This window comes from Streptomyces viridiviolaceus, from assembly GCF_014650995.1.
GTDB lineage: Bacteria > Actinomycetota > Actinomycetes > Streptomycetales > Streptomycetaceae > Streptomyces > Streptomyces viridiviolaceus.
The window spans coordinates 101,469-156,851 of sequence record NZ_BMWA01000019.1; the positions used below are offsets into that span (position 1 = coordinate 101,469).

A 55,383-nucleotide genomic window follows, 5' to 3' on the forward strand; every position below is an offset into this window, starting at 1 on the left:
CATGGTCTCGAAGAGGTCGTCGATGCCGTCGAGGTGGCGGATCCGGTTGGGCGCGAGGGGGGTCAGGTCGTCGCCGAAGCCGACGAGGGTGATGGTCATGCGGTCCGACCAGCCGTTGGTGGCCAGTTCGGCGGCGACGGACGCGAACACGGCGGCCCGGTCGGCCTCGCGGCCGCTGAGCGACACGATGCCGGGCACGGACTCCAGGTTGAGCAGCAGCCGTGACTCGTCCATGGTGCCGAGGCTGACGAGGCCGGGGTACGGGGCGGCGGTGTCGACGTCCTCGTACCGGGCGGCGTCGTCCTTCGCGAGCATCCAGAACGTCTGGTCCTGCCCGAGCTGCCAGGGGGCGGGCGGCTTGCCGGCGGGCTGGGCGAGCTGCAGATGCAGGTCGCCGTTGCTCAGCCAGGCCGCGTAGACGACGGGCAAGGGCCGCGACTCGGCGGTGAGGGACGCGGCGAGCCCGCGCAACGACCGGTCCAGCAGGCGTACGCCCTCCGGGTCGGCGCCCACGAGCAGCGCGTCCTGCACGTCCTGGGCGTCGCCGGTCGGCGTGGGCGGCTCCATGCCGCGCCGCCCGCCGACACCGCCGAGCGCCGACTGCCACAGGGCCTGCCGGCGACGGCGGCCGAGGGCGCCGAGGAGACCGGCGGCGAGGAGGGGGGCGGTGAGGAGGGCTTCGGGCAGCCCGAAGGAGTGACCGCCGGACTCGGCGCCGGTGGTGTGCTCCTGCCCGGTGCTCGGGGCCGCGGGGGCGGGCCGCTGCTCGGGGAGGGAGACGCGGGAGTCGCCGCCGCCCTGGGCGCCGCCGCCCCCTTGCGCGTGGTCACCGGTGCGGGCGTAGTCGTGGATCTGCTGCTGGACCTGCTCGGAGACGTTCGGCGCTTCGTCGGGCATCTCGACGAGATCGCCGCCGCGCGCGTCACCGGGCATCTCCATGATCCAGCCGGGCCGGATGAGGCTCGCCTCGGACAGCTTGGACCCGTCCGGCTGCACGCGGTCCTTGTTGAGCTCGAAGATCTCCTTGTACCGGCGCCCGTCGCCGAGGTGCCGCTCGGCGATCTCCCAGAGGGAGTCGTGGTGCCGCCCTTCCGGGGGCTGGATCCGGTAGTACTTCGTGTCGCCGTCCTTGGCGCTGGGGCTGTCCGCGTGTGCCGCCGCCTGGGAGGCCTGCTCGGCGAGGGCGGCGGCTGCATCGGCGGCCTGCTCCTGCTGCTGGCCGAAGAGCCCGGGGGTCTGCTGGGCGGCCGCGACGGCCGGCTTCTGGTTCCCCTCCAGGTTCTGCCCGAGCTGCGACAGTCCCGGCGTGAGGCTCGCCGCGGTGGCTCCGACGAGCAGCAGGGCGGCGACGAGCTGCCGGGCCAGCAACTGACTGGGCCCGGATCCCGGCACCCGTCCCGGCACCCCGACGCCGGACAGCGCGGCCTTGACCTCGACGAGTACGCAGGCGGTGAACTGGGCCCAGGCGAACCAGACGACGACGGTCAGGATGTTCAGGAACGTCTGGACGGTGATTTCCCGCTGCAACCAGTCGAGGCTCGGCGCCCCGCTCGGCAGCGGCCACCCCACCTGCGAGGCCAGCGCGAGAGGCACACCGACGACGAGACCGACCAGCACGACGAAGGCGAGGAACGCCTTGACGATGTCCCCGAACGAACGCCGCCGCACCCGCACGGGCTGCGGCGTCCGGTTCCTGGGGGCCGTCGAGGGAGCCGTCGAGCTTGTCGAGCTTGAACTGCGGCGTCGCGGCATGGGGGATGTCCTGGGTCGTGGGTGGAGGGAAGGTGGTGTGAGGGCTGTGGACTGTCTGGTATGAGGGGTGTGCTGAGCCTACAGAGATCTTATGGACTGGTACTGACAGCGTCGAAGGCCGCCCGGCAGCCGGGGCGGCAACTTCCGTCCGATTGCTCGCCTTTGTCCTGCGGGGCCAAGGTCCGGGGAGAGTGCGCGACAACACTTCTCACATTCCCCACACAGTCCCCCAACGCCACCCGATGCCGCCCTGCCGACCACTGATAGCTTCGCTCTCTGTAGCACACACGCCGAACTCCGGGGGGACCAACCGTGGCCCGCAGCGCCCTGACGACCACCGCAGCCGCGTTCACCGCGACGGCGACCCTGCTGCTGACCGCCTGCGGCGGAGGCGGCGACGACTCGTCGCCGGACGACATCAAGGGGGCGGACAAGGGAGCGAACAGCTCCACGCCTTCGGCGTCGGCGGCGGGGGCGTCCGACGTCCAGCGCCCGGAGATCACCATCCCGAACAGTTTCCAGCTGACCTTCGAGAGCTGGACGAGCGGCGACCCCGACGAACAAGCGGTCCTCACTGATGGCAAGGAACAACTGCGCGCGGGCTACGCGGCGATCATCGCCAACGACCCGGACAGCGAGGCCCTCGCCTTCTACGACACCGAATCCGGGCTCTCGCAGGACCGCAAGTGGGTCCAGTCGTACACGGACAAGAACCTGACCGTCATCGGCAAGCTGCCCGTGTCCGACCCCGAGGCAACACTCTTCGCGAAGAAGACGAAGGCTCAGCTCAGGTACTGCACCGACGAGAGCGAAGCGCGCACCAAGAACCGCAAGACCGGCAAGGTCGAGGCCAACCCCCCGGGCACCGACCCGAAGGTCGCCTACACCGTGACCATGCAGAAGAACGCCCAGGGCGTGTGGCAGGCCGTGTCCACCTCCTCCAAGAGGGGCGGGTGCTCCTGATGGCGCGGCGGATGCGACTGCCGACGAGACTGCTGGCCGGCACACTCGCGCCGGCCCTGTCGATCGTTCTCACCAGCACGTCGGCACAGGCCTTCGGCGGCGGAGGCACCAAGGACGACACCAAGGGGAACTCGGACGGCAAAGGCTCGCTGTCGTCCTCCGTCTCCAGCATCCGTATCACCTATGTGAGCGGTGGCGACGGCGGCGGCGAGCAGGGCAACCTCAGCTCCATCGACCCCAATTGGGAGCCGCCGGCCTGCTGGTACGAGCCTGCCTTCACACCCGAGCAGCTCAAGGAGTTCGTGGACACGGACGGAGGGGGTGACGTCGGCATCCACGAGTCGTGGTTCGGCAAGGAGCTGTGGACCGACCACTACCGGGACGGCAAGCCGGCGGACAACTTCGATCTGCACTCCCCTACGAACAGCGTCGCCGAGGGCTACAAGGACTACAACCTGGGCAAGGACGGCTACTTCTGGCGTGGAGTGGCACCCGACGACTCAGACCCGCAATCCTGGGACTGCGGCCGCATCATGTTCTGGGTCGACGCGAACGAGGTCCCTGACGACCCGCACGCACCAACACCGGAAATGCTCGCCGAGTACGCCTACAACGAGGTCAAGATCCCCAAGACCGAGGTCGAGCTGAAGCCCCAGGCCAAGTCCACGGTGAACCTGCCGACGTGGGTCTGGCTGGACAAGGGCACCTTCAAGGAGGTCAAGGTCCGCGCCGAGCTGCCCAACACGGGCCTGTGGGCGGAGACGACGGCGAAACCGGTCTCCCTCCACCTGGAGCCGGGCACGGAAGACGCCGAGACCTACCCCGCCTCCGGCGAATGCGAGATCAACGCCGACGGCTCCATCGGCACGCCGTACACGAAGGGCGACGCCGACAGGACCCCGCCGTGCGGCATCAGGTACCTCCGCGCTTCGAACGGCGAGCCGTACCAGCTGAAGGCATCGGTCACCTGGGAGATCTCCTGGGAGGGCACGGGCGGCGCCAAGGGCGACCTGCCGGACGGCACCTTCGAGACGACGCAGGACATGGAGGTCCAGGAGATCCAGGCCATCAACCGCTGAGAGGCTCTCGGCCCCCGAGCCTCTCAGCGATCGCCTCGAGCCGTGTCGTCGGCGAACAGCTCACGCGCGTCGCCGGCACGGACAGCCCGCTGCGCCCAGATCTCGAGCTGCGCCAGATCCGTGCAGGCGAGCACACGATCCCGGACGGCATCGGGGACCGGAATGTCACGCCACTCCAGGATGCGAAGGATCATCTCGGCACGATCCGCGACCCGGCCCTCCTCCCGGCCCTCCTCGCGCACCTTCTCGGCCACCGGATGCCGGAAGAAGTAGTGCATCTCCGCCATCAGTTCTCCTTCGCCTGGGAATCGGCCAGGCACGATTCGACGAACTGCCCGAAAACCGCCGCGCTCTCGGCGTCGATGGTCCGCAGGGTGAAAGCCACTGGCTCCGCACGACGCGGTCAACGCGCTACGCCGCGACAAGGTCACACCACACGTACTTACCCCGGTTGCCGCCCCTGGCCAGCGGCTGCCACCCCCACAGATCCGCGCAGGCCCGAACCAGGGCGAGCCCCCGCCCCTCCTCCGCCCGGACAAGCCGCTCCAGCTTTCCCGGCGGCTCGGGCGGTTCCGGGTCGGCGTCCCACGCCCCGATCCGCAGCACACCGGCCGACCACCGCACGCGCAGCGCGGCGGGGCCCTTCGTGTGGCGTACGGAGTTCGAGATCAGCTCGGTCGCGAGCAACTCGGCCGTGTCCACGAGGCGGATCAGGCCGTGCATGGTCAGGATCAGCCGGAGGGTACGGCGGCAGATGGTGACGGCGCGCAGGTCGTTCGGGATGTACAGGGTGTACTCCCAGGGCTCATCGGAATCGCTGGCGGTGCTTTCAGGCATGCGTGATCTCCTGTCGGGCGTAGGAAGGAAGTCCGGGAGGCGCGGCGATGGCGGGCGGTGGCAGTGCCGCAGCCGTCATGGCAGGACGGAGCGGTGCGCTTCCGGAGCCCCGGCAATTCGCAGCGTGTGCGCCGCATCACCGACGGTAGGGCACTAATTTCTCCCCCTGCAACCCGCTGAGTAACCTGGCACCCGAACGTGGCACGAGTTCAAGGCTGTTGAGAACAGGAGGGCGTATGGCGCCGAGGAGCCACCCCACCGCCCGGCAGATCCGCCTGGGAGCCGAACTGCGCAGGCTGCGTGAGGCCGCGGGACTGAAGGCTCGCGATGTGGCAGCGTTCTTGAACTCGACGTCAGGACAGATGAGTCACGTCGAAGCGGGTATCGCGGCTGTCAGCGCCAAGCGCATCCGCAGCCTGGCGGCGTATTACGGCTGCGCGGATGAGGCGCTGATCGACGCCTTGGTGGAAATGGCGGGCGACCGCACGCGCGGCTGGTGGGATGAGTACCGAGGAGTCCTGTCCCCCGTGCACTTGGACGTCGCCGAGGCGGAGCACCACGCCACATTCCTCCGCGAAGTCGTCACCACCTATGTTCCTGGGCTCCTTCAGACACCGGACTATGCCCGTGCAGTCTTCCGCTACATGAATCCAGAGCTTCTCGAGAGCGAGCTGGAGCTTCGAGTGGACCACCGGATGAGACGACGGGCTGTCATCACGGGTGACGAGCCGACTCCGTACACGACGCTCGTGCATGAGATGGCGCTGCGGATCCGCGTGTCCGACCGTCACGGCTCCCGCGAACAACTCCGGAAGATCCTGGACGAGATCGAGGAGGGTCACGTCACCGTACGCGTCATCCCAACCGACCAGGACGGGTTCGCCGGCGCCGGGGCTTCGATGATGTACCTGGGAGGCCCGGTGCCCCAGTTGGACACCGGGCTCCGTGATGCCCCCACCGGCGTCGTCTTCCTCGATGCAGAAGCCCAGCTGAAGCGGCTTCGAACACTGCTTCGCGAAGTTGGGAAGGCGTCGCTGGACCCCATCGCTTCGCGAGACTTCATCCACCATTTGACAAAGGAAATGTGAGGAGATCCATGACCGAGGCCCTGTGTTGGCGTAAGTCCACCTACTCCGGTGGCGGCGAGGGGGATACCTGCGTCGAAGTCGCAACCCTGCCCAGCCGCATAGCCATACGCGACTCGAAAGCCCCTACGCAGGCCGCCCTCTCCTTTCCGACCGAAACCTTCGCCAACTTCATCGCGGCTCTCAAAGCGGACACACCACGCTCAACCACCTGACCGCCCGTAGGACCGCCACACCGCCGTGCGATACCTTCACACACACGTTCTGATACAGGCGTTGCAGGTGTTATGAGGGGGAACACAGGTGCCGCACAGGCCGACGGACTGGCACATACTCGACCTGGACAAGGACCCGGCCCCGGGCGACCCGCACCGCATCCGCAAACTCGCCGGCACCCTGCACGACTTCGCCGACGACGTGGCCGACGTCCTGCGCGACCTCAAGGGCATCGCCAAGGAGGACGAGATCCTCTCCTGGGCGGGCAAGACGGCGGACGTGTTCGCCGAGGAGTTCGAGGACGCCCCCAAGAAGCTGCGCAAGCTGAAGAAGTCGTACGACCTGGCAGGCGACGCGCTGGCCACCTTCTGGCCCGATCTCCAGGACGCCCAGGAGAAGGCCGACAAGGCGCTCCGCGACGGCCGCAAGGCACGCGAGGAACTCACCACCGCACAGACGGCGTTGAGCGGCGCCAACGACTGGGTCCGTACGGCGACCGAGAAGGTGGACTCGTACGACCCCGCCAAGAACGGCGGCAAGGAAGTCCCCAAGCCGGACGAGGCCGACGTCCGCCGCGCCACCCGCGACGCCCAGCACGCGAAGGCCCGCCAGGCCGCGGCCGAGCGCAACGTCGAGAGCGCGCAGAGCGCCCTCGACGCGGCCAAGAAACTGGCCGATCAGGCGAAGGGCCTGCGCGAGGACGCCGCCCGCCGGACGGTGACCAAGCTCAAGGAAGCGTCCGACGCCGGCATCCCGAACCGGCACTGGTGGGAGGAGATCGGCGACTGGGTCTCCGACCACTGGGACGAGATCGTCACCGTCTGCAAGTGGGTCGTGGCCGTCGTCGGCATCATCGTGATGATCGTGGGCGGGCCGCTGGGGTGGCTGGTCTTCGCGGCGGCCCTGGTCGTGATGGCCGACACGATAAGAAAAGTCATCAAGGGCCAGGCCGGCTGGGGGGACCTCCTATGGGCAGCCCTGGACTGTATACCTGCCACGAAGGGATTCACGAGCCTTGCCAAGCTCGGGAAGCTCTGGAAGGCGGGCGGACTGCGCGCCCTCGGTACCGGGTTGATGAACGGCATCGGCGGCGGACTGAAGAACATAGCCGAGTCACTTCGAGGAATGCGCCAGGGCTTGACAGGCCTCAGACAGGTCGACCGATGGCTACAGACCGGGGGAGCGCTGCGCCGCGCACGTAGTGACCTCGACTTCGTCACCGAGTGGGCGGATGAAGCTTATGACGCCATCCGCTCCGCCGACGACATCGATAATGTCGCCAAAACCGCCGCGGAACACGGATTTTCCCGATCCGACATCGAACAGATCAAAAATCATCTCTTCCACGAGGAGCACCTCCTCGATAGTTACGGCGACGCTTATATGGCACGGTTCGACGCAAATCCGCGCATCGCGGAAGCATGGCAGAGACTCAGCAACGGCAACCCGCACCCTGCCGACATCGATCTGCTTCGACACGAACTGCATGAGTCCAACTACATGAAGACCACAGGAAACAAGAGCTACAGCACGGCTCATGGGGCGACGATCGACGCTGGATACACTTGGGACCAAGCTGCCGCAGCTCGCGACGGGCACGGTCGACCGGTCACCGCAGAGGAATAAGAATGGCTCACTCCTTTCTGTTGAAACTGACATCCAGCGGAGGGTCCCCCTATCTCTATCGAGCTCTTGTAGACGGAACCCGGGAAGCGTTCCTACTACTGGACGAAGAATCAGCATCCATTCACCTGGCGGACGCGCTCGGCAATCCACTGGGCGGCCTGCGAATGACTTTGCCCGAGGGAAACATCGAGGTACGAGAACACGAAGCAGATTCTGATTTCCAACTCGAAGCCGAGGATTTTAAGTTGATTGCCGCCCATCTCGGCGCTCAATGGAGAAGGAAGGGTGAGGCACCAACCGAAGTCCGTAAATTCTTTGCCTGACCCTAAGACCCGACTCAGATAAAACAGGAGGCCTCATGACCTCGACGGATGTCATACCGGCTGGCTTGTCCCTTTCAGTCCCGGATTCATGGTGGGAGTTTGACATCCGTCCCGAGGGCCGTGAGGCGACCATCCGGAGTCTGGTTGACGAGCGGGCGCGGGCCTTCCCTGAGCTGGCTCCTTACAGATCCGACCTGACCGCAATGCTCCGCAAAATGGCCAACGACGCCTACGAGTCGGGCGCCCTCTACATGGGCTGTATGGCAGAGAACTTCGACGGTGTACCGCTGTCTGCAACCGTCACCGTCTCCGCCCTGGGGGCACAGAACAAACAAGGCGCCACCCTGTCCACCGATCCCAGAGCCATCGCCGGAAGCCTGCGCACGATCAACCCTCGCCGAGAGGGCGACGCCTGGCGCAAGGTCACGACCGTCGACATCCCTGACGTCGGTACGGCCGCACGGACGTACGGGGTCGAGGACGTGCCCGTCGCTCAGGGCGACAGTCGTACCCTGCGCATGGTGCTGACCCAGACGTACATCCCCGTCCCGGGAACCACCGACCAGGTCGTCCTCGTCTCCGGGGCCAGCCCTGTGCTGGACCTGGCCGAGGCGTTCCACGACATCTTTGACGCTGTGACCAGCACTTTCCGTTTCGTCTGACTTGTTGAGTGGGGGCTTCAGGCCATGGGCAAGGGCAAGAGCGACCTCGCGCTGCCGCTGACCGAGCTGGAGGACTACGGGCGTCGGCTGCGGTCCCTCAAGACGCGGCTGAACCACACCAAGAAGCTCTTCGAGTCCTACAAGGACGACATCGGCGACGGCAGCGTCAACGACGCCCTCGGCGACTTCGAGTCCAACTGGGAGGACGGCCGCGAGGACATCACCCAGCAGCTCGACGCACTCGCCTCCATGTCGGACGCCGTCGTCCGCGAATTCAAGAAGCTCGACGACGAACTCACCAAGCAGGTCAACGATGCCGTGAAGACGGAGGACAAGCGGGGCGGGAAGGGTGGCAAGGGCGGCGGTGACAAATGACGCGGCCGACGGCCCACGAGCCGGTGGACGCCGTGCGGCCTCCACCGGCGCCCGGGGCCGTGCGGCCCGGTCCGTCGGTGCGCGTCAGCGGTTCACCGACTGGATCTCCTGCACCGTCACGTCCTGTGTCGCGCCGAACGTGCCGTCGGGCAGGTCGCCGCCCTCGCCCGTCGTGCTCGTCCAGGAGATCTTCCAGGTGACGGTGGCCTTCAGCGGGTAGGAGTTCCCGGAGCCGGACGCCCGCAGGTAGGTGACGCCGCAGGGTGGCGTGTCGTTCGCCCTGCCCTTCTCGTACGGCTCGCCGATGCTGCCGTCGGCGTTGATCTCGCAGTCGCCGGAGGCGGGGTACGTCCGGGCGTCGCGCGTGCCGGGTTCGATGTGCAGGGAGACGGGCTCGGCGGTGGTGGTCGCCGACAGGCCCGTGCCGGGGAGGCTGGCGGTGACCGAGATCTTCTTGAACTTCGCCTTGTCCAGCCAGATCCAGGTCGGCAGATTCACCTTCGTCGTCTCCGCCGGCGCCATCTTGATCTCCGTGTCCGGGACGGGGAGTTCGTCGTAGGCGTACTCGGCGAGGACCTGCGGAGTGAGGGCGAGGGGTTCGTCGGGGGTGTCGCCGTTGTCCACCCAGAAGGGGGGCTTGTCGCAGGCGCTGGCCTCGGGGTCGTCCTTGCGGTTCGGGTTGACAACGGCTGCCCAGAACATGCCCTCGCCTTGTTTGTCGAGGTTGTAGTCCTTGTAGGGGTGTCCGTCCTTGTAACGGTGGTCCAGAGTGTCGCCCACGAAATCCCCGACACCGCCCAGGAACGGCAGACCGTCGATGCTCCGCCACAACTTGACGGTCGCCTCGATCTCCTTCGGGGAGAAGGCGGGCTCGTACCAGCACGCTGGCGGCGTCCAGTTGGCGTCGGTGGACGAGAGCGACCCGGTCTTGGCAGTGGTGCTGTTGCCGCTGACCGTTGTCTGCACCTTGGTCTGAACGTACATGGTGCGGCCGTTTCGACCGCCGTTCGCATCCTTGCTCGTGCCACTAGTCGTGGTTCGATCTGCCCACGCGGCCGGCGTGGCCTGCAATGTGATCAACAGGGCCACGGCAGTGCCCAGCGCCGCGTGCCTGACTACGCGCTTCACGGCTGGCAGACCTCGCTTCCGCGCTCCGAGGTGCTCTTGGTCGTCTGCCAGACCCCCTTGTCGTTCTTCCTCAAGCGGTCGTTGTAGAGGACATACGAGTCCTTGGTCGCCTCGGTCACGTTGACCTTGTCGGTCTTGACGTCCTTCGTGTAGCCCTTCGACTCGTCGGCGCAGTAGGTGAGCCCGGCGGACCCGTCCTTGCTGAAGGTGACCTTGCGGTCGAAGTAGCGGACCGTCCCTGTCACCGTGACCCCGTCTTTGACGAAGCCGCTGATCCACTCCACGGACCCGATGTAGGCCGAGTCCTTGCTGTAGAAGGCCACGGACTTGGACTTGGGGTCCTGCTTGCCGATCGCCTCGTCGATGGAGCGCAGGTATTCCGCATTGTCCTTCAGTACGGCATCCGCCTTGGCGTCACCCGTGGTCTCGGGAGTGAAGACCAGGTTGTCGCCCTCTGGCAGGCTGACCGCCGGGCGGTCGACGGCTTCATCGATCGCCGTCGGCGAGGGTGACGCTGACGCCGAGGAGCCCGCGTCCGCCCCCGCGATCTCATCCTCCCCCGAGTCCCCGCCGTCGGATCCGCCACAGCCGGTCAGCAGCAGCGCCACCGCCGCCGTCAGGGCAGCCGCGGCTGCCGTCGTCGAGCGCGTGCGCATGAGAGTCGTACCTCCATGGGTGGGGGATGAGTAACCGGGAGAAGGGAAAGCAGGGCGACGTCGGCTCAGCCCACCTCGTTCTCCGCCACCGCCTGTCCGTGGACCGTCACGTCGCCCCCGTAGAACATCCCCGTGAAGACCGGGGAGTAGGTGAGCTGGACCTCGACCTCCACCTGCTCGGCGTCGGCCGCCACGCAGTGGGTCGCGGCGATGTCCGGGCCGGTCATGTCCATCTCGCGGGCGAAGGCCTTGACCCTCGCGTCGCAGTTCTCGTAGTTGATCGGCGCGGGGCCGCCCACGTCGTCGTAGAGGGCCTCGCGGTCGATGTCCTGGGCGGCGTAGCGGGCCGCCTGTTCCGCGATGTCCGCCGCGCGCTCGCGCTTGGAGATGGACATGCCGCCGTCGATGACGAAGGCCGAGAGGGAGAGGAAGACCAGGGCGAAGACGATGACCGCGCCGGCACCCGACCCGCGGTCGTCCATCCGCGCGCGCCGGTCCGCGAGCCACGTGCGTACGAGGGCCCTCACGCCGTCCTCCGGTACGGGTCCAGCGGGGAGCTGAAGCTCGCCGACAGCGTCGTGGGGATGTCCAGGCCGATCATGGCGAGGCCGCGTACCTCGCAGCTCACCTCGACCGTGAAGAGCGTGTCGGGTTCGAAGCCCGCGCTCTTCTGGACGACCGAGACAGGGCCCGAGCAGACGTCCTCCAGGTTGGCCTCGGCAGCCTTGCGCGCCTCGGCCATCGCCGTGCCGTGGTCCTTCTGGATCGAGCCGGCGCGGGCCGCGTCCCGGGCCGCGCCGTCGAGCGCGCCGCGGCCGTCCACCAGCTGCCCGAAGGCGACGAGGACCAGGATGAAGAGGATCATCACCGGGGCGAGGATGACCACCTCGACGGTGGACAGGCCCCGGTCGTCGGCTCGGCACAGTCGGGCCCTGATACGGGCGGGGACCATCTAGTTCTCCCCCTCCTGCACGAACCGTTCCACCGGCCCCACCGACTGCGCGTGCACCGTCAGGTCCAGGCCCGGGAACACCGTCGGGATCCGGGCCGTGATCTCCACGCCCACCGTGTCCTGCTCCGGCTGGAGCATGGTCACGTCCGGCGACAGGACCAGCTGCGGGCCGAGCTGCTGGATGTAGCTGTCGACCACGTCCCGTGCCTCGCCCCGCCAGCCGCCGGGCTGGTCGTGGGCCGTCGCACGTGCCTTGCGCGCGCCCGCCTGGGCCGCCGCCTGGGCCACGTGGTCGGCGAAGAAGTACAGCGCGAACTGCACGGTCGCGAAGATCATGAAGAACAGGACCGGGGTGAGCAGCACGAACTCGATCGCGGTCATGCCGGAATCGCCGCGCGTGGCCGCCGCCTTCCGCGCGGCCTCCACCCTGCGGCGCACTCGTCCGAGCACGCGTGCCGGCATCCCCGTCATCCCCGTCAACGCCGTACGTACGGTCAGCAGGTCTTGCCCGCGTCCGCGCCCTTGATGCAGTCGCCGACCTTGTTGGCGCCCTCGCTCAGCGCGGCGTTGATGATGGCCGCGACCACGCCGACGATCGCCACGACGACCGCGGAGATGATGACCCACTCGACCGCGGACGCGCCTCGGTCCAGTTCGCCGGAGCGGGCGCGCTCCACGCGGGCCTGCAGGAAGGTGACCAGGAAGTCCACGGCCGGGATGCCGGTGCGGAAGTTCCGTCCGTTCATGGTGGGTTGTCGTCCTCTCGGATTGGTTCTGGGAGCGTTCGTAGCTGGGGCAGCCGGTGACCGGGTCACACCTGGAACACCCGCATCGCCGCCGGATAGATCAGGAACACCAGGAACCCCGCGCACAGCAGCAGCTGGGCCACGAGCATCGACTGGGACTTCTCACCCGCGCTGCCCTCGATCTCGGCGAGTTCGCGGTGTCGCATGGTCTCGGCGCGGGAGGCGAGGGACTCGCGGACCTTCGCGCCGTCGTCCGCGACCAGGGCCAGGGATGCGGAGAGGTCCTTGAGTTCCTCGACGCCGAGCTCCTCGCCGAGCTGGCCGAGCGCCTGCCACTGGCTGAGGCCGGTGATGCGGGCGTCGGACAGGGCGTTGCGGATGCGCTGGGTCGCCCAGCCGTCGGAGACCTCCGCCGCCGCCATCAGGGCCTCCGGGAGACCCCGGCCGCCGGCCAGGCTCATCGAGACCAGGTCCAGGTAGGCGCCGATCACGCGCCGCAGGTCACGGCGCTTCTCGGCCGCGTCCCGCCGTACCTCCAGGTCGGGGAGGAAGAAGAAGACGACCGCGCAGAGCAGCGCGAGCCAGACCGGGATGATCGGGCTGCGCCCGACGCCCAGGGTCCAGACGATCGCGAACAGGAACGGGCCGAAGAACAGGCCGGCCACGCCCAGCAGGGCCTTCGTCGCCAGGAACTTCTCCCAGCTGCGGTCGAGCACCGCCAGGTCCGCGCGCAGCGAGCGCTGTTCCCAGCCCTGCTGCAGGTAGAACTCGGCGACGCGCGTACCGACCTGGGCGCGCAGTGAGCCGAACCGGCCCGTGTCCTTCGCGGTGCGGGCGGACTCGTACGCCGCCCCGCGCGCCCGCATCGCGTCGATCCGGGCGACCTGCTGGATCGCGCTCCGCCTGCTCGGCATCAGGGCGCGGACGAGGGCGTAGACGCCCAGGCCGATGACCGCGCCGACCAGCACCGGCATCGTCAGGTTCATCGCCGTGCCCCCTCTTCCTGCGACGGCAGCTGCTGTGCCTGTGGCGACTGCTGCGCGGACGGCGTACGGGGACGTACGAACTGCACCCCGGCCTCGTCCCGCACCAGGAAGCGTTCGGGCGTCTCGATGGTGGACAGCTTGCGCAGCCACCAGAAGCCCAGCGCGAACAGGCCGCAGACGCAGGCCAGGACGAGCTGGCCGACGGGTGAGCCGTACGGTTCGACGAAGTCCCGGTTGAAGATGGACAGGCCGAGGACGAACAGGACCGACACCGCCACGACGATCTGCACGGAGCGACGGGTCGAGGCTCGCTGCGCCATCACGCGCTGGCGCATGTCGACCTCCTCGCGCGCCGACTTGGCGAGCGCCCCGAGGACCTGGCGCAGACCCGGGCCGCGCAGCCGCGCGTTGAGGATCAGCGCGGCGACGATGATGTCGGCGGAGGCGTCGTCGATCTCGTCGGCGAGGTGCTGGAGCGCGTCGGGCAGCGGGGTGCGGGCGCGCAGCCGGTCGACCAGGGCGTCCAGGTGCGGGCGGAGGACGGGGGCGGCGGCGCGGGCCGAGGCCGGGATGGCCTGCTCCAGGCCGACCGCGCCGGCGATGGTGTCGCGCAGCGACTCCGTCCAGGAGGCGAGGGCCTCCACGCGGCGCATGGCGGCGCGTTCCTCGGCGGCGCCGCCGAAGAGGCGGTCCCAGAAGAAGACGAGGACGCCGGCCGCGATGCCCGCCACCGCCCAGCGTGTGAGGAGCAGTACGACGAGGCCGACGATGGCGGCCAGGGAGCCGCGCTGCCCTGCGAAGCGGATCAGTTCGTTGGCCCGCTCGCTGGCCTTCTGCTTCTCGTGCTCGGGCTTGGCGGGCAGACCGCGTACGGCGACGAGGAGCAGCGCGAGGCCGCCGCCGACGGCGACGCCGCTGGCGATCGAGTACAGGACCGTGGTGGAGAACAGGCCGCCCATGGAGCCGAGCGAGTCGAGTGCCGCGAGCGGCACGGCCGAGGTGTGCGTGGTCACTGTGTCACCCCCACGTTCCGTTGGGCCGGTAGCCGTGCGCGATCAGGTCCTCCAGGCAGGAGATGGGGGCGTGCGGCACGATCCGGCCGTCGGGGGCCTCGGCGAACACCTCGCTGGAGAGCACGCGCCCGTCGACTCCGTTGACCTCCCGGACGGAGGTGACCATGCGCTGGAGCCGGCCTCCGGTCTGGTAGTTGTTGCGCCGCTGGATGAAGACGACGAAGTTGACCGCGCCCGCCACCAGCATCTGGCTGGCCTCGATGGGCAGCCGCTCCGATGCCTGCAGCGCGTAGGTGGAGATGCGGTTGAAGACTTCGCTGGAGCTGTTGGCGTGGATCGTGGACAGCGAGCCGTCGTTGCCCTGGGACATCGCGTTCAGCATGGTCACGATCTCGTCGCCGAGCACCTCGCCGACGATGACGCGGGAGGGGTTCATGCGCAGGGAGCGGCGGACCAGCTCCGCCATGCTGATGGCGCCCTGCCCCTCGGAGTTCGGCAGCCTCTCCTCGAACGCCACGACGTTGGGGTGGAGTTCGGGGAAGGTGTCGAGCCCGAGCTCCAGTGCGCGCTCGACGGTGATGAGCCGCTCGTGCGGCGGGATCTCGTTGGCGAGGGCCCGCAGCAGGGTCGTCTTGCCGGCGTTGGTCGCCCCCGCGATCATGATGTTCTTCCGGGCGCGGACCGCGCAGGCCAGGAAGTGGCCCAGCTCGGGGGTGAGCGTGCCGTTGCCGACCAGGTCGGAGATGAAGACCTTGCCCATGCGGGCGCGGCGGATGGACAGCGCCGGGCGCCGGGCCACGTCCATGACCGCCGACAGACGCGAACCGTCCGGCAGCCTGAGGTCCAGCTGCGGGTTGGCGGAGTCGAAGGGGCGGGACGACAGACCCGAGTACGCGCCGAGCACCTGGATCAGCTCGATGAGCTCCTCGTCGGTGTCGGCGACCGCGTCGCCGCGCACCTCGCGTCCGTCGGAGTAGCCGACGAAGACGTGGTCGCAGCCGTTGATGTCGATGTTCTCGACCTCGGGGTCGTCGAGGAGCGGCTGCAGCCGTCCCACGCCGAACAGCGCGGCGTGCACGGCGGCGGCGTACTGCTCCTCGGTCTCCGCGTCGAGCGGCGTACGGCCGGCGTTGATCTCCGCCCGGGCGTACTCCTCCAGGATCTGGGCGATGACGGCACGCGCGTACTGCCGCTCGTCCTCCGTCGACATCGGGGTGACGCCGCTGGCCTGGTCGAGCCGGCGCTGCTCGGCGATGCGGTCGCCGGCCTCCTGCCGGAACCGCTTGACCAACGAGTGGTCGACAGCGGTCATCGGCCGGCCCCCGCATGGCCGTTCAGGTGCGGGTCGGCGGGTACGGACCAGGCGGCGCCGAACTGCTGGTAGAGGTCGGCGGTGACCTTGCGGGCGGACCGGATCAGCAGCGACTTCTCCAGTCGGCCGCGCTTGCGGCCCGCCAGCTGGTCGGCGCCGGCCGGGTCGTCGGCGAGCGTGCCGACGACGCGGGCGCCGGTCTGGGCGTGCACGAGCATGTCGTTGACCTGGCTCGCGAGCTTGCCGGCGTTGTTCGGGTCGGCGACCAGGACGACGCCGATCAGCGGGGTGGCGAGGCTAGCGGCACCGCGCGGGCCTCCGTGCAGCTTGGCGGACAGCGCGGCGGCCCGGTCCCGGACGCGGGCGATGGCCTCGGGCTCGGTACGGGAGACGAGCAGCACCAGGGCGGCGTGCGGGAACAGCTCCACGGCCGGGGTGTCCCCGCTGATGCGGCCGCAGTCGGCGATGACGTCGGCGGGCGCGTTCGGGGAGTCGGCGAGCGAGGAGAAGGCCCGGCCGAGGGTGGGCCACAGGCCCGCGAGGCCGGCGGCCTGCTCGGCGATGCCGAGTCCGACGAGGACCTCGAGCCCGCCGCTCAACGGCTGGACGTGGTCCCAGAGCTGGTCGGGCACGAGTCCGCGCCGCGCGGTGGCGGCGATGGACAGCATGCCGGTGTTGGGGTTGAGCGGCCCGCCGTGCGCCGCGGCGGACCGGTACACCAGGTCGCCGCCGGCCGGGTCGGTCTCGGCGAGCAGGACGCGGCGCGGCCAGACCGCCGCGAGGGCGACGGCCGCGGTGGTGACGCCGGGGGAACCCTTGTCGGCGGCGATAGCGATGAGCGCCATGGCTTCTGCGGTCGCCTTCTACTTGCCGGGGACGCGCACGACGGCGACCTCGCCGGCGGAGGCCGCGGAGGCGAGGGCTGCCGCGTCGGCCGCGTCGACGAGGAGCGTGAGCGACTTGCTGCCGGTGCTCACGGTGGAGTCGCTGTCGTTCGCGACCTTCTCGACCCGGGCGTCGTCGACGATGGCGCCGCCGGAGGAAGAGGACGAGGAGGCGTCGTTGTCGGAGTCGGAGGAGGAGCTGGAGCCGCTGGTGCCGACGCGGTAGGCGGCGACGACGTCACCGGACTTGATGCCCTCGGGGTACTGGCCCTCCTTGAGGGCGAGACCGACGGTGGCCTTGCCGGCGGGGAGCTGCTCCTCCTTGGCGAACATCTCGCCGACGGCGAGGGAGCCCCCGTAGATCGTGGACTTGGCCTTGTAGGTCTTGATGGTGTCCAGCTGCGACCACTCGACGTAGTTGATGCCGGAGTCGGCGGCGACCATCACCGAGGTCACGTTGTTGTCCGTGATCGCCTCGCCGGCCTGGATGTCCTCCGTCACCTTGACGACCTCGATCCGGTCCCCGGCGCGCAGCACGAGCATGGTCGCGCCCAGCGCGCCCACCAGGATCAGCAGCACCGCCAGCGCGGCCAGTGCGGGTTTGCGCTCGCGAGGAGGCGTGGGAAGCCGGTCACCGACCGACGGCTGAGCCGGAGTCGCGGAACGGCCCGCGCCCGCCCCCGTACGCTCTTGGATCTTCACGCAACCGCTCCCCGTACACCCAAGAAATGTCTGCCAAGTGCGCAGAATCATCTGCAAATTCGGACACTCCGCCCGAGCCTGTCCGACCTGGGCGAATAGGCTGCGTAGAGGCGAGTGTCAAGCCCTCGCACCGTATCAGCCGCACATAAGCCCCTCAAGGCACGGCCGTTGCCCCGAACCTCGGCCTGCTCACAGTTATCCATCTGCAATTCCACGACCCTGCCGCCCTGTTGGGCAGGGCGCCACAGCAGCGCCGGCCGACTGTGCGCATGCGAAGCCACGGTCGATGCGAACGGACGCCGTCCGCACGCTGTTCGTCACGGACTGGCCATCAGGCCTGCACGATTCACTCACGAAGCGCCGAACGGGGCGTGCCATGATCTTCGCTCGGATCGGTGACGGGGACGTACGGGGAAAGCACGGGGGCTCGTGGAACTTCTCCTGGTGAGTGGGACGGTGCCGGCCTCCCGTCCGGCTCGGTGCGCCGGCCCTCGCGGTGGGCGTTGTCCGGCCGTTTCGGGCCTCCGGCATGCCCGCGTCGGCCAGGAAGTCGATGTCGTCCTGCGCCTCCGCGGGTCTGCTCCTGGTCGTAGCCCTGGCGTATGCCAGGTGGGCGGCGCAGGCGGTGGGGAGAGCCCAGGTGCCGGAACTGGCACCCGTTCCCAGGAAGTCGCTCGACGAAAACGGCTGATCTACGCCCCCACCCCTCCACCGCACGACGCAGCACCCAAGGAGCCCTCTCCATGAAGCAAGCCCGCTCGGCCGCCGCCTCCGCCCTCGCCCTGCTGTCCCTCGCAGCGCTCACCGCGTGCGGTGGAGAGGCGGACTCGGACGCGACGGCCGACAGGCCGCAGGCGTCCGCCTCCACGGCGAAGGAGGTCACTCCGGCGCAGCGCCTTGCCGGGCTCATGGTCACGGCCGCCGACGTCGAGGGGTTCACGGTGCAGGAGCCGGACGACGAGTTCCTCTTCGCCGAGTCCGTGGAGGAGGTGAAGGTCGACGAGCAGCTTTGCGCGCCGCTGGCCCACGCCATGAACCAACTGCCCCTCGGTGACCCGGTGGCCGACCTCACCCGGGTGCTGTCGGAGGACGCGAAGGGGCCCGACAGCGCGCACACGTACGTCACGATCACCGCCTACGCGTCCGACGGCGAGGCGCAGTCCGCCGTGGCGGACGTCGAGAAGGCCGTGCGGTCCTGCGGCAGCGGCTTCACGGCGGAGGCGAGCGGCGGCACCAGCACGTACGACTCCGTGACGGCGGAGAAGGTCGCGCCGGCAGGCGACGAGTCGCTGGGCTTCTCGGCGACGATGACCTTCCGGAGTGCCTCGCACACCCTGCACACCGAGGTCGTGCGCAGCGGTGACGTCGTCGGCGTGTACTTCTCGGTCAACGGCATGGCCATCGCCAACGCGCGCCCCAGTGACGCGGAGTTGCCGGTCGCGGTGGTCGAGGCGCAGAACGCGAAGCTGAGGTGAGCCGTACGTCTGCCACCCGCTTGGAGGCGGACGCCGCGGCCTCCCGGGACAAGGCCCTGCGGATCGCGGCGGGCATCACCGGGATGGTGGGGTCACTCGCCCTCACCATCGCGCTGGTCACGTCACCGGAACGGTTCGGGCTGTCCTCCTCGTCGGCCCTCTTCGAACGCGTCCGGGAAACGGGCCGTGGTGGCGAGGCGTTCATCGTCACCTGGTTCCTCGTCGCCATGCCTCTGTCCGGCCTGCTGCAGACCCCGGTGGCGTGGCTGCGGCGGTTGAGGATCCGTGCGGGTTGGGTGTTGCTGGCCTCCCAGTGGCTGATCACCGTGCTGCTGGCGGCGGCCGCTTGGAGTGTCGAAGGTCTCTTCCCGGCTGCCGACAGCCCCGGAAAGAGTGATGGCCTGTTCGGCGCGGCTCTGCTCGTGGTGCTGGGCACTCCCCTCTTCGCCGTCTGCTCGGGCTCCGTCTTCCCGAGGGAGTCCGGTGCCGACGGCCTCACCGTCGCCGAGCGGATCCGCGCCCAGCTGGCCGGTACGGCCGTCCTCGTCTGCGGCTTCGGCGGAGCGTGCGCGGGCCTGCTGTGCGGCATGTCCTTCGGTTTCCCGGCGGCGGGCGCACCGGCGATGTTCTTGCCCGGCGGCCTGCTCTGGGGCTTCTGCGCGGGCATCACGCTGGGCACCCTGATCAGCGCGGCGCTCCAGCGGGCGCCGGAGAGCCGTCACGCGACGCTGACGGTCGCGGCCTCCTTCGCCCGCCTGGCGACGGCCCTGCTGGCCGCCTGCCTGTGCACCGCCCAACTGGGCTGGTTCCTACCCACAGGGATCATGGTGCCGGTGGGCTTGGTGGTGCCGTATCTCCTGTTGTGGCTGGCGGGCCGCTATGAACGCCTCGGCCACTGGGTGGAGTGGAGGACCGTCGAAGTGCCCAAGGGAGCGTTTACTTGACCAGGGGCCGACGTCCCAACGGCCCCTGGCTACTTCCCGATCGGCCCCCAGTCCCGCCGGGGCCGCGGCGGCTCGACCGGCTGCGGCACAGGCGCCTGCGCCACGCGCCGCATCCCCACACCGACGAGCAGACCGAGAGCGGACGGCACACCGAACACCAGCGCGAACCCGAGACTGAACCACCCGCTGCTGTCGCCTCGGGCCAGCGCCCGTACGCCCGTGACGACGAGCGCCACTCCGATCAGCACCCCCGGCAGGCACCACGGCCACGCATCGGGCTCCTCGACAGGGGTGTCACGCCGCCCCTCACAGAAGGCGGCGTACCAGAAACGGGCAGACCACCACACGAGGAGACACGAAGAGACGGCGCCCGCCGCGAGCCCGACCTTCCCCAGCAGGTCGACGCCGCGCAGGCCGATGGCCGCGCAGGTCAGGGACACGCTCAGAAGGAGCCAGGTGAGGAACAGGACAACACCAACAGCCAGCCGGTTACCGCGGCTTCCTCGGAGGGCACGAGGGGAGATGTAGACCATGCGATGACCCTATCGGCGCATCCGTCGGCACGGCGGAACGGAACTACCGCTGCCGAGCAGCGCGGCTCTTTCCCTTCCCCCTTCTTGCGCGGCTTCCGCAGCCTCTCCCGCTCCCGCGCCTGCCGCTCCGCGACGGCGCGCACGACGCCACCGATGGCAGAGCCGGCCGACCAGCCCCGTCCAGACGGCGTACGCGAGGAACGCGGTTCCGGTCCCGGGAATGTGCTCACCCGGGTGCGGTTCGTGAACCCGTACCCCGCGACCCCGACCCACCTCTGCACGCTGACCAGCCCCAGCACGCCCCCGTCCGCCCAGGACCCTCCAGGCAGCTCGAACAGCACCGGCGCGGACTCCCGCGCGAACCACCGCCCGACTCCGGCGACCGACAGGACCAGCACCCCGAAGCCGACAACGGCCGACAAGGGCTCGAGCCCGTCCCGCACTCCCGGACATGTCGCCTGCCACGGGGCCCCTCGGCTGTCAGTCGCACCTCGCGTATCCGGGGGCACCCTGACGAGCGCGACATCGCCGTAACCGTCCGAGGGGACACGGGCGTCAGCCGGATGTCCCGGGGCCACTCCCGCTTGAACACGATCAGGACACAGAGAGCCGCCGCGAGCGCCAATACACCCAAAATTGCCCTGATTCTTCAAGTAGTTCACTCTGGCGAAGCCGGGAACCCCACAGATACCGTCAGTACCCTCGACTGCATTTCTGTCTCACGGGGAGTTCACTGTGAAGCGCCGCACTTTGCCCGTTGCTGTCGCGCTGGCGGCATCCGCAGCACTGTTGCTGACCGCGTGCGGCGACGGGGAGGACAAGTCCGATGCGAACGACGCGATCGCAGGGGCGGAGACAGGCGGGGCGAAGCCGTCGGCCTCCTCCGAGACGGAGGGAGTAGTTGGCCGTCCCCGGATCACGCTTCCGGACGACCTCAAGGACACGTTCCAGGAGTGGAGGGCCGCGGACGACACCCAGGACGCGGTCCTCAAGGATGTCGCCCAACGCATTGACGCCACCAACTACGCCATCACCCAAGGGAACCCCGAGTTCTCGGCGCTGAGCTTCTACTACACCGGCACCGCCCTCGGCGAAGCGCAGGACTGGGTTCAGTCCATCGTCGGCGACGGCTACACGATCACGGGCGAGAACCGCTACTACAACGCCAAGGTCGACGTCTTCGACTCGGCCTCCGCGGGCGTCGTCTACTGCGAGGATCAGGGCAAGGCCTACGCCAAGGACCGCAAGTCGGGGAAGGTCTTCAAGACCGAGGTGACCGACAAGTCGTACGTCCTTTACACCACGCGCCTGGAGAAGAACGGGCAAGGCGTCTGGCAGACGACGAAGCTCACGTCGCAGAGGGGGCACGAATCATGCACTCCGTGACCATGCGCGGCCGATTCGCCGTGACCGGCCTGCTCGCCGGAGCTCTCGCTCTCGCCGTGCCCGGAACGGCATCCGCGGACTGGCCCCCCAGCAAGGGCACCCAGGGCGACACCCAACAGAGCGGCAGCTCCAGCGGCGGCACCCTCATCTCCAGGGTGACGTACTCGGGTTCTGTACGCCCCAGCGGCGGTGGCAATGCCGTGCAGCCCGTGTCCGACTGGACCCCGCCCGCCTGCTGGTACGAACCGCGTTCCGTCGCCGAGTTCAGTCGGCACGTCGAGACGATGTACAAGGAGACCGTCAACACTCCCGGCCAGCACAGCTACGCCAAGACCGCGGTCGGCCAGTACCGAGACATGTACAAGGACGGCGAGTACAAGGACTACAACAAGGAGAAGGCGGACGAAGGGGCTTGGTGGGTCGCCGTCCAGAACCCTGACCGCCTGGACGATCCCGCCAGCATGGAATGCGACAAGCTCCCCTTCTGGGTGGACAACAACGACGACCCCGGTGTGGAGCAGGCGGTTACACCCGAGATCCTCGCCGAAGCGGCCTACAACGCCATCCAGTTGCCCGAGACCCGCGTCACGCTCGCTCCGGAGAACGCCACCAAGGTCAACCTTCCCACTTGGGCCTGGCTGGACAAGTCCGAGTTCAAGGAGACGTCGGTCACGGCCTCCCTCAACGTTGCCGGCCTGAACATCCAGGCCACCACCACCGCCAAGCCCGTGTCCCTCAAACTGGAGCCCGGTACGCCGGACGCGGAGACGTACCCCGGGTCGGGTGAGTGCACGTTCGGCGAGGACGGGTCGATCGGGGAGCCGTACGCCAAGGGCAAGGCCGAGCGGACGCCGCCGTGCGGGCTCAAGTACCTGCGTTCCTCCAGCGGCGGAAGCTTCAAGCTGCAGGCGACCGTCACCTGGGAGATCACCTGGACAGGGACCGGCGGTGCCGGCGGGAAGCTGCCCGACGGAACCTTTGGGAACGACCAGGATGTGACTGTTCAGGAAATCCAGGCCGTCAACCGGTGATGAGACACGGGATCATGACCAAGGTCGCGCGGGATCGCCTCGGCCTTCAGGCAGAGTGTGCCGCCTGGTGCAGGATCACCAAGGCTCCCGAGCCGCCCGCCAGGGTTGCAGAGGGTCGCCGGTGGCGGACCATTGCAGCCTGCGTTCGTCCGGGTCGTGGCTGACGGTCATCACCGACGAGAAACGCAGCGAGATCCACGAGTACCTGATGCGACTGCCCCTCCTCCACAGCACCGACGCCCAACGCTCGCCAGTCCTCCCCGGTGACTGAGCGACGGCGACTGGACAGTACAGCGTTCTGAACCGTTGCCGATCGACACGGACAGGACACGACCAAACCGCCGAACACCGTACGTCCCACTTTGCCAGCACTCTCGGAGAAGTTCGCTTTGGCGAAACCGATAACCCCACCACTATCGTCAGCCGTCTTGGCCGACACTTTGTCCCACGGCGCACGCCTTAGCGTGATCAAACACGGGGGAAGGAAACTGCATGGGTGAGCCGGACCTGACGGTCGACTTCGACTTCCTCGCAGACTGCGAGCGCAAGCTCGGTCAGCTCAAGAAGACCTTCGAGGACATCGAGAACCGCCGGGACGACATGAAGGAGCACTGGGGCTCCAGTGCCGTCGCCGGGGCCATGGAGGACTTCGTCGACAACTGGGACGACTACCGCACCAGACTCATCGAGTCCATCGAATCGGTCGGGCAGCTGGTGGCCGGCAGCAAGAAGGCGTTCGAGGACCTCGACGACGAGCTGGCCAAGGCGAACAAGAAGAAGCAGAAGAAGTGACGCCATGACCCCGACATCCAAGCGCCGTCCGGTGGACTGGCAGCCGCTGTGCGAATCCGATCCCGTTCCCGGCGATCCGGAGGAGATCCGTGCCGAGGTCAAGCACATGATCTCGGTCGCCGAGAAACTCCGGGACCAGGCCAAGAACCTCAAGGCGATCAGCGACGAGGACACGCTCAAGGGCAAGTACGTCAAACGCCTGCGTGAGGAGTCCGGCACGCTGGAGAAGCACATGCGGGAGGTGGCCGGACGGTACGAGCGCGTGCACGGCCATCTGACCAAGTGGTCCAACGAGCTGGAGGACTTCCAGAGCGACGCCGACAAACTCCTGCGCCAGGCCAAGGAGAAGCAGGAGGAGGTCGAGGCCGACAAGGCCAAGAAGGCCGCCTCGGAGGACAAGGACGTCCCGCACGCGTCCCCCAGCGGTACCAGTCCCGCCGACGACCCCCTCCAGCCGTACCGAACCCGCCTGCACACCCTCACTGGCAACCGGAGCACTCGCGCCAACCACTACGCCGGGAAGATCCGCGACGAGATCGACGACGTGATCGAAGACTCATGGTGGGACGACGTCAAGGGCTGGGCCCATGACTATGCGGACGAGATCAAGGCTTTCATCGATGGTCTCGGCTGGGTCGCGACGGTGGCAGGCTTCCTGGCGCTCGCCATTCCCGGCTTGAACTTGCTCGTCCTCGGCATCGCGGCGCTCACGATCGGGCTCAGACTCCTGCTGGTGGCGTCCGGCGACGCCTCCTGGACGGATGTCATCTTCGACGTCGTGGGTGGACTGCTCGTCGTGGGTGGCCTCGGAGCCGCCGCGAAGCTCGCCAGCGGCGCCAAGGCCACCGTGGGTGCCGCCCAGGCCGCCCGGACCGCCGGCCTGAAGCAAGGACTCAGGGGCGTCAAGGGCATCCTGGACGACACGGGGCGGATGATGACCAAATTGCCGGAAGGCCCGGGGCGGCAGGCCCTCGGAGCGGCCCGTAACGCGATACGCAAGTCCATCTCCCAGAACGTCGGCTTGGTTACTAAGGGGCCGCTCAGGGTCAGCCCGTTGTCGACGCTGGTACACCTCGGCGACAAGGAGATGGCCGGCATGGCGAAGATGCTGCAGGCCAACAAGGCTGCCTTCCCGGCGGCCGCAGGAGCCGCGGCGGACAAGGCGTACAAGTCCTATCAGGTGGGCCTCGGCATCGCCTGGACCGGCATGGGGATGGACGTCATGGACAAGTCGCTGGGCAAGAGCGACCTGACAAGCTGGACGAAGGAAGAGTTCGGTACCGGCGAGAAGCCGTACAACGCGGCCTACTCGGACTGGAAGGACAACACCCTGAAGCCCGCCCCCGACACCCACTGGTGAGGATGACCATGGATCTGAACTCGGCACATCGCATCGTCGAGGCCGAAGCCGGCCGCACCGGGCTCGGCACCGGCCCCAACCGGCGGCTCCGGTTGACGCTGATCATCGGGATGCCGCTGTTCCTGCCGGTGTTGGGAATCATGATCCTGGTACCGAAGTCACTGATGAACGACGTGCTCTACGTCTATGAGGCCGGGATCATCGGCTGCCTCCTGCACTACGTCTGGGTCTTCGCGAAGTACCCCCGGTACGCGGGCCGTCCGCCCTACCTCACCCGGGATCTGGCCATGGGCGGCGGCTTCTTCCTGCCCTCGCTGTTCTTCGGTTTCTGGCCGGGCATGATCGCCGCCCCGGCGTGGGCCCTCTTCGTAGGCGCTGCCTATGCCGTGGAAGTGACCCGGGGGCGCAATGACCACCGCTGAGCACCGCCGGCCCCCGAACGGTTTCAACCTGGTGCCGCCGCCCGGCTGGGACGTGATTCCGCTACGCGCGGGCACCAAGGAGGCGATGGACCGCATCGTCCGCAAGGCCGTCGCACAGTTGCCCGCCGGCTTCCCCAAGGACGACATTCCGCAGGCCCGGCTGAAGCTCACCCAGGAGATGAAGAAGGTCGTCCGCCGAGCCGGCGCCAAGGGGGGCATGACCCTCTACCTCCCCACCGAACGTCTTCACGGCGTCGCGCTGCCCGTGTCCATCGTGGCTTCGGAGCCGATCGAGATTCCGCGGGTGAGACCCGACAGCGGCCCGGAAGCTGTCTTGGCCGCCCTCGCCTCAGTTACCCCCGGAGCCGAGACGCGGGAACTCGACGACACGGCGGCCCTGCGCTCGGAGCGAGACGTACCCGCCGATGCCGCCCAAGGCGTCGACGTCGCCCACCGCCGGGTCGAGTACTTCGTTCCGGTACCGGACAGCGACCCCGACCAGTACCTCACCTTCTCCTTCAGCGCCCTGATCGCGCCCGGCTCGGACCCTGCCTTCTACGACACCCTGGTGGAGTTGTTCGATGCCGTGATGGGCACCTTCCGCTGGAGCTACGCCTGAAGGCTCCCTTCCGCCGTGCCCCCGAAGAAAGAGACAGCTCGTGACCGAAGGCACCCTGTGGAGCACCGACCTCGGCGCCCCGCTCCACATCGACACGGATGCCAACCCAGACCTCTGGGGCTATCTCCACCTGCAGATCGACAAGAAGACCTTCAAGGAATGGCTGGACCTGCACCTGACCGGCCTGGCCGCCATCCATGACGTCGAGCTCACCCGTAAGCTCCGCCGATTCCACAAGAGCTTCTACGAGCAGACGATCGTCACCCTCCGGGACAAGCTCCAGGCCGACGAGGCGTTCATCTACCACCCCGTTCCGCTGACCTACATGCCGCTGGTGATGCACGCCACCCGCCTCCACTGCGAGGCCCGTGACGCGTCCTCCTGCGAGGGAATCACCGCGCTCACGGTGCCGCACCCGGAGATCCCCGAGTGGCAGCAGCGAACCGGCAGCATTCCGTTCGCCTCTCCGCACCTGGGCGCGGACGGGGTCCGGGTCACCCGCTCCTACCCCGCGGACAGCACCATCATGATGACCTCGGTGACGTACCACTGGCACACCCAGCCCGGCCTCCCCGACGTCCTGCTCCGCGGGCACCACGACGATCCGGAAGTGATCGCCGCGGCAATGGAGCCACTGGACGACTTCGCGCGGACGCTCCGGCTTCCTGTGACGGCTCATTGAGCGGCACCGGGGGCGGATTCGAGGCGGTGAGCCGATCTCGCCCCCCGGGGGTCTCGGAGGGGCAGTCCACGCTCCCGATGCCGGCTGTGAGGGCCGGCCGACCCGTCATGTACGACGGGTTGACCGCGGACGACACCGGCCCCGCTAAGACGCCCCGCTGGAGGCGTCCTCGACGCGGTCGATCCGACGGCGAGGCCACCGGCGTGGTCACCGCACAGGTCCTCTTTCCGACGGGTGCCTTCACCGCGGTCTTCACGCTGCTCACGACCTATGTGAACCATTGGCCCGCAGTCCTGCGACATGCGCCCACGGTGTTCCTGGCGGCCTGGGTCACCGGCACCTGACCGGGAGTCTTCGTCGCGCCCTTGATCCCACTGCCCGAACTCGCGGCGTGGGCCACGGAGAAGCTTCGCCCGCGGCCGTCATCGGGCCCTCCCATTTCCCCCACACAGCAGTGAGGCGGGGCGGCACTCATCGCTGCCCGCCCCACCTCAGTCGCCGTGCCGACGCAAGCGCTACTTGCTCCGCGCCTGCTTCGCCAGCTCCTCGTCGATCTGCTCGAACTTGTCGGCAGCCGTGGTGAGGTAGTCGCCCATGCCGTCCAGGCCGTCCAGCGTGGTCTTCGTGCCGTTGACGAACTCGTCGAAGTTCTCGTCGAAGGCCTTGGAGGAGCTCTTCGTGACGTAGCCCGACTGGACGAGGTTGTTGATGTACTTGCGGAGGCCGTCGAGCTTCTCCTGGAGCTTCTCCTTCTCCTTCACGACATGCTTGGCCGCTTCCCGCATGTCCTGATATGTGATGTCAAGGTCCTTGGCCATGAAGCCGCTCCCTCTCAACACGCCGCAGGGCCAACCCCCGTGGCTCCCTGTTTGCGGACCGGACAGCCGGCCGTCGGCATGCGAAAACCGGTGTGATCGTCCGCTCTTGAGCAAGCAGCTTACGGGTGTGACTTGTGGTGTCACATCCCCGCTTTGTGAACAAGCCGTCGTGAGGCCGTGTACGACGTTGCCATCGGGAACATCTCGTCGCCTCCCCGTTGCCCCACCGCGACGCCCAGCGGATATCGTCGCCTGAACTGTGACCCGCGTTGTGGAAGCGGCCGCAGGGGTGTCTGGGGAGGACAAGCGTGCGACTGACTCTGACCGTCGTCGACCCGTTCGGTGGAGGCACCGCCGACGTCGTGCTCGATGCCGATCCTGAGTCCACCGTGGGGGACATCGCACAGGAGTTGGCCAAGCAGGTCGGTGTCAGCGGGGCACAGGTGATCCCCATCGGGCACCAGCGCCAGGCCGCCCCGGCCGGCAACGCGCCCCTCGTCTACGTCGACGGGTACGCCGTCGACCCCTCGGCCACGGTCATCGGGTCGCCGCTGCGCGAGGGTGCCGTCGTCAGCCTCCAGGATCCGTCCGGGTGTCTGCCCGGAGAGCCCAGCGGGCTCGTCGAGTTGCGCGTCGTCGGCGGTCCCGCCGCCGGGTTCGTGCACCGGCTCGGAGTCGGGAAGTACGACATCGGCAGCGGGCCGGCGGCGTACGTCCGGATCGACGACCCCGAGCTCGACGCCCGCGCGCTCACCCTCTCCGTCGCCACCGACGGCACCTGCAAGGTCGCCGTGCACGCCGACAAGGAGGGCGTCACCCTCGACGGCGAGTCCATGAAGGACCGCGAGGGGGACGACTGGCCGCTCGGCGGGCAGATCGCCTTGGGGAACTCGCTCGTCGAACTCGCCCGGTACTCCCCGCCCGATGCCGCCCTCAAGTGGTCCGACGACGGCATCGGGCTCGACTACAACCGCCCGCCTCGGCTGCGTCCGCCGGAGCGGCAGACGACGTTCCGACTGCCGTCGCCGCCCCGGGAGTTCGAGGCCCGGCCGCTGCCCTGGCTGATGGCGCTGACGCCACTGGTCGGGGCGGTCGTCTCGGTGATGATCTTCCAGCGCTGGTACTACCTGATCATGGCGGCGCTCAGCCCGTTCATCCTGTTCGCCCAGTACTTCAACGACAAGAAGCACGGGCGCAAGTCCCACGCCAAGCAGGTCAAGGAGTACAAGGAGCAGAAGGAGCGGATCGAGAAGGACGCCCAGGACGCGCTGGTCGTCGAGCGCAACGACCGGCGGCACGCCATTCCCGATCCGGCGACCGTGCTGTCCGTCGGGACCGGGCCGCGGACCCGGCTGTGGGAGCGCCGGCGTAACGACCGCGACCATCTGCTCGTGCGCTTCGGGACCGGCCGGCTGCCCTCCGAGGTGGTCCTCGACGACCCCGAGCAGGACGACCACCGCCGTCAGGTCACCTGGAAGATCGAGGACGCTCCCGTAGCCCTGTCCCTGCGTTCCCTCGGCGTCATCGGCGTCGCCGGGCCCGGGGACTCCGCCCGTGCCCTCGGACGCTGGGCCGTCGCGCAGACCGCCGCGCTGCACAGTCCCATGGACGTGCAGTTCTACGTGCTGAGCGAGAACTCCGCGCAGAGCGAGTGGGACTGGGTGCGGTGGCTGCCGCATGCCCGGCCCTCGGGCGGTCAGGACGTGAACGTCCTCATCGGCACCGACGCCGAGACCGTCGGTGCCCGCATCGGCGAGCTGACGCAGATCCTCGACGCGCGCAAGAAGGCCGCCGAGCAGAACCGCGGACAGGGGACGACGTTCGGCGATCCGGACATCGTCGTCGTCTGGGACGGCTCGCGTCGGCTGCGGTCCCTGCCCGGGGTGGTGCGGCTGCTGCGCGAGGGGCCGTCCGTGTCCATGTACGCCCTCTGCCTCGACGCCGAGGAGCGGTTCCTGCCCGGCGAGTGCCAGGCGTTCGTCGTCGCCGAGCCCAAGGCCGAGGAGACCGACCCGGCGCGGCAGGAGCAGCAGCCGCAGCAGGTGGTCGGCGGGTTCCCCTCCTTCCAGGCCTGGCACACCGGGGCCGCGTCCCAGCCGGAACAGCAGGCCCGTGTCGAGAAGTTGCGGCTCCGGGTCGAGGAGGCGGGTGCGGAGCGCATCCCGAACGTCCGGCCCGACTTCGTCACCGCCGCCTGGTGTCTGCGGCTCGCCCGGTCGCTGTCCCCGCTGCGGGACATCAGCGGCGAGACCGAGGACTCGGCGCTGCCCGGCTCCAGCCGGCTCCTCGACGTGCTCCAGCTGGAGCCGCCGACGCCGGACGCGATCAGTGCGCGCTGGCGGATGGGCGGGCAGTCGACGCTCGCCGTCATCGGTGAGTCGTACGACGGTCCCTTCGGCATCGACATCCGCAAGGACGGGCCCCACGGCCTGATCGCCGGTACGACCGGTTCCGGTAAGTCGGAGCTGCTCCAGACGATCGTCGCCGCGCTGGCCGTCGCCAACACCCCCGAGAACATGACCTTCGTCCTCGTCGACTACAAGGGCGGGTCCGCGTTCAAGGACTGTGTGAAGCTGCCGCACACCGTCGGCATGGTCACCGACCTCGACGCCCACCTCGTCGAGCGTGCGCTGGAGTCGCTGGGTGCCGAGCTGAAGCGGCGCGAGCACATCCTCGCCGCCGCCGACGCCAAGGACATCGAGGACTACCAGGACCTGGTCCGGCGGGACCCCTCGCACGCTCCGGTGCCCCGGCTCCTCATCGTCATCGACGAGTTCGCGTCCATGGTGCGGGACCTGCCCGACTTCGTGACCGGCCTGGTCAACATCGCCCAGCGAGGCCGTTCCCTCGGCATCCACCTGCTGCTCGCCACGCAGCGGCCCAGCGGTGTCGTCTCCCCCGAGATCAGGGCCAACACCAACCTCCGCATCGCGCTGCGCGTGACGGACGCCGGTGAGTCGACCGACGTCATCGACTCGCCCGAGGCCGGGCAGATCGCGAAGAGCACGCCCGGCCGCGCCTACGCCCGGCTGGGCCACGCCTCCCTGGTCCCCTTCCAGTCCGGCCGGGTCGGAGGCCGTCGGCCCGGTGCCGCCGACCCGGCCGCCCTCGCGCCCTGGGTGAGCCCGCTGAGCTGGGAGGACCTGGGCCGGGCGGCGCTGAGCAAGCCGAAGGCCGAGGCCCGCGAGGACGACGAGATCACCGACCTCAAGGTGCTCGTCGACGCGGTGCGGGACGCCAACAGCGCCCTCGGTATTCCGGCGCAGCACAGCCCCTGGCTGCCGGCGCTCGACGAGACGCTGCTGCTGGACGAGATCGAGATGCCGGCCGCGGCCCTCGCTGCGGCCCCGGGGAAGCTGCCGCCCGCCCCGTACGGCATCGAGGACCTGCCGTCCGACCAGGCCCGCCGCCCGGTCGTGATCGACTTCGCCTCCTTCGGGCACCTGATGATCGGCGGCGCCCCGCGCAGCGGCCGTTCCCAGGTGCTGCGCACGATCGCGGGCTCGCTGGCCCGCACCCACTCCACCGCGGACGTCCACCTGTACGGCATCGACTGCGGCAACGGGGCGCTCAACGCGCTGACCCGGCTGCCGCACTGCGGCGCGGTCGTCGGCCGCAACCAGACCGAGCGCGTGGTCCGGCTGGTCAACCGGCTCAAGGGCGAACTGTCCCGTCGGCAGGACCTGTTGGCGGACAAGGGCTTCGCCGACATCGGCGAGCAGCGGGCCGCGGTCGCCGCGGACGAGCGGCTGCCGCACATCGTGGTGCTGCTGGACCGCTGGGAGGGCTGGGTGCCCACCCTCGGCGAGATCGACCACGGCTCGCTGACCGACGAGCTGCAGACGATGATGCGCGAGGGCGCGAGCGTCGGCATCCACCTGGTCCTCACCGGCGACCGGACCCTCCTCGTCGGCCGTATCGCGACCCTCACCGAGGACAAGTACGGTCTGCGTCTGGCCGACCGCAGCGACTTCTCGTCGCTCGGCATCCCCGCCCGCAAGGTGCCCGAGGAGATCCCGCCGGGCCGCGCCTTCCGCAACGAGGCCGGTACGGAGACGCAGTTCGCGCTGCTCGCCGAGGACACCACCGGCCAGGGCCAGGCCGCGGCGCTGACCGCGATCGGCGAGGCCGCCGCGGCCCGTGACGCCGATGTGCCGCGTGCCCGGCGCCCGTTCCGCGTCGACAGCCTGCCCAGCCGCCTGTCCTTCGCCGAGGCGTGGGAGATGCGCGACCCCGAGGCGTCCCGGTCGAAGCTGTGGGCGCTGGCCGGCATCGGCGGCGACGAGATCGTGGGCTTCGGTCCCGACCTCACCGACGGCGTACCGGCGTTCGTCATCGGCGGGCCCGCCAAGTCCGGCCGCTCGACGGTGCTGATGAACTTCGCGCACTCGTTCCTGGCCCAGGGCACCCGACTGGTGATCGCGGCGCCCCGCCAGTCGCCGTTGCGTCAACTGGACGGCACCGACGGCGTGCTGAAGGTCTTCACCGGCGACGACATCGACGAGGACGACCTCGAGGAACTGATCGACGAGGCCACGCCGGAGGAGCCGATCGCGGTGCTCGTCGACGACGCGGAGATCCTGGAGGACTGCGACGCCGCGAGCCAGATGAAGAAGATCGTCTCCCGGGGCGCCGAACGCGGTCTCGCGCTCGTCATCGCCGGTGACGAGGAGGACGTCTGCAGCGGCTTCTCAGGCTGGCAGGTCGACGCCAAGAAGGCCCGCCGCGGCATCCTGCTCTCCCCGCAGGAGTCCTCCAGCGGCGACCTCATCGGCCTGCGCCTGTCCCGCAGCATGGTCGGCGGTCAGGTGGCGCCGGGCAAGGGCATGCTGCACCTCGGGGACGGGGAGCTGCGGACGGTCGTGGTGCCGGGGTAGACGCGGCACCGCCGTCCCGGATGGACCGGGCGCGTTCGCCGGCGTGGGCCGTGGCGGCCCCGCCCCGACCGGCCTCCGGGTACGTGGTCGTGGTCGCCGGGCTGGTCGGCGCGGCCGCCTTCGGGCCCGGGCGGCGCAGCGGCTGGGACCGAGACTGCCGACGCAAGGGCGGGTGCACGAGCCCGTTCCCGTTCCTGTGGGCGGCCAGTTCCCGTTCCTGTGGGCGGCCGGGAAGTACCCGGCGCCCAAGGTGGCCTTCGGCCGGCGCGGAGGCGCCGGGCACCCGTCGACTACTCGATCTTCGACATCCGTGCCTCCGGCCGCCCCGACTCCTTGCTGTCCGACTCGTACCGCAGGTCGTCGCCGACGGGGGTGAGGCGGACCGTGTGGAGCGCCTGGTTGCAGACGCTGCGGTTGCCGTCGGCTCCGACGGCGCTCGCGACGACCTGCTTGTCCGTCACCTGCTTCAGGGTCAGCACGTCGTCGCACGTGCCGCCGAAGATGTCCGTGTGGCGCAGGGTGCCCAGCTTCGCGCCCGCTTCGGCCTCGCGGACGGTCAGGCGGAAGGTGCCCAGCGGCAGCTTGCCGTCACGCGCGACGGCCTGACCCTCCCAGGTGCCGAGGTAGGCGGCGGGAACGGCGCTCTTCTGACCGCCGCCCGCCCCGGGGCCGGAGGGGGCGCTCGCCGACGGGGAGCCGTCGGCATCGCTCGCGGTGTCCCGGTGGCCGCCCGGCAGCAGGTCGAAGACGAACACCGAGCCGACGGTCACCGCCGCCAGCGCCCCGGCGACCGCGAGGGCCACCGTGCAGCTCAGCCTGCGGCCCCGGCGTCCGTCGCCGTGGGGTGTGGCGGTGGCCGCCACGGAGAGCGACAGCCTGCCGGGAGACGGGCCGCCGCCGTCCCGGGGCCCGGGAACCGCTCCGGCCGACGGCGACGGCGACGGCGACGGCGACGGCATCACTGTGGGCGTGGGCACCACCGTCGGCGTGGGCATCACCGGCGCCGGTCCGAACACCCCGGACGGCTCCGGCCCGGCGTCCGTCCGCGGCGCGCCCACCGAGGGGCTGCTGAACCCCACCGGCCCGGACGGCGGGTCCTCCCCCGCCGCCTCCAGGTTCAGCAGCTGTACGGCACTCCGGCTGACCCGCTCCACCAGCGCCCCCGGCAGCCAGCCGCCCGTGACGAGGTGGGCCGCGCCCCGGGGGGCCAGGCGCCGGGCGACCTCCGCGGGCGCGGGGCGGGAGCCGGGGTCCTTGGCCAGGCACGCGCCCACCAGTTCCCGCAGGTCCCCGTCCAGTCCGTCCAGCTCCGGCTCCTCGTGGACGACCTTGTACAGCAGCGCGGCCGAGGAATCGCCGGGGAAGGGCGGCTCTCCGCTCGCGGCGAAGGCGAGGACGGCGCCCAGCGAGAACACGTCGGCCGCGCCCGTCACGCCCTTGCCGAGGATCTGCTCGGGCGACATGTAGCCGGGCGAGCCGATCGACACGCCCGTGGAGGTCAGGGAGGCGGTGCCTCCCCCAGACTCCGTCCGGGAGGTGCCCCCAGTGGCGCGGGCGATGCCGAAGTCGATCAGGAGGGGGCCGTCGAGGGTCAGCAGCACGTTGGAGGGCTTGACGTCCCGGTGCACCAGGCCCAGGTCGTGCACGGCCGCCAGCGCCTCGCCCAGGCCCGCGCCCAGTGCCCGTACCGTGTGCGCCGGCAGCGGGCCGCCGTCCGCGACCGCCGACGTCAGGGAGGGGCCGGCCGCGTACGCCGTGGCGACCCACGGCACACGCGCCTCGGGGTCGGCGTCCAGCACGGGGGCGGTCCAGGCCCCGCCGACCCGGCGGGCGGCCGCGACCTCGCGGCGGAACCGGGCCCGGAACTCCTCGTCCAGCGCGAAGTGCGGATGCACGATCTTCACGGCGACCGTGCGACCGCCGGCGCTGCGCCCCAGGTAGACCCGTCCCATGCCGCCGGAGCCCAGCCGGCCGAGCAGCCGGTAGGGCCCCACGACGGTGGGTTCGTCGACTTCGAGCGGCCGCATGGCGTCCACCCCTCCCCCGTACGCCGGCCAGTGCCTGCCAGCAGGGTAGTGGGCCGCCCGCGAAAGGCCCCCCGTACGACCTCGTACCGTCTCGTACGGATCAGGGCTGCAGCAGGTCCACCTTCACGTCCGCCGGGAAGCCCGTGGTCGGGCCGACACGGCGGGCGAACTCGGTGACCGCCTCCAGCTGCGGGGCCCCGAAGCGGAAGTCGAGGGTCGTGAAGTACTGCTCCAGCGTCCTCTCGTCGAACGCCTCCCAGCGGGCCGCCTGTTCGGCGACCTTGCCGACCTCCTCCAGGGAGAGGTTGCGCGAGGCGAGGAACGCCTCGTGGACCTTGCGGGTGATGACCGGCTCGCGCTCCAGGTAGTCGCGCCGGGCCGCCCAGACCGCGAAGACGAACGGCAGGCCCGTCCACTCCTTCCACAGCGCGCCCAGGTCGTGCACGTCGAGGCCGTAGCGCGGCCCGTCGAGCATGTTGGCGCGCAGCGCCGCGTCGCCGATGAGGACGGCCGCGTCGGCCTCCTGCATCATCAGGCTCAGGTCCGGAGGGCAGGTGTAGTAGTCGGGCTGGACGCCGAAGCGCTCGGCGAGCAGCAGCTGGGCGAGGCGGACGGAGGTGCGCGAGGTCGACCCGAGGGCGACCCGGGCGCCGTCCAGCCGCTCCAGCGGGACCTGCGAGACGATCACGCAGCTCATCACCGGGCCGTCGCAGCCGACGGCGATGTCGGGGAAGGCGACCAGTCGGTCGGCGTGCTTGAGGAACTCGACCAGGGTGACCGGCCCGATGTCGAGGTCTCCCTGCACCAGCTGCTCGCTGAGCTTCTCAGGGGTGTCCTTCGTCAGCTCGAAGTCGAGGAGCGTGCCCGTTCTCGCGAGCCCCCAGTACAGGGGCAGGCAGTTCAGGAACTGGATGTGGCCGACGCGCGGCCGGGTGCGAGAATTGTCCACATCGTGAGGCTAGCCCTCACCCGGACCCCGCCCGGCGGCGGCCCCCGCCATCGGCCGAACGGCACATGCGTTCAAACATTCGGGTGAAGTGATCTTGACCTCTGTTGCTTTCGGGTGCCCGCGTGCTAGGCTCACAGCAAGTTGCAGTTTGGTTTCCCTTGCAGTACAGAGCCTGCGGAGCATGTGACCGCGGGCTCTCGTCATTCTCAGACATATGCAGTTGTGCGGAATTGGTCTTCACACTTGCTGGTTCTGGAGCAGGGCAACCCTTTGAGCCCAAGGAGGGCTTATGGCTACCGGAACCGTGAAGTGGTTCAACGCCGAAAAGGGCTTTGGTTTCATCGCCCAGGAAGGCGGCGGCCCCGACGTCTTCGTCCACTACTCCGCGATCAACGCGACCGGCTTCCGGTCCCTCGAGGAGAACCAGCAGGTGTCCTTCGACGTCACGCAGGGCCCGAAGGGCCCGCAGGCGGAGAATGTCACTCCTGTCTGATTGACAGCAGTACCCAAGGAGCCCCGCGCCGTTTCGGCGACGGGGCTCCTGCCCTTTTCGGCCACCCGGTATCGACGGGTTCCTGAATTCTCGATGAATTCCTCTCACACGTGCTGCATGATCAGCACGAATGCCGTGCCCGGCACGAGCGCCTCGTACGCGTGCGGCACGTCGCCGCGATACGTCAGGTAGTCGCCGGGATGCAGCTCGACGCTTTCTCCGCGCGGCCCCGCCTTCAGGCGTCCGGCGCTGACGATCAGGTGCTCGACCGTTCCCGGGATATGCGGTTCCGACTCGCGGGCCGCGCCCGGCTCGGCCCGCAGACGGTAGATGTCCCGCCGCGCGCCGGGCGGGCTGGCGGACAGCAGGGTGGCCACGTAGTTGGCCTGCTCGGAGGCGACCTGGGGCCCTTCACCCGCCCGGATCACCCGCACCGCGGGCGCCGGCGGCTCCACCAGCGCGCTGAACGGCACGCCCAGGGCCACCGCCAGCGCCCAGAGCGTCTCCACGCTCGGATTGCCGCCCGCCCCCTCCAGCTGCGACAGCGTGGACTTGGCGATGCCGGCCCGCTTGGCCAGCTCGGACAGGGACAGTCCGGCCCGGGTGCGCTCACGGCGCAGGGAAGCGGCGATCCAGTCGAGGGGCAGACGGGCGGGCTGTTCCGGCCGGTCGGACATTGGCGTTCGCTCCACAGGTACGATCGTTCGGCTTGACGAACACGGCGTGCTGTGTTCATTGTAGAAAACATGCGTTCGACAGAGCGGACCGAGCCAACCCCTTCCACTCCCCTGGGCCGGCAGTTCCGGGACCCCGGACTGCTCAGAGACGTGGGCCTCGTCTCCGTCGCCGGCGGCATCGTCGGCGTGTCGTTCGGGGCGATCGCCGTGGCCGGTGGCCTGCCGGTGTGGGTGCCGGTGCTGATGTCGCTGGTCGTGTACGCGGGCTCCGCCCAGTTCAGCGCGGTCGGCGTGCTCCTCGCCGGGGGCGGGCCGGTGGCCGCCGCGGTCACGGGCCTGCTGCTGAACACCCGCACGGCGGCCTTCAGCCTGGCGGTCGCGGAGACCATCGGCCGGGGACGGGTGGCCCGTCTGCTCGGCGCCCATCTGGTCACCGACGAGACCGTGGCCTTCGCGCTCGCCCAGCCGGACCCCGCACGGCGGCGGGCGGCGTTCTGGCTGTCGGGCGTCGGGCTGTTCGCCGTGTGGAACACGGGCGTGCTGCTGGGGGCGCTGGCCGGCAGCGCGCTCGGCGACACGGCGACGTACGGCCTGGACGCGGCCTTCCCCGCCGTGCTCGTCGCCCTGGTCCTGCCCGCCCTGCGGGGGGACGCCGGTCTGCGCCGGGCGGCCCTGCCCGGTGCCGCGCTGGCCCTGGCGGTCACGCCCGCCGTCCCACCGGGGGTGCCGGTGCTGCTGGCGCTGACCGGCCTGTTCCTGTACGGCACGCGGGGACGGAGGCGGTCGGCATGAGCGCGACGCTCGCCGTGATCCTGGTGCTGGCGGTCGGGACGTACGCCTTCCGTCTGGTCGGCCCGGTGCTGCACGGACGGGTCACCCTCCCGGCCCGGGCCCAGGAGCTGCTGTCCGCCGGCGCGGTGGTCCTGCTGGTCGCGCTGCTGGCCACGGGCGCGCTGACGGAGGGCGGGGGCTTCGCCGGGTGGGCGCGCCCGGCGGGGGTGCTGGCGGGTGGCGTACTGGCCTGGCGCCGGGCGCCGTTCGTGGTGGTGGTGCTCGGGGCGGCGGCGGTGACGGCGGCGCTGCGGGCGGCGGGGCTGGAATGAGGCGCTGCTGTCGGTGGGTGCCGTTAGGGTCCGCGCCATGACCGACGACACCGGCTTCCTGAACACCACGCGGACCTTCTACGACGCCATCGCCGAGGACTACGCCGACCGCTTCCGCACCGCGCTCGCCGACGCCCCGCTGGACCGCGCGCTGCTGGCCGCCTTCGCCGAACTGGTGGGACCGGAGGGGGAGGTGGCCGACCTCGGCTGCGGGCCCGGGCGGGTCACCGCCCACCTCGCCTCGCTCGGCCTGCGGATCTTCGGCCTCGACCTGTCCGCCGCGATGCTCACGATCGCGCGCCGCGAGAACCCGGGCCTGCGGTTCGAACAGGGCTCCATGCTGGAGCTCGACCTGCCCGACGGCGCGCTCGCGGGCGCCGTCTCCTATTACTCGTCGATCCACACGCCGTGGGAGCGGATGCCGGACCTCTTCGGGGAGTTGTGGCGCGTGCTGGCTCCGGGCGGCCACCTGCTACTCGCCTTCCAGGTCGGCGACGAACCCCTCCGCCACGACCGGCCCTTCGGCCACCCGGTCGCCCTGGACTTCGAGCGGCGGCGGCCGGAGCGGATGGCGGAGCTGCTGGAGCAGGCCGGCTTCACCGTGCTGTCGCGGACGGTGCGCGTGCAGGAGGAGGACACCTCCTCGAAGGTCCCGCAGGCGTGCCTGATCGCCCGCCGCTGAGGCCGGCGCCGGCTACCCCTCGTACAGTCCCTCCACCGCCGCCGCGAAGTCCCGCTCGATCGCCTCGCGCCGGAGTTTCATCGACGGGGTCAGGTGGCCGTCCACCTCCGTGAAGTCCCGCGGGAGGACGGCGAAGCGGCGGATGGACTCCGGGCGGGAGACCAGCTTGTTGGCCTCGTCGACCGCCCGTTGCAGCACCGCCCTGACCTCCTCGTCGTCGGTCAGCAGCTCCGGCGGCACCGGGTGCTTGCCGTTCATGCGGCGCCAGTGGGTGATGCCGTCGGGGTCGAGGGTGAACAGGGCCGTGACGTAGGGGCGGCGGTCGCCGAGGATCATGCACTGGGAGATCAGGGGATGGGAGCGCAGCCAGTTCTCCAGCGGGGCCGGGGCCACGCTCTTGCCGCCCGCCGTGATCAGCAGTTCCTTCTTCCGGCCGGTGATCGTCAGGTAGCCCTCGTCGTCCAGGCTGCCGATGTCGCCGGTGGGGAACCAGCCGTCGGGGGCGGCAGGGACCACTCCGCCCGCCTGCGGGTCCCAGTAGCCGTGCAGGACCTGTTCTCCGGCGACCAGGATCTCGCCGTCCGCGGCGATCCGTATGCGGGTGCCCGGGAGCGGCCAGCCCACCGTTCCCAGGCGCGGCTTGAGCGGGGGCGTCACCGTGGCCGCCGCCGTGGTCTCCGTCAGGCCGTACCCCTCGAAGATGTCGATGCCCGCCCCGGCGTAGAAGGCGGCCAGGCGGCGGCCGAGCGGGGAGCCGCCGCAGATGGCGTAGCGGACCCGGCCGCCCATGGCGTTGCGGATCTTGCGGTAGACCAGGGGGTCGTAGAAGGCGCGTTGGGTCTTCAGCGCGCGGCCGGGGCCGCTGCCGTTCCCCGCGTGGCGGTCCTCCTGCGCCTCCCCGTACCGCACGGCCACGGAGACCGCTCGGTCGAAGACCGGGCCCCGGCCGCCCGACTCTGCCTTGGCGCGGGCGGCGTTGAAGACCTTCTCCAGCATGTACGGGATGGTCAGCAGACAGGTCGGCCGGAAGGCCGCCAGGTCCGGGAGCAGGTCGTCCGCCTTCAGGCTCGGGGCGTGGCCGAGACGGACCCGGGCGCGGACGCAGGCGATGGCGACCATGCGGCCGAAGACGTGGGACATCGGCAGGAAGAGCAGGATCGAGGGCTCCTCGCCGGTCGTCGCCTTGAAGACCGGGTAGAGCAGCTCGATGGCGTTGTCCACCTCGGCGAAGAAGTTGCCGTGGGTCAGCGCGCAGCCCTTGGGGCGGCCCGTCGTGCCGGAGGTGTAGATGAGGGTGGCGAGCGTGCTGGGGCTCAGCATGCCGCGGCGTACGGCCACTTCGGCGTCCGGCACCTGCGCGCCCAGCTCCGCCAGCCGGTCCACGTGGCCCTTCTCCATCACCCACAGGTTCCGCAGGTCGGGGAGGTGTTCGAGTTCGGGGCCGAGGGCGGCTGCCTGGGCGGAGGTCTCGGTGACCAGGGTGACGGCGCCGGAGTCCTGGAGGATCCAGCGGGTCTGGTAGACGGAGGACGTCGGGTAGACGGGGACGGTCACCAGACCGGCGGCCCAGGCGGCGAAGTCGAGGAGCGTCCACTCGTAGGTCGTACGGGCCATGATCGCCACCCGGTCGCCCGGCATCAGGCCCTCGCCGATCATTCCCTTGGCCACGGCCAGCACCTGGTCGGCGAACTCCGCCGCCGTCTCGTCCGTCCAGGTGCCGTCCGGCAGCTTGCGGCTGAGCACCACGCGGTCCGGGACCGCCTGCGCGTTGTCGAACGGCAGGTCCGCGAGGGAGCCGTGGCGCACCGGTGGGGCGAACGGCGGTACGTACGCCTCCCGTACGGTCCCGTCCAGCCGCCGCGTCTCGGGCTCCACGAGGGTGGGGGCGGGAGCGTCGGCGAACGCGGCGGAGGCGGCGAACGAGGGAAGCGGGGTGGACACGGGCGGCTCCTGGGACGTGCAGCGGCGACACTGCTCTGCTGCATGACGTACGTGCCTCGCGCGCCGAGGCGTTCAGCGCCGGCCCCGCGGACAGGGGGGCACCGGCGGTCAGGAACGGGATCGTACGGGGCTGGCGTGGGGAGTTCGTGCGGGTTCGGGGATGGTCCGGCGCCGGGGGTGTGCAGTCTCGGGGGTTACCTGCGGGTAGGTCACGTTCTTTCCAGAATGGCCGTGACGCCCTGGCCGCCGGCCGCGCAGACGGAGATCAGGCCGCGCCCGGGACCGTCCCGCTCCGCGAGCAGTGCGGCCAGCGTCGCCACGATCCGGGCGCCCGTCGCCGCGAAGGGGTGGCCGGTGGCCAGGGAGGAGCCGGCCACGTTCAGGCGGGCGCGGTCCACCGGGGCCAGGCCCCGCTTCTCCCAGGCCGCCAGCGTGGCCAGCACCTGGGACGCGAACGCCTCGTGGATCTCGACGAGGTCGAAGTCCTCCATGCCGAGTCCGGCGCGCTCCAGCATCCGCGGGACCGCGTACGCCGGCGCCATCAGCAGGCCGTCCTCGCCGCCCGCGACATCGCCCCCGACGAAGTCCACGGCCGCGGTCTCGTACGCCGTCAGATATGCCAGCGGTTCCAGGCCGCGGGCCTTCGCCCACTCCTCGCTCGCGAGCAGGACCGTCGCCGCGCCGTCCGTCAGCGGGGTCGAATTGCCCGCCGTCATGGTCGGGTCGGGCGCGTCCAGGCCGAACACCGGCTTCAGCGCGGCCAGTTTCTCCACCGTCGAGCCCGGACGCAGGTTCTGGTCACGGGCCAGTCCCCGGAAGGGGACGACCAGGTCCCGGAAGAGGCCGCGTTCGTAGGCCGCCGCCAGTCGCCGGTGGCTCGTCGCCGCCAGTTCGTCCTGGGCCTCGCGCGTGATGCCCCAGGCGCGGGCGGTGACGGCGGCGTGCTCCCCCATCGACAGGCCGGTGCGCGGCTCGGCGTTGCGCGGGACGTCGGGGACGAGGTGGGCCGGGCGGAGCCCGGCGAGGGCCTTGAGGCGGGCGCCGGCGGACTTCGCCCTACGGGCCTCCAGCAGGATCCTGCGCAGGGCGTCGTTGACACCCAGGGGCGCGTCGCTCGCCGTGTCGGCGCCGCCCGCGACCGCCGACTCGGTCTGGCCGAGGGCGATCTTGTTGGCGGCGGCGATCACGGCCTGGAGCCCGGTGCCGCACGCCTGCTGGACGTCGTACGCGGGAGTGCGCGCGTCCAGCGCCGAGCCGAGGACCGTCTCGCGGGCGAGGTTGAAGTCCCGGCTGTGCTTGAGGACCGCCCCGGCGACGAACTCGCCCACCGCGCCCGGCCCCCGTAGCCCGAACCGCTCGACCAGGCCGTCGAGGGCGGCGGTGAGCATCTCCTGGTTGGAGGCGGTGGCGTAGGGCCCGTCGGAGCGGGCGAACGGGATGCGCGCGCCGCCGACGACCGCGACCCGGCGGGCGCGCGGCGGCTCAAGGGGACTCATCTCGACCTGCTCCTCATCCGTGACACGCACTCCTGATTACCTCCGGTAACATTACTCCAGAGTAAGCACGTGTGAGCACAGGTGGGCAAGACTCGACCGTCGGGAGACAGGACATGGCGGACCGCTATCTCGGCTTCACCGGCACCGCGCCCGGCCGGTTCCTGACCCGCCGCCTCGGGCTGCCGCAGCCGGCGGCCCTGATCCGCCGCACCGGGGGGCGCCCGCGTTTCGACGGCGGACTGCTGCACCTGACGGCCGGCACGTCCGACCTCGACCTCGCACCCGTGCTGGCCCGCACGGGCCTCACCCCGGGCGCCGGGCACGACCCCACCGCCGTCGTCCTCGACGCCACCGGCGTCCGGGACGTCGACACGCTCGCCGAGGTGCACGCGGCCCTCCACCCCGTGCTGCGGTCGGTCGCCGTGAGCGGCCGGGTGGTGGTGCTCGGCGCGGCACCGGATCCCGCCGACCACCACCAGGCCGCCGTACAGCAGGCGTTGGAGGGCTTCACACGCTCGCTCGGCAAGGAGATCGGGCGGGGCAGGACCGTGAACCTCGTCCGGCTCGCCGACGTCACCGCCGCCGAGTCCACCCTCCGTTTCCTGCTCTCCCCCGCCTCCGCCTACGTCAGCGGCCAGGTGATCGAGGTCGGGGACGAGGAGGTCACCGCCCCCGACGACTGGGAGCAGCCCCTGACCGGACGCACCGCCCTGGTCACCGGAGCCGCGCGCGGCATCGGCGCCGCGGTCGCCGAGACGCTGGCCGGACAGGGGGCCCGGGTCGTCGTCCTCGACGTGCCGGGGGCCGAGGCCGAGGCGCGGGCGCTCGCCGACCGGCTCGACGGCACCGCCCTCGCCCTCGACGTCACGGCCGCCGACGCCGGCGAGCGGATCGCGGCCGCGCTGCCCGACGGCCTGGACGTGCTGATCCACAACGCGGGCGTCACGCGTGACCGGCGCCTGGTCAACATGCCCGCCGAACGCTGGAGTTCGGTCCTCGACGTCAATCTGGCGAGCGTGCTGCGCACCACGGACGCCCTGCTCTCGTCGGGCGCTCTGAAGCGGGGCGGCCGGATCGTGGCGACGGCCTCGATCGCCGGACTCGCGGGCAACTCGGGCCAGACCAACTACGGCGCGAGCAAGGCCGGGATCGTCGGCCTGGTCCGTTCCCTCGCGCCTCGCGCGCTCGCCGAGCACCGAGTCACGGTGAACGCGGTCGCGCCGGGGTTCATCGAGACGAGGATGACCGCGGCGGTCCCCCTGCTCATCCGCGAGGCCGGACGGCGGATGAACTCCCTCGGCCAGGGCGGCCTGCCGGTCGACGTCGCCGAGACGACCGCCTGGCTCGCCCACCCGGCCTCCGGCGCGGTCAACGGCCAGGTCGTGCGGGTCTGCGGCCAGAGCCTGCTGGGGGCGTGATGACCGAGCGCACCGGCACCGGGGCCACGCGCACCACGACCACGCTGACGGGCTCCCCCGCCCTGGCGCCGCTCCTCGCGCGCGGGGCCCTGCTGTCCCCCTTCAAACGGCCCCGCCCGGACGCCGGCTTCCCCCGCACCCGGCTGCTGCTGCCCGGCCTGCGCGTGGACGCCGCCCGGCTGGCCGCGTACGAGCGGGTGTGCGGGTTCCCGGCCGGAGCGGACACGCTGCCGGTGACCCATCCGCATGTGCTGGGCTTCCCGGCGGCCATGCGCCTGATGAGCGCCCGGGGCTTCCCGCTGCCGCTGCTCGGCCTCGTCCACACCTCGATCGACATCACCCGGCGGGCGGCCATGTCCGCGAGCGCGGAGTACGACCTCGCCGTGTACGTCGACCGGCTGGTGCCGCACCGGCGCGGCACCGAGGCCGCGGTGGTGACGGAGATGCGGACCGGCGGGGACGTCGTGTGGGAGTCGCGGAGCACCTATCTCGCGCGGCACCGCCCGGACGGGCGGGCCGACGGCGACGCCCCCCGGCTGGAGCGGGCGCCGCTGCCCGCCCGGGCCGAGTGGCGGCTCGACGGCGGCCTCGGACGGCGGTACGCAGCCGCCTCCGGTGACCGCAACCCGATCCACCTGCACCCGCTCACCGCCCGCCTGTTCGGCTTCCCCCGGGCCATCGCGCACGGCATGTGGACCGTGGCGCGGTGCCTCGCCGAGCACGGGACGCCGGAGGCGGTCACGGTGCGGGCGGAGTTCCGGGCGCCGGTGCTGCTGCCGGGGGCGGTGACGTACGGGGCGGACGGCGGGCTGTTCGAGCTGCGGGACGCGCGTGAGCGGGTCCATCTGACGGGGAGCGTCTACCCGGCCTGAGCGACCGGCTCCTCCTCGGCCCCCTCCGGCGCCGACCAGGGGCGGCCCGCCATGAGGTCGCCCAGGCCCGCCCAGGCGAAGTTCATCAGGGTCGCCGCCGCCTGCTTCGCCGAGGCACCGGGCGTCGCGTTGGCCCAGTCGGCCAGCGACTCGGCGGCGCCGACCAGGGCCTCGGCCAGTCCGGCGACCTCGCGCTCGGGCAGGTCGGGGTCACGGTGCGCCTCGCGGGCGGCGGCGGCGATCAGCTGCGTCACGAACGCGACGATCTCCTCGCGCATCGCCGCGACCTCGGCGGCGAACCGCTCGCCGTGGGTGCGGGCCTGCAGGTGGAGCACCGCCCAGCCGTCCGGGTTGCGGGCGGTGTGCGTGAAGAAGGCCCGCAGTCCGGACCAGAGTTGTCCGTCGGCGGGCAGACCGGGGCGGACACCGGCGCGGACGGCCTCGGTCAGGGCCCGCGCCTCACGGCGGATGCAGGCCGTGAAGAGGTCTTCCTTCGAGTTCAGGTACAGGTACACCAGCGGCTTGGACACGCCCGCGAGTTCCGCGATCTCGTCCATCGACGCCGCCATGTACCCGCGCTGACCGAAGGTGCGCACCGCGGCGTCCAGCATCTGCTGCTCACGGACCGCGCGCGGCATCCGCTTGGTCTTCCCAACACCCATGCGAATCAGCGTACGGTCCGTGCGGCCGTGGTCAGGACGTTCGCGTCCCGGCGGTGTCGGCCGCACACGGCGAACCCCGCTCACCGGCCTCGGTGAGCGGGGTTCGGGACGGTCCGGAGAACGGCGCCTACGCGGCGACCGGCACCGGCTCGGGCTCCCGCTCCACCTCGTCGATCGGCGAGCTGTGGGCCTCGTCGTACGCCTTGCGGTCGAGCAGGCCCTCGCGGGCCGAGACGAGGACCGGCACCAGGGCCTGGCCGGCGACGTTGGTCGCGGTGCGCATCATGTCCAGGATCGGGTCGATCGCGAGGAGCAGACCGACACCCTCCATCGGCAGGCCCAGCGTGGACAGGGTCAGCGTCAGCATGACCGTGGCGCCGGTGAGGCCGGCCGTGGCGGCGGAGCCGACCACCGAGACGAAGGCGATCAGCAGGTAGTCGCCGACGTTCAGCTGGATGTCGAAGATCTGGGCGACGAAGATCGCGGCGATCGCCGGGTAGATGGCGGCGCAGCCGTCCATCTTGGTCGTCGCGCCGAACGGCACCGCGAAGGACGCGTACTCCTTCGGCACGCCGAGGCGCTCGGTCACCTTCTGCGTCAGCGGCATGGTGCCCACCGACGAACGGGAGACGAAGGCCAGCTGGATCGCCGGCCAGGCGCCCTTGAAGAACTGCAGCGGGTTGGCCTTGGCGACGGTCGCCAGCAGCGCCGGGTAGACCACGAACAGCACGATCGCGCAGCCGACGTAGATGTCGGCGGTGAAGGTGGCGTACTTGCCGATCAGGTCCCAGCCGTAGGTGGCGATGGCGTTGCCGATGAGGCCGACGGTGCCGAGCGGGGCCAGGCGGATGACCCACCACAGGGCCTTCTGCAGGAGTTCGAGGACGGACTCGCTCAGGTTCAGGATCGGCTGGGCCTTCTCGCCCAGCTGGAGGGCGGCGATACCGGCGACGGCGGCCATGAAGACGATCTGGAGCACGTTCAGCTCGGTGAACGGCGTGATCACGTCGGTCGGCACGATGCCGGTGAGGAAGTCGATCCAGGAGCCGGTGTGCTCGGGCTTCGCACCGTCCGCCGGCGTGAGGCCGGTGCCGGCGCCGGGGTTGGTGACCAGGCCGATGACGAGGCCGATGGCCACCGCGATCAGCGACGTGATCATGAACCAGAGAAGGGTGCGGGACGCCAGGCGGGCCGCGTTGTTGACCTTCCGCAGGTTGGTGATCGAGACGAGGATCGCGAAGAAGACGAGGGGGGCGACGGCCAGCTTCAGCAGGCCGATGAAGGTGCCGCCGACCTTCTCCAGGGTGGTCACGAGCCAGGACAGGTCCTGGCTGCGGGCCAGCCAGCCGAGCAGGACGCCCAGCACGAGACCGGCGATTATTTGGGCCCAGAAGGGGACCTTCGGCAGCTTGGAGGACGCCTTGACGGGCGTCGCGGACTTCGTGTTCGCGGACACGGACAGACTCCGTAGGGGACGGGACGCGGGGACGGACGCGCAGGGGCTGACGTGGAGGACGGTGGGGTGAGGGACGTCAGGGGCGACAGGTCGCGGACGCGCACCGGCAGAGGTCCACGTGCAGGCGCGCCACGAGCGCGAGGCTCGGCGGTGTGGCGGGCGCGGCTGCGGGCATCATGCACACGACTTTAACACCATTGCTTTGAGACTCCCATAGCCTGCCTTTGAGAGGTCGGACACCGCTTTCTCCCGTAAAACGCAAAGTGCCCCGGTTTCCGGGGTGTCCGGAAACCGGGGCGGTCACGTGTGTGAGGAAGCTTACGAGGTCTGGCCCTGCGCCCGGGCGGCGTCGTCGACCACGTCCTCCTGGCTGCGGCTGGCCTCGAGGTTGGACTTCATGCGGTCCACGCGCTGCACGACCTGCACCGAGGCCCGGTCCCGCTCCTTGCGCAGCGCCACGAAGCTGATCGGGGCCGAGATCAGCAGGGCGAGCAGGATGATCCACATGCCGTTGGAGTCGCCGAGACCGCGGGGGAACACACCGGCGTAGACGAGACCCCAGACGACCACGAGGCAGCCCACGAAGATCCCGAGGCGCATCAGCGTGTAGCGGAGCATCGCAATCCACTCTTCCGTTTCGGGGAGGCCAGAACGTACCCAAAGGGGCACCGTCCAGTGAAGCACGCCGGGGCTCGGCTCCCGCAGGCGGGGGTGCGGGGTGCCTCAGAGCAGCGGCAACAGCATCATGATGTCGTCCCGGTCGTCGCCCGGCGCCACCCGGATCGCACCGGGCACCCGTCCGACCTCCTTGTAGCCGCAGGAGGCGTAGAACCGCTCCAGGCCGAGGCCGCCCCGGCAGGTGAGCCGTATCGCCTCGATGCCGTCGAGCTCGCGGGCCGCGTCCGCGGCGGCGGCCATGAGGTCCCGGCCGTAACCCCGGCCCTGGTGGCGGGGGTGCACCATCACCGTGTACAGCCACAGCCAGTGGGTCATCAGGCGGTGCGTGTTGCGGGCGAGGAACGCCGTGGCGGCCACCCGGCCCTCCTCGTCGTGCCCGACCAGCAGGCGGGTGCGCCCCTCTGCCATGGCCACCATGTGTCTGACCAGCTCGGGGCGGATGTCCTCCCGTGCCACGGGCGGCACGAAGCCCACGGAACCGCCCGCGTTGGAGACGTCGGTCCACAGGTCGAGGATGCCGTCGCGCAGGTCGCGGGAGACGGCGGGGTCGAACGTGAAAGTAAGGGACACGACCCCATCGTATCTATTACTAAAGTGCCTGCGCCGCCGTCTTGAGATCCGAGACCAGGCCCCGGTACGCCCCCTCCCGGTCCTCCGCCCGCAGCACCGCCGACGGATGCACCGTGGGCACCAGCCGCTCCGGACGGCCGTGGATCTCCCTCTCCAGCACCGTGCCACGCACCTCGGTGACCCGGAACGACGACCCCAGCAGCGCCTTGCCCGCCGTGGCGCCGAGCACCACGATCAGCTCGGGCTCCACCAGGGCCAGCTCGGCGGCCAGCCACGGTCCGCACGCCGTCATCTCGCGCAGCGTGGGTGCCTTGTGGATCCGGCGCTTGCGCGGCTCGGCCTGCGTGAACTTGAAGTGCTTGACCGCGTTGGTCACGTACGTGTCCGCCGGGTCCATGCCGGCCTCGGCCAGCGCCCGGTCGAGCAGTTTCCCGGCGGGGCCGACGAAGGGCCTGCCCTGGCGGTCCTCCTGGTCGCCGGGCTGCTCGCCGACGAGCATGACGCGGGCGGTCGCCTTGCCGGCCCCGAACACGGTCTGGGTGGCGTTCCGGTGCAGGGGGCAGCCGCGGCAGCCGGCCGCGGCCTCCCGCAGGGCGGCCAGACCGCCGTGGTCCGGAACGAAGGGTTGTGCGGTGTAGTCGTCCTCGGTGGCCATGGACTACGGGTACCCGCCGTGGGGGCTCGGACCCGGGCCGGGTACGGGTGGTCCGTGGCTGGTCGCGCAGTGCACCGGGCCTCTGAAAAGGGGCGTCCGCCGCACGTCCCTCAGGGGCGCGGGGAACTGCGCGACCAGCCCCCACGCACCCGCACCCGATGACGAGACCGGAGCGATCTCACACCCTCATCGGCTGAGGAGATTCACGACGCGCGGCGTCGGGACCCTCGTACTCGCGGATGATCTCGTACCGCGTGTTGCGCTCGACGGGCCGGAAGCCCGCGTCGCGGATCAGCTCCAGCAGGTCCTCACGGGTGAGCTTGTTCGGCGTGCCGTAGTTGTCGGCGTCGTGCGTGATCTTGTACTCGACGACCGAGCCGTCCATGTCGTCGGCGCCGTGCTGCAGGGCCAGCTGGGCCGTCTGCACGCCGTGCATGACCCAGAAGACCTTGACGTGCGGGACGTTGTCGAACAGCAGCCGCGAGACCGCGAAGGTCTTCAGGGCCTCGGCGCCGGTCGCCATCTGGGTACGCGCCTGAAGGCGGTTCCTGACCTTGCCGTCCTTCATGTCCACGAAGTCGTGCTGGTAGCGCAGCGGGATGAAGACCTGGAAGCCGTTCGTCTCGTCCTGCAGCTCACGCAGCCGCAGCACGTGGTCCACGCGGTGGCGGGGTTCCTCGATGTGGCCGTAGAGCATGGTGCACGGGGTCTTCAGGCCCTTCTCGTGCGCAAGCCGGTGGATCCGCGACCAGTCCTCCCAGTGGGTGCGGTGGTCCACGATGTGCTGCCGGACCTCCCAGTCGAAGATCTCGGCACCGCCGCCGGTCAGGGACTCCAGACCGGCGTCGATCAGCTCGTCGAGGATCTCGGAGGCGGACAGCCCGGAGATGGTCTCGAAGTGGTGGATCTCGGTGGCGGTGAACGCCTTCAGCGAGACGTTCGGCAGCGCGGCCTTCAGCTCCCGCAGCGAGCGCGGGTAGTACCGCCACGGCAGGTTCGGGTGCAGCCCGTTGACGATGTGCAGCTCGGTGAGGTTCTCGCCCTCCATCGCCTTGGCGAGCTTGACGGCCTCCTCGATGCGCATCGTGTACGCGTCCTTCTCACCCGGCTTGCGCTGGAAGGAGCAGTAGGCGCAGGACGCGGTGCACACGTTCGTCATGTTGAGGTGGCGGTTGACGTTGAAGTGGACGACGTCGCCGTTCTTCCGCGTCCGCACCTCGTGCGCGAGGCCGCCGAGCCAGGCCAGGTCGTCCGACTCGTACAGCGCGATGCCGTCCTCGCGGGTCAGCCGCTCACCGGAGCGGACCTTCTCCTCCAGCTCGCGCTTGAGCCCGACGTCCATGCCGATACCTCTTTCTGAGACAGACTTTGTCAACCGTACGCCCTGCGGCTCAGACCTCCTCCGGCAGCTCTCCCACCCGGTTCTCCCACTTGGTGGAGAGCACGATCGTGGTGCGGGTCCGGGAGACGCCCTTCGTGCCGGACAGCCGCCGGATGATCCGCTCCAGGCCGTCCACGTCGGTCGCGCGCACCTTGAGCATGAAGGAGTCGTCGCCGGCGATGAACCAGCAGTCCTCGATCTCCCGCAGGTCCTTCAGCCGCTGGGCCACGTCCTCGTGGTCGGCGGCGTCGGAGAGCGAGATGCCGATCAGGGCGGTGACACCGAGTCCGAGCGAGGCGGCGTCGACGGTGGCCCGGTAGCCGGTGATGACACCGGCCGCCTCCAGCCGGTTGATGCGATCGGTGACGCTCGGTCCCGACAGTCCGACGAGGCGTCCCAGCTCCGCGTAGGAGGCCCGGCCGTTCTCCCTCAGGGCCTGGATGAGCTGCCTGTCCACCGCGTCCATGCGATCGAAGCCTTCCACTGAAGTGTGCTGAAGAGGTCTGGAGAGTTCCTGAAACGTGTGGGGGGAGGTGGTGCTCGGGTGGTGCGTCAGTCGGGGCGGGACCCGCCGCCGAGTTCGCCGCGCCAGCGGCGGTAGAGGTGGTGCTCGACACCCGCCGCGTCGAGTACGCGTCCGGCGACGAAGTCCACCAGGTCCTGGATGTGTGTCGCCCCCGCGTAGAAGGCCGGCGAGGCGGGCACCACGGTCGCGCCCGCGTCGTCCAGTGTCACCAGGTGCCGCAGCGTCCGGCCGTCCAGCGGGGTCTCCCGTACGGCCACGACCAGCTTGCGCCCCTCCTTCAGGGTCACGCTCGCCGACCGCTGCAACAGGTCCTTCGACAGCCCGAGCGCGACACCGGCCACGCAGGCCGTGGACGCGGGCACGATCAGCATGCCCTTGGCCGGGTACGACCCCGAGGACGGCCCGGCCGCGAGGTCGCCCGCGCTCCAGTGCCGTACGCCGGAGATGTCGACGTCGAACGTCCCCGGCTTCCCGTCGGCCCCGCGCGCGAGCCATGCGCGCAGGTCGTCCTGCCAGTGGGCGTCGCGGAAGGAGATGCCGGTCTCGTCGAGCAGGGTCAGCCGCGAGGCCCGGCTGACCACCAGGTCGACGTCCTCGCCGGCCGCGAGCAGCGCCCGCAGCACGGCCGCCGCGTACGGCGTACCGGATGCTCCCGACACCCCCACGATCCAAGGCGCGCGCTGCGTCTGTCCTGGCTTCATGATGCCGAGCCTATCCGTCGGCTCAGGGTTTTCAGACCGTGAGGCCCCGAACAAGCAGGTCGAGCAGCGCGCACACGAACAGGGCGATGCCGATGAAGCCGTTGACGCTGAAGAACGCCCGGTTCAGCCGGGACAGGTCGTTCGGGCGCACGATGGTGTGCTCGTACACGAACGCGCCCGCCACGATCAGCAGGCCGAGCCAGAAGAAGGCACCGGCGTCGGTGACGACGGCGTACCAGACGAACAGGGCCGTGGTCACCGTGTGGCACGCCCGGGCGCCCCAGATCGCCGCCGGGATGCCGAACCGGGCCGGCACCGACATGACGCCGACCTTCCGGTCCGTCTCGACGTCCTGGCAGGCGTAGATCAGGTCGAAGCCGCCGATCCAGACGCCGACCGCGAGGCCGAGGATCACCGCGTCCCAGGACCAGCTGCCGCTGATCGCCAGCCAGCCGCCGACCGGGCCCATCGCCTGGGCGAGACCCAGGATGGCCTGCGGGAAGTTCGTGAACCGCTTGCCGTACGGATACACCACCATCGGGATCACCGCGATGGGCGCGAGGGCGAGGCACAGCGGGTTGAGCAGGGCCGCCGCGCCGAGGAAGACGACGAGGGCGATCAGCGCGCCGGTCCAGGCGTGCTTGACCGACATCGCGCCGGTGACCAGCTCCCGGTGGGCGGTGCGCGGGTTGCGGGCGTCGATCTCGCGGTCGATGATCCGGTTGACCGCCATGGCGAAGGTGCGCAGGCCGACCATGGCGACGGTGACCAGCAGCAGCCGGCCCCAGTGGATGTTCTTGTCCCACTGGAACATCGCGGTGAGGGAGGCGATGTAGGCGAAGGGGAGGGCGAAGACCGAGTGCTCGATCATCACCAGGCGGAGGAACGCCTTCGTGCGCCCCGGCTGCTGCGGCAGCGCGGCGGAAGCCGACGTCACAGTCCGTACTCCTTCCAGCGGCGGTCGACCTTCGCCGCCGTCTCCGGGTCGGACAGCACCATGTCCGGCCAGCCACCGTCTCGCGTGTACCCCTCCTCGGGCCACTTCTTCGTGGCGTCGATGCCGGCCTTGCCGCCCCAGAACTGCTGGTAGGAGGCGTGGTCGAGGTGGTCGACGGGCCCCTCGACGACCGTGAGGTCGCGGGCGTAGTCGGTGTTGCCGAGCGCGCGCCAGGCGACCTCGTGCAGATCGTGCACGTCGCAGTCGGAGTCGACGACCACGATCAGCTTGGTCAGGGACATCATGTGCGCGCCCCAGATGGCGTGCATCACCTTCTGGGCGTGTTTGGGGTACTTCTTGTCGATCGACACGATCGCACAGTTGTGGAAGCCGCCCGCCTCCGGCAGGTGGTAGTCCACGATGTCCGGAACGATGATCTTCAGCAGCGGAAGGAAGAAGCGCTCGGTCGCGCGGCCCAGCGGCCCGTCCTCCGTCGGCGGACGCCCGACGACGATCGACTGGAGCAGCGGGCGCTTCCGCATCGTCACGCAGTCGATCTTCAGGGCCGGGAAGGGCTCCTGGGGCGTGTAGAAGCCGGTGTGGTCGCCGAACGGACCCTCCGGCAGCATCTCGCCGGGCTCCAGCCAGCCCTCCAGTACCACCTCGGCGTTGGCGGGCACCTGGAGCGGCACGGTCTTGCAGTCGACCATCTCGATCCGCTTGCCCTGCACGAACCCGGCGAACAGGTACTCGTCGATGTCACCGGGGAGCGGCGCGGTGGAGGCGTACGTCACGGCCGGCGGGCAGCCGAAGGCGATGGCGACGGGCAGCCGTTCGCCGCGCCGGGCCGCCACCTGGTAGTGGTTGCGGCTGTCCTTGTGGATCTGCCAGTGCATGCCGATGGTGCGCTTGTCGTGGCGCTGGAGCCGGTACAGACCCAGGTTGCGGATGCCCGTCTCCGGGTCCTTGGTGTGGGTGAGGCCCAGGTTGAAGAAGGAGCCGCCGTCCTTGGGCCAGGTGAAGAGCGCGGGGAGCCGGTCGAGGTCGACGTCGTCGCCGTGCAGGACGACCTCCTGCACGGGCGCGTTGTCGGACTTCACCTTCTTCGGCGGTACGTGCGTCATCGCGCCGAGCTTGCCGAAGGCCTCCCGCATCCCGACGAACCCGTGCGGCAGCTCCGGCTTCAGCAGCCCGCCGATCTTGTCGGAGATGTCGCCGTACGACTTCAGGCCGAGGGCCTTCAGCAGACGCCGGTCGGTCCCGAAGACGTTCATCGCGAGGGGCATGGAGGAGCCCTTCACGTTCTCGAAGAGCAGGGCGGGGCCGCCGGCCTTGTTCACCCGGTCGACGATCTCCCCGACCTCCAGGTACGGGTCCACCTCGGCCTTGATGCGCTTCAGGTCGCCCTCGCGCTCCAGCGCCCTGAGCAGGGAGCGAAGATCGTCGTAAGCCATGCGGTCCAGTATCCCCGAGCGGTTACGCTGGCCCCGTACCGACCCTGTATCGACCTGTATCGCCCACCGCTTCCGTTGGAGAGGGCCCATGCTCCGGGTGCTGATGTTCCTCGTGCCACTGGCGTTGAGCGTCTACGCGTTCATCGACTGCATCAGCACGAAGGACGAGGACATCCGCCACATGCCCAAGCCGCTGTGGGCGATCCTCGTGCTGCTCTTCCCGCTGGTCGGCTCGATCTCGTGGATCATCGCCGGGAAGAAGCGGCAGCCGGTGACCGGCTCGCCGTGGCAGGGCGGCGGACGGCGCCAGTGGGTCGCGCCGGACGACAATCCCGAGTTCCTGAAGTCCCTGGACGACGACAAGGACGACAAGCCCAAGCGGGACGGCGACGGCTGAGACCGGGTCAAGGGGCCCGACTAGGACCTCGCCCACTGCTGGGACGCCGCCCCCGACTGGCACGTGTGGGTCGCCACGCCGCCGCCGAAGGCCAGGTCGAGGCAGCCGCCGTAGCCCGAGAGGGTGCCGCCGGAGCCGGTGCGCCAGCGCAGACCGGCGCTGTCCTGACTGCAGTTGGCCACGAAGGTGGCCTGGCCGTTCCCGTTCGAGCTCAGGCAGGCGCCGCTCGAACGGTTGATCACCTTGACGGTGCCGCCGGAGGCGCTCTTGAAGGTCCAGGAGGCGGTCGCGTCCGTGCAGGCACCGAGGCTCGCGGAGCCGTAGACCTGGGTGAGGCACTTCCCGTTCTCGCCGTTGCGCAGGGTGAACCAGCCGGAGGGCGGGGTGCCGGGCGAGGTCCCCGGCCCACCGGATCCCGACCCGGCCCCGGACCCTCCGGAGTCGCCGGAACCGCTCGATCCGTCGGACCCGGTGGATCCCGCCGAGCCGCCGGCCCCGGCGTCTTCGGAACCGCCGTCCGAGTCGCCGGTGCCGCCCGCGCCCGCACCTGTGCCGTTCCCCAGGCCCGGGGTGCCGTCCTCGCCGTCCTTCCCGTCGTCTCCGTCCTTGCCGTTGTCTCCGTCCTTGCCGTTGTCCCCGTCCTCGCCCTTCTCGCCGTCCGGGGACACCGACGGGGACGCGCTCCCGGTCGCCGAGTCCGTCGACTTCACGCCCGGCGAGGACGTGGCCGGGGCGGTGGCCGCGGATGGCGTGGCACGGGCCTCGTCCTCGGGTGACGTCGAGTACGGCAGCAGGCGGACCGCCAGCGTCGTGCCCGTGGCGACCACCACGACGGGGAGGACGGCGACCAGGACCCGGGTCCGGCGGCTCCGCTCCTTCCGCAACGGCCGGGACTGCGGCTCCGTCCTCCGCCGTTCGACCTCGGGCTCCGGCTCCGTGGAGGGCAGGGGCACCGGCAGGTCGTCCTCGTCCGGAGTGCGTGCCGCGAAGGCGGCCCGTTCCGTCAGCAGCTCGGTGATGTCCTCGGGCCACAGCGGCGCGGCGGTCGGTGCGTGCTGCGTGGCGAGTTCGAGGAGTTCGGCGGCGCCGGGCCGGCCCTCATGGTCCTTGTCGAGGCAGGACGCGACGACGTCGGCGAGTCCGGGGTCCAGCTCGCGCAGCGGCTCGAGATCGGGCTCCTCGTGCACGATGCGGTAGAGCACGGCGTGCCCGGACTCGTCGCCGAAGGGCGGTCGTCCGGAGGCCGCGTAGGCGATCACCGAACCCAGCGCGAACACGTCGACGACGCCGCTCGACGCCCGTTTGCCCGCGGCTTGTTCCGGTGACATGTAGGCGGGCGTGCCCACCACCATGCCGGTCCGTGTCAGCTGACTCTGCTCGGCCGCCCGGGCGACACCGAAGTCGATGACGGTGAGACCGTCCAGGGTCAGCATGACGTTGGACGGCTTCAGGTCCCGGTGCACCATGTCCAGCGCGTGCACCGCCGCCAGCCCCGAGGCCGCGTCCCTCAGCAACAGCCACAAGGCGTCGGCGGGCAGGGGCCCGTGCAGCTCGACGGCCTCGCGCAGGGTGATGCCGGGCACGTACGCGGTGGCGAACCACGGCGGCCGTGCCTCACGGTCACCGGCGAGCAGCGGGGCGGTGGCCTCCGCGGGAAGCCGGGAGAGGTTGTCCAGCTCGTGGCCGAAACGGCGCAGGAAGTCCTTGTCCTCGCCGACGACCGAGGGCAGCACCTGCTTGACGGCGACGTAACGCCCCTCGTGGACGCCGAGATAGACCCGCCCCATTCCGCCGGCGCCGAGGCGTCCGACCAGCGGGATCGTCCCGATCCGTCGAGGGTCGCCGTCCTCCAGCGGTTCGGCCCCGCTGCCCGCGAGGTCGAATCCGGTTTCCCCGTTCACTCTCTCCCCGTTCACCGACCGGCCCGGCCGGACCCGTGGCGGCCGTACATTCCCCCCAGTCCGTACGGACGGACACGGGTCCGGACAGGGCATCAGTCTGCATCATCGCGACCCGGGATTGAAAGATCCTTCTAGAAAATCATTCTATTTCCGCGCGTAGGAACCGAGACG

The 55,383-nt window shown here is 70.2% G+C and carries 57 protein-coding genes and 1 pseudogene (1 of these 58 cut by a window edge); 26 read left to right on the forward strand and 32 right to left on the reverse strand.

Annotated features, from left to right (window positions below; genetic code table 11):
* On the reverse strand, positions 1-1,752 hold the 5' portion of the coding sequence (locus IE260_RS26645; protein WP_189876160.1) for a BTAD domain-containing putative transcriptional regulator. 1,191 nt of this gene lie to the left of the window's left edge; the window shows 1,752 of its 2,943 coding nt (coding positions 1-1,752); it begins with the start codon at positions 1,750-1,752; the stop codon falls past the left edge of the window.
* A 312-nt stretch (positions 1,753-2,064) separates the two neighbouring features.
* Here IE260_RS26645 and IE260_RS26650 point away from each other — a divergent pair, with 312 nt between their 5' ends.
* Both IE260_RS26650 and IE260_RS26655 read left to right on the forward strand, forming a co-directional pair.
* A complete protein-coding gene (locus tag IE260_RS26650; protein ID WP_189876162.1) occupies positions 2,065-2,715 on the forward strand; it encodes a hypothetical protein in 651 nt (216 codons plus the stop codon).
* Between the two features lie 11 nt (positions 2,716-2,726).
* The gene (locus tag IE260_RS26655) at positions 2,727-3,794 is read left to right on the forward strand and encodes a hypothetical protein (protein ID WP_189876165.1); all 1,068 of its coding nucleotides are present in this window, start codon (positions 2,727-2,729) and stop codon (positions 3,792-3,794) included.
* A gap of 23 nt (positions 3,795-3,817) precedes the next feature.
* Here the strand turns inward: IE260_RS26655 and IE260_RS26660 are convergent.
* Together IE260_RS26660 and IE260_RS26665 are read right to left on the reverse strand one after the other, a co-directional pair.
* Positions 3,818-4,185, reverse strand: a pseudogene (locus IE260_RS26660) (hypothetical protein); the annotation flags it as partial.
* 20 nt (positions 4,186-4,205) lie between these two features.
* Positions 4,206-4,631: an ATP-binding protein gene (locus IE260_RS26665; protein WP_189876168.1), complete on the reverse strand. Its 426-nt coding sequence runs from the start codon at positions 4,629-4,631 to the stop codon at positions 4,206-4,208.
* A gap of 236 nt (positions 4,632-4,867) precedes the next feature.
* Between IE260_RS26665 and IE260_RS26670 the strand changes: the two genes are divergently transcribed.
* The 6 genes from IE260_RS26670 to IE260_RS26695 all read left to right on the forward strand — a co-directional run bounded on the left by IE260_RS26670 (position 4,868) and on the right by IE260_RS26695 (position 8,918).
* Positions 4,868-5,719 carry a helix-turn-helix domain-containing protein gene (locus IE260_RS26670; protein ID WP_189876170.1) on the forward strand — a complete coding sequence of 284 codons (852 nt, stop codon included), beginning with the start codon at positions 4,868-4,870 and terminating at the stop codon, positions 5,717-5,719.
* A gap of 8 nt (positions 5,720-5,727) precedes the next feature.
* Entirely contained in the window at positions 5,728-5,931 is a 204-nt protein-coding gene (locus tag IE260_RS26675; RefSeq protein WP_189876172.1) for a DUF397 domain-containing protein, read from the forward strand.
* An 88-nt stretch (positions 5,932-6,019) separates the two neighbouring features.
* Complete coding sequence (locus IE260_RS26680) at positions 6,020-7,558, forward strand: putative T7SS-secreted protein (RefSeq protein ID WP_229881286.1); 1,539 nt, start codon at positions 6,020-6,022, stop codon at positions 7,556-7,558.
* Positions 7,559-7,560: 2 nt separating this feature from the next.
* Entirely contained in the window at positions 7,561-7,881 is a 321-nt protein-coding gene (locus tag IE260_RS26685) for a hypothetical protein (RefSeq protein ID WP_189876174.1), read from the forward strand.
* A 35-nt stretch (positions 7,882-7,916) separates the two neighbouring features.
* A complete protein-coding gene (locus tag IE260_RS26690; RefSeq protein WP_189876176.1) occupies positions 7,917-8,543 on the forward strand; it encodes a hypothetical protein in 627 nt (208 codons plus the stop codon).
* A gap of 24 nt (positions 8,544-8,567) precedes the next feature.
* Positions 8,568-8,918 (forward strand): hypothetical protein, encoded by a 351-nt coding sequence (locus IE260_RS26695; RefSeq protein WP_189876178.1) that lies wholly within the window; start codon positions 8,568-8,570, stop codon positions 8,916-8,918.
* An 84-nt stretch (positions 8,919-9,002) separates the two neighbouring features.
* Here the strand turns inward: IE260_RS26695 and IE260_RS26700 are convergent, their stop codons facing one another.
* The 11 genes from IE260_RS26700 to IE260_RS26750 all read right to left on the reverse strand — a co-directional run bounded on the left by IE260_RS26700 (position 9,003) and on the right by IE260_RS26750 (position 17,297).
* The gene (locus IE260_RS26700) at positions 9,003-10,055 is read right to left on the reverse strand and encodes a hypothetical protein (protein ID WP_189876307.1); all 1,053 of its coding nucleotides are present in this window, start codon (positions 10,053-10,055) and stop codon (positions 9,003-9,005) included.
* Positions 10,043-10,702, reverse strand: coding sequence for a hypothetical protein (locus IE260_RS26705; protein WP_189876180.1), 660 nt, complete (start codon positions 10,700-10,702; stop codon positions 10,043-10,045). Before IE260_RS26705 ends, IE260_RS26700 begins: the two co-directional genes overlap by 13 nt.
* 65 nt (positions 10,703-10,767) lie before the next feature.
* Positions 10,768-11,229 carry a pilus assembly protein TadG-related protein gene (locus tag IE260_RS26710; RefSeq protein WP_189876182.1) on the reverse strand — a complete coding sequence of 154 codons (462 nt, stop codon included), beginning with the start codon at positions 11,227-11,229 and terminating at the stop codon, positions 10,768-10,770.
* Complete coding sequence (locus tag IE260_RS26715; RefSeq protein WP_189876183.1) at positions 11,226-11,654, reverse strand: TadE/TadG family type IV pilus assembly protein; 429 nt, start codon at positions 11,652-11,654, stop codon at positions 11,226-11,228. Before IE260_RS26715 ends, IE260_RS26710 begins: the two co-directional genes overlap by 4 nt.
* Positions 11,655-12,116 carry a TadE family protein gene (locus tag IE260_RS26720; protein ID WP_189876185.1) on the reverse strand — a complete coding sequence of 154 codons (462 nt, stop codon included), beginning with the start codon at positions 12,114-12,116 and terminating at the stop codon, positions 11,655-11,657. It abuts the gene before it with no gap.
* Between the two features lie 32 nt (positions 12,117-12,148).
* Positions 12,149-12,400 (reverse strand): hypothetical protein, encoded by a 252-nt coding sequence (locus tag IE260_RS26725; RefSeq protein ID WP_189876187.1) that lies wholly within the window; start codon positions 12,398-12,400, stop codon positions 12,149-12,151.
* A gap of 65 nt (positions 12,401-12,465) precedes the next feature.
* Positions 12,466-13,386, reverse strand: coding sequence for a type II secretion system F family protein (locus IE260_RS26730; RefSeq protein ID WP_189876189.1), 921 nt, complete (start codon positions 13,384-13,386; stop codon positions 12,466-12,468).
* A complete protein-coding gene (locus tag IE260_RS26735) occupies positions 13,383-14,345 on the reverse strand; it encodes a type II secretion system F family protein (RefSeq protein WP_189876309.1) in 963 nt (320 codons plus the stop codon). The genes IE260_RS26730 and IE260_RS26735 overlap by 4 nt, the downstream gene beginning before the upstream one ends.
* Positions 14,346-14,403: 58 nt before the next feature.
* Positions 14,404-15,711, reverse strand: coding sequence for a TadA family conjugal transfer-associated ATPase (locus IE260_RS26740; protein ID WP_189876191.1), 1,308 nt, complete (start codon positions 15,709-15,711; stop codon positions 14,404-14,406).
* Entirely contained in the window at positions 15,708-16,556 is an 849-nt protein-coding gene (locus IE260_RS26745) for a hypothetical protein (protein WP_189876193.1), read from the reverse strand. Before IE260_RS26745 ends, IE260_RS26740 begins: the two co-directional genes overlap by 4 nt.
* Positions 16,557-16,574: 18 nt before the next feature.
* Entirely contained in the window at positions 16,575-17,297 is a 723-nt protein-coding gene (locus IE260_RS26750) for a hypothetical protein (protein WP_189876195.1), read from the reverse strand.
* A gap of 743 nt (positions 17,298-18,040) precedes the next feature.
* On the opposite strand from IE260_RS26750, the gene IE260_RS26755 reads away from it, so the two are divergent.
* Both IE260_RS26755 and IE260_RS26760 read left to right on the forward strand, forming a co-directional pair.
* On the forward strand, positions 18,041-18,772 hold the full coding sequence (locus tag IE260_RS26755; RefSeq protein WP_189876196.1) for a hypothetical protein: 732 nt from the start codon (positions 18,041-18,043) through the stop codon (positions 18,770-18,772).
* Positions 18,769-19,716 (forward strand): hypothetical protein, encoded by a 948-nt coding sequence (locus IE260_RS26760; protein ID WP_189876198.1) that lies wholly within the window; start codon positions 18,769-18,771, stop codon positions 19,714-19,716. The genes IE260_RS26755 and IE260_RS26760 overlap by 4 nt, the downstream gene beginning before the upstream one ends.
* Before the next feature lie 29 nt (positions 19,717-19,745).
* Here the strand turns inward: IE260_RS26760 and IE260_RS26765 are convergent, their stop codons facing one another.
* Positions 19,746-20,156, reverse strand: a complete 411-nt coding sequence (locus tag IE260_RS26765; protein ID WP_189876200.1) for a hypothetical protein — start codon at positions 20,154-20,156, stop codon at positions 19,746-19,748.
* Positions 20,157-20,984: 828 nt separating this feature from the next.
* On the opposite strand from IE260_RS26765, the gene IE260_RS26770 reads away from it, so the two are divergent.
* The 8 genes from IE260_RS26770 (at position 20,985) to IE260_RS26805 (ending at position 26,885) form a co-directional block, all read left to right on the forward strand.
* Positions 20,985-21,635: a hypothetical protein gene (locus IE260_RS26770; protein WP_189876202.1), complete on the forward strand. Its 651-nt coding sequence runs from the start codon at positions 20,985-20,987 to the stop codon at positions 21,633-21,635.
* The gene (locus IE260_RS26775) at positions 21,623-22,666 is read left to right on the forward strand and encodes a hypothetical protein (protein ID WP_189876204.1); all 1,044 of its coding nucleotides are present in this window, start codon (positions 21,623-21,625) and stop codon (positions 22,664-22,666) included. Before IE260_RS26770 ends, IE260_RS26775 begins: the two co-directional genes overlap by 13 nt.
* 492 nt (positions 22,667-23,158) lie before the next feature.
* The gene (locus IE260_RS26780) at positions 23,159-23,458 is read left to right on the forward strand and encodes a hypothetical protein (protein WP_189876206.1); all 300 of its coding nucleotides are present in this window, start codon (positions 23,159-23,161) and stop codon (positions 23,456-23,458) included.
* Positions 23,459-23,462: 4 nt separating this feature from the next.
* Positions 23,463-24,818, forward strand: a complete 1,356-nt coding sequence (locus tag IE260_RS26785) for a spectrin repeat-containing protein (RefSeq protein ID WP_229881288.1) — start codon at positions 23,463-23,465, stop codon at positions 24,816-24,818.
* Positions 24,819-24,826: 8 nt separating this feature from the next.
* On the forward strand, positions 24,827-25,240 hold the full coding sequence (locus tag IE260_RS26790; protein ID WP_189876315.1) for a hypothetical protein: 414 nt from the start codon (positions 24,827-24,829) through the stop codon (positions 25,238-25,240).
* A complete protein-coding gene (locus tag IE260_RS26795) occupies positions 25,227-25,859 on the forward strand; it encodes a hypothetical protein (protein WP_229881290.1) in 633 nt (210 codons plus the stop codon). The genes IE260_RS26790 and IE260_RS26795 overlap by 14 nt, the downstream gene beginning before the upstream one ends.
* 40 nt (positions 25,860-25,899) lie before the next feature.
* Complete coding sequence (locus IE260_RS26800; RefSeq protein WP_189876207.1) at positions 25,900-26,541, forward strand: hypothetical protein; 642 nt, start codon at positions 25,900-25,902, stop codon at positions 26,539-26,541.
* A 203-nt stretch (positions 26,542-26,744) separates the two neighbouring features.
* Positions 26,745-26,885, forward strand: a complete 141-nt coding sequence (locus IE260_RS26805) for a hypothetical protein (RefSeq protein WP_189876209.1) — start codon at positions 26,745-26,747, stop codon at positions 26,883-26,885.
* A gap of 171 nt (positions 26,886-27,056) precedes the next feature.
* On the opposite strand, the gene IE260_RS26810 is transcribed toward IE260_RS26805, so the two are convergent.
* Positions 27,057-27,359: a WXG100 family type VII secretion target gene (locus IE260_RS26810; protein WP_189876211.1), complete on the reverse strand. Its 303-nt coding sequence runs from the start codon at positions 27,357-27,359 to the stop codon at positions 27,057-27,059.
* Positions 27,360-27,667: 308 nt separating this feature from the next.
* Between IE260_RS26810 and IE260_RS26815 the strand changes: the two genes are divergently transcribed.
* Entirely contained in the window at positions 27,668-32,236 is a 4,569-nt protein-coding gene (locus tag IE260_RS26815) for an FtsK/SpoIIIE domain-containing protein (protein WP_189876213.1), read from the forward strand.
* Between the two features lie 290 nt (positions 32,237-32,526).
* Here IE260_RS26815 and IE260_RS26820 read toward each other — a convergent pair whose 3' ends face one another.
* Together IE260_RS26820 and IE260_RS26825 are read right to left on the reverse strand one after the other, a co-directional pair.
* A complete protein-coding gene (locus tag IE260_RS26820; protein ID WP_189876215.1) occupies positions 32,527-34,263 on the reverse strand; it encodes a serine/threonine-protein kinase in 1,737 nt (578 codons plus the stop codon).
* Positions 34,264-34,363: 100 nt separating this feature from the next.
* The gene (locus IE260_RS26825) at positions 34,364-35,212 is read right to left on the reverse strand and encodes a menaquinone biosynthetic enzyme MqnA/MqnD family protein (protein ID WP_189876217.1); all 849 of its coding nucleotides are present in this window, start codon (positions 35,210-35,212) and stop codon (positions 34,364-34,366) included.
* A gap of 289 nt (positions 35,213-35,501) precedes the next feature.
* Here IE260_RS26825 and IE260_RS26830 point away from each other — a divergent pair, with 289 nt between their 5' ends.
* Positions 35,502-35,705: a cold-shock protein gene (locus IE260_RS26830; RefSeq protein ID WP_004984723.1), complete on the forward strand. Its 204-nt coding sequence runs from the start codon at positions 35,502-35,504 to the stop codon at positions 35,703-35,705.
* Positions 35,706-35,809: 104 nt separating this feature from the next.
* On the opposite strand, the gene IE260_RS26835 is transcribed toward IE260_RS26830, so the two are convergent.
* On the reverse strand, positions 35,810-36,382 hold the full coding sequence (locus IE260_RS26835; protein ID WP_189876219.1) for a helix-turn-helix domain-containing protein: 573 nt from the start codon (positions 36,380-36,382) through the stop codon (positions 35,810-35,812).
* Between the two features lie 69 nt (positions 36,383-36,451).
* Here IE260_RS26835 and IE260_RS26840 point away from each other — a divergent pair, with 69 nt between their 5' ends.
* From IE260_RS26840 to IE260_RS26850, 3 genes are read left to right on the forward strand one after another with little or no spacing between them, the layout of a single operon-like run.
* Positions 36,452-37,174 (forward strand): AzlC family ABC transporter permease, encoded by a 723-nt coding sequence (locus IE260_RS26840; protein ID WP_189876221.1) that lies wholly within the window; start codon positions 36,452-36,454, stop codon positions 37,172-37,174.
* The gene (locus IE260_RS26845) at positions 37,171-37,485 is read left to right on the forward strand and encodes an AzlD domain-containing protein (RefSeq protein WP_189876223.1); all 315 of its coding nucleotides are present in this window, start codon (positions 37,171-37,173) and stop codon (positions 37,483-37,485) included. The genes IE260_RS26840 and IE260_RS26845 overlap by 4 nt, the downstream gene beginning before the upstream one ends.
* A gap of 37 nt (positions 37,486-37,522) precedes the next feature.
* Positions 37,523-38,167, forward strand: a complete 645-nt coding sequence (locus tag IE260_RS26850) for a class I SAM-dependent DNA methyltransferase (protein ID WP_189876225.1) — start codon at positions 37,523-37,525, stop codon at positions 38,165-38,167.
* A gap of 12 nt (positions 38,168-38,179) precedes the next feature.
* Here IE260_RS26850 and IE260_RS26855 read toward each other — a convergent pair whose 3' ends face one another.
* Positions 38,180-40,108, reverse strand: coding sequence for an AMP-dependent synthetase/ligase (locus IE260_RS26855; RefSeq protein ID WP_189876227.1), 1,929 nt, complete (start codon positions 40,106-40,108; stop codon positions 38,180-38,182).
* 209 nt (positions 40,109-40,317) lie between these two features.
* A complete protein-coding gene (locus IE260_RS26860; protein ID WP_189876229.1) occupies positions 40,318-41,604 on the reverse strand; it encodes an acetyl-CoA C-acetyltransferase in 1,287 nt (428 codons plus the stop codon).
* A gap of 113 nt (positions 41,605-41,717) precedes the next feature.
* On the opposite strand from IE260_RS26860, the gene IE260_RS26865 reads away from it, so the two are divergent.
* Both IE260_RS26865 and IE260_RS26870 read left to right on the forward strand, forming a co-directional pair.
* Positions 41,718-43,022, forward strand: coding sequence for a 3-oxoacyl-ACP reductase (locus IE260_RS26865; RefSeq protein WP_189876231.1), 1,305 nt, complete (start codon positions 41,718-41,720; stop codon positions 43,020-43,022).
* Positions 43,022-43,894 carry a MaoC family dehydratase gene (locus tag IE260_RS26870; protein WP_189876234.1) on the forward strand — a complete coding sequence of 291 codons (873 nt, stop codon included), beginning with the start codon at positions 43,022-43,024 and terminating at the stop codon, positions 43,892-43,894. Before IE260_RS26865 ends, IE260_RS26870 begins: the two co-directional genes overlap by 1 nt.
* Here IE260_RS26870 and IE260_RS26875 read toward each other — a convergent pair.
* The 10 genes from IE260_RS26875 to IE260_RS26920 form a co-directional block, all read right to left on the reverse strand.
* Complete coding sequence (locus IE260_RS26875) at positions 43,882-44,556, reverse strand: TetR/AcrR family transcriptional regulator (RefSeq protein ID WP_189876236.1); 675 nt, start codon at positions 44,554-44,556, stop codon at positions 43,882-43,884. The two genes, IE260_RS26870 and IE260_RS26875, sit on opposite strands and share 13 nt — an antisense overlap.
* A gap of 127 nt (positions 44,557-44,683) precedes the next feature.
* A complete protein-coding gene (locus IE260_RS26880; RefSeq protein WP_189876317.1) occupies positions 44,684-46,018 on the reverse strand; it encodes a dicarboxylate/amino acid:cation symporter in 1,335 nt (444 codons plus the stop codon).
* Between the two features lie 312 nt (positions 46,019-46,330).
* Positions 46,331-46,630: a DUF4229 domain-containing protein gene (locus IE260_RS26885; RefSeq protein WP_189876238.1), complete on the reverse strand. Its 300-nt coding sequence runs from the start codon at positions 46,628-46,630 to the stop codon at positions 46,331-46,333.
* 105 nt (positions 46,631-46,735) lie between these two features.
* The gene (locus IE260_RS26890) at positions 46,736-47,260 is read right to left on the reverse strand and encodes a GNAT family N-acetyltransferase (RefSeq protein WP_189876240.1); all 525 of its coding nucleotides are present in this window, start codon (positions 47,258-47,260) and stop codon (positions 46,736-46,738) included.
* Positions 47,261-47,279: 19 nt separating this feature from the next.
* Positions 47,280-47,915: a UdgX family uracil-DNA binding protein gene (locus IE260_RS26895; RefSeq protein ID WP_189876242.1), complete on the reverse strand. Its 636-nt coding sequence runs from the start codon at positions 47,913-47,915 to the stop codon at positions 47,280-47,282.
* A 178-nt stretch (positions 47,916-48,093) separates the two neighbouring features.
* A complete protein-coding gene (mqnE, locus tag IE260_RS26900) occupies positions 48,094-49,257 on the reverse strand; it encodes an aminofutalosine synthase MqnE (protein WP_189876244.1) in 1,164 nt (387 codons plus the stop codon).
* 49 nt (positions 49,258-49,306) lie between these two features.
* A complete protein-coding gene (locus IE260_RS26905) occupies positions 49,307-49,762 on the reverse strand; it encodes an Lrp/AsnC family transcriptional regulator (protein ID WP_188184788.1) in 456 nt (151 codons plus the stop codon).
* An 86-nt stretch (positions 49,763-49,848) separates the two neighbouring features.
* Entirely contained in the window at positions 49,849-50,523 is a 675-nt protein-coding gene (locus IE260_RS26910; RefSeq protein WP_189876246.1) for a UbiX family flavin prenyltransferase, read from the reverse strand.
* 31 nt (positions 50,524-50,554) lie between these two features.
* Positions 50,555-51,460: a menaquinone biosynthesis prenyltransferase MqnP gene (mqnP, locus tag IE260_RS26915; RefSeq protein ID WP_189876248.1), complete on the reverse strand. Its 906-nt coding sequence runs from the start codon at positions 51,458-51,460 to the stop codon at positions 50,555-50,557.
* Positions 51,457-52,914, reverse strand: coding sequence for a menaquinone biosynthesis decarboxylase (locus IE260_RS26920; RefSeq protein WP_189876251.1), 1,458 nt, complete (start codon positions 52,912-52,914; stop codon positions 51,457-51,459). The genes mqnP and IE260_RS26920 overlap by 4 nt, the downstream gene beginning before the upstream one ends.
* 88 nt (positions 52,915-53,002) lie before the next feature.
* On the opposite strand from IE260_RS26920, the gene IE260_RS26925 reads away from it, so the two are divergent.
* Positions 53,003-53,311, forward strand: a complete 309-nt coding sequence (locus IE260_RS26925; protein ID WP_189876253.1) for a PLD nuclease N-terminal domain-containing protein — start codon at positions 53,003-53,005, stop codon at positions 53,309-53,311.
* 20 nt (positions 53,312-53,331) lie between these two features.
* On the opposite strand, the gene IE260_RS26930 is transcribed toward IE260_RS26925, so the two are convergent.
* A complete protein-coding gene (locus tag IE260_RS26930; protein ID WP_229881294.1) occupies positions 53,332-55,212 on the reverse strand; it encodes a serine/threonine-protein kinase in 1,881 nt (626 codons plus the stop codon).
* Positions 55,213-55,383: the final 171 nt, after the last annotated feature.

What these genes read in the sequence shown, in the direction of transcription:
- IE260_RS26655 (WP_189876165.1), top strand. Translation starts at nt 2,727, where the DNA reads ATGCGACTGCCGACGAGACTGCTGGCCGGCACACTCGCGCCGGCCCTG.
- IE260_RS26665 (WP_189876168.1), bottom strand. Translation starts at nt 4,631, where the DNA reads ATGCCTGAAAGCACCGCCAGCGATTCCGATGAGCCCTGGGAGTACACC.
- IE260_RS26670 (WP_189876170.1), top strand. Translation starts at nt 4,868, where the DNA reads ATGGCGCCGAGGAGCCACCCCACCGCCCGGCAGATCCGCCTGGGAGCC.
- IE260_RS26675 (WP_189876172.1), top strand. Translation starts at nt 5,728, where the DNA reads ATGACCGAGGCCCTGTGTTGGCGTAAGTCCACCTACTCCGGTGGCGGC.
- IE260_RS26685 (WP_189876174.1), top strand. Translation starts at nt 7,561, where the DNA reads ATGGCTCACTCCTTTCTGTTGAAACTGACATCCAGCGGAGGGTCCCCC.
- IE260_RS26690 (WP_189876176.1), top strand. Translation starts at nt 7,917, where the DNA reads ATGACCTCGACGGATGTCATACCGGCTGGCTTGTCCCTTTCAGTCCCG.
- IE260_RS26695 (WP_189876178.1), top strand. Translation starts at nt 8,568, where the DNA reads ATGGGCAAGGGCAAGAGCGACCTCGCGCTGCCGCTGACCGAGCTGGAG.
- IE260_RS26705 (WP_189876180.1), bottom strand. Translation starts at nt 10,702, where the DNA reads ATGCGCACGCGCTCGACGACGGCAGCCGCGGCTGCCCTGACGGCGGCG.
- IE260_RS26715 (WP_189876183.1), bottom strand. Translation starts at nt 11,654, where the DNA reads ATGGTCCCCGCCCGTATCAGGGCCCGACTGTGCCGAGCCGACGACCGG.
- IE260_RS26720 (WP_189876185.1), bottom strand. Translation starts at nt 12,116, where the DNA reads ATGCCGGCACGCGTGCTCGGACGAGTGCGCCGCAGGGTGGAGGCCGCG.
- IE260_RS26725 (WP_189876187.1), bottom strand. Translation starts at nt 12,400, where the DNA reads ATGAACGGACGGAACTTCCGCACCGGCATCCCGGCCGTGGACTTCCTG.
- IE260_RS26730 (WP_189876189.1), bottom strand. Translation starts at nt 13,386, where the DNA reads ATGAACCTGACGATGCCGGTGCTGGTCGGCGCGGTCATCGGCCTGGGC.
- IE260_RS26735 (WP_189876309.1), bottom strand. Translation starts at nt 14,345, where the DNA reads ATGGGCGGCCTGTTCTCCACCACGGTCCTGTACTCGATCGCCAGCGGC.
- IE260_RS26740 (WP_189876191.1), bottom strand. Translation starts at nt 15,711, where the DNA reads ATGACCGCTGTCGACCACTCGTTGGTCAAGCGGTTCCGGCAGGAGGCC.
- IE260_RS26745 (WP_189876193.1), bottom strand. Translation starts at nt 16,556, where the DNA reads ATGGCGCTCATCGCTATCGCCGCCGACAAGGGTTCCCCCGGCGTCACC.
- IE260_RS26755 (WP_189876196.1), top strand. Translation starts at nt 18,041, where the DNA reads ATGAAGCAAGCCCGCTCGGCCGCCGCCTCCGCCCTCGCCCTGCTGTCC.
- IE260_RS26775 (WP_189876204.1), top strand. Translation starts at nt 21,623, where the DNA reads ATGCACTCCGTGACCATGCGCGGCCGATTCGCCGTGACCGGCCTGCTC.
- IE260_RS26780 (WP_189876206.1), top strand. Translation starts at nt 23,159, where the DNA reads ATGGGTGAGCCGGACCTGACGGTCGACTTCGACTTCCTCGCAGACTGC.
- IE260_RS26785 (WP_229881288.1), top strand. Translation starts at nt 23,463, where the DNA reads ATGACCCCGACATCCAAGCGCCGTCCGGTGGACTGGCAGCCGCTGTGC.
- IE260_RS26790 (WP_189876315.1), top strand. Translation starts at nt 24,827, where the DNA reads ATGGATCTGAACTCGGCACATCGCATCGTCGAGGCCGAAGCCGGCCGC.
- IE260_RS26795 (WP_229881290.1), top strand. Translation starts at nt 25,227, where the DNA reads ATGACCACCGCTGAGCACCGCCGGCCCCCGAACGGTTTCAACCTGGTG.
- IE260_RS26810 (WP_189876211.1), bottom strand. Translation starts at nt 27,359, where the DNA reads ATGGCCAAGGACCTTGACATCACATATCAGGACATGCGGGAAGCGGCC.
- IE260_RS26820 (WP_189876215.1), bottom strand. Translation starts at nt 34,263, where the DNA reads ATGCGGCCGCTCGAAGTCGACGAACCCACCGTCGTGGGGCCCTACCGG.
- IE260_RS26830 (WP_004984723.1), top strand. Translation starts at nt 35,502, where the DNA reads ATGGCTACCGGAACCGTGAAGTGGTTCAACGCCGAAAAGGGCTTTGGT.
- IE260_RS26835 (WP_189876219.1), bottom strand. Translation starts at nt 36,382, where the DNA reads ATGTCCGACCGGCCGGAACAGCCCGCCCGTCTGCCCCTCGACTGGATC.
- IE260_RS26840 (WP_189876221.1), top strand. Translation starts at nt 36,452, where the DNA reads ATGCGTTCGACAGAGCGGACCGAGCCAACCCCTTCCACTCCCCTGGGC.
- IE260_RS26845 (WP_189876223.1), top strand. Translation starts at nt 37,171, where the DNA reads ATGAGCGCGACGCTCGCCGTGATCCTGGTGCTGGCGGTCGGGACGTAC.
- IE260_RS26850 (WP_189876225.1), top strand. Translation starts at nt 37,523, where the DNA reads ATGACCGACGACACCGGCTTCCTGAACACCACGCGGACCTTCTACGAC.
- IE260_RS26860 (WP_189876229.1), bottom strand. Translation starts at nt 41,604, where the DNA reads ATGAGTCCCCTTGAGCCGCCGCGCGCCCGCCGGGTCGCGGTCGTCGGC.
- IE260_RS26865 (WP_189876231.1), top strand. Translation starts at nt 41,718, where the DNA reads ATGGCGGACCGCTATCTCGGCTTCACCGGCACCGCGCCCGGCCGGTTC.
- IE260_RS26870 (WP_189876234.1), top strand. Translation starts at nt 43,022, where the DNA reads ATGACCGAGCGCACCGGCACCGGGGCCACGCGCACCACGACCACGCTG.
- IE260_RS26875 (WP_189876236.1), bottom strand. Translation starts at nt 44,556, where the DNA reads ATGGGTGTTGGGAAGACCAAGCGGATGCCGCGCGCGGTCCGTGAGCAG.
- IE260_RS26885 (WP_189876238.1), bottom strand. Translation starts at nt 46,630, where the DNA reads ATGCTCCGCTACACGCTGATGCGCCTCGGGATCTTCGTGGGCTGCCTC.
- IE260_RS26895 (WP_189876242.1), bottom strand. Translation starts at nt 47,915, where the DNA reads ATGGCCACCGAGGACGACTACACCGCACAACCCTTCGTTCCGGACCAC.
- mqnE (WP_189876244.1), bottom strand. Translation starts at nt 49,257, where the DNA reads ATGGACGTCGGGCTCAAGCGCGAGCTGGAGGAGAAGGTCCGCTCCGGT.
- IE260_RS26905 (WP_188184788.1), bottom strand. Translation starts at nt 49,762, where the DNA reads ATGGACGCGGTGGACAGGCAGCTCATCCAGGCCCTGAGGGAGAACGGC.
- IE260_RS26910 (WP_189876246.1), bottom strand. Translation starts at nt 50,523, where the DNA reads ATGAAGCCAGGACAGACGCAGCGCGCGCCTTGGATCGTGGGGGTGTCG.
- IE260_RS26920 (WP_189876251.1), bottom strand. Translation starts at nt 52,914, where the DNA reads ATGGCTTACGACGATCTTCGCTCCCTGCTCAGGGCGCTGGAGCGCGAG.
- IE260_RS26925 (WP_189876253.1), top strand. Translation starts at nt 53,003, where the DNA reads ATGCTCCGGGTGCTGATGTTCCTCGTGCCACTGGCGTTGAGCGTCTAC.